Genomic DNA, 46,350 nt, shown 5'->3' on the forward strand with positions numbered 1-46,350 from the left:
TTCCTCGCAGCACACGGTCACCCTCAACGCCGCGAACATCACCGGCATCCTGGGTGAGGGGGCCACGGTCGCGGACGCCAGGGAGTACGTCCACAGCGCGCTGAGCACCAACAGCCGCGCCACCCTCGGCCACGCCAAGAACTACGCCGAGCAGCGGGCCGGGCGATGAGCGGACGTCCGACGAGGGTCTGGTTCGTCACCGGGGCCTCGCGGGGCCTGGGCCAGGCCATCGCCGACGTCGTCCTGGAGGCCGGTGACACCGTCGTCGCCACGGCACGCCGCGCTTCGGCGCTGGACGGGCTCGTGGAGCGTCACGGTGACCGGGTCGTTCCCGTGGCGCTCGACGTCACCGACCGCGCGGCGGTGTTCGCCGCCGTCGCCGAGGCCGCCGAGCGGGCGGGCCGGATCGACGTGGTGCTCAACAACGCCGGGTACGGTCTGGCCGGCGCGGTCGAGGAGGTGGACGAGGCACAGGTCCGCGACCAGTTCGACGTGAACTTCTTCGGTGCGCTCTGGGTGACGCAGGCGGTGCTGCCGGTGATGCGCCGGCAGGGCAGCGGTCACCTCCTCCAGATGTCGAGCATCGCGGGCGTCACCACCTACCCCAACCTCGGCATGTACTGCGCGAGCAAGTGGGCGCTGGAGGCGGCCAGCGAGACGCTGGCGCAGGAGGTCGCGGGCTTCGGCGTCAAGGTCACCCTGGTCGAGGCGGGCGAGTTCCGCACGGACTGGAGCGCGGGCAGCATGGTGCGGGCCACGCCCAAGGTCGCGTACGACGCGGTACTGGCCAAGCGCCGGCACGGCCTCTCGGGTGCCTACGCGCACCTGCAGCCGGGCGATCCGCGCAAGGCGGGGGAGGCGCTGCTCAAGCTGGTCGACGCGGCCGATCCGCCGCTGCGCATCCTGCTGGGCAACGGGGCCGCCGACCTGGCGCCGAGCGTGCTGCGGGAGCGGCTGGCCCTCTGGGAGGAGTGGGAGGCGCTGGCCCGTACCACCGACTTCCCCCAGGAGCCGGCGTCGTGAGTCTGCTCGCGCAGGACCTGGTGGCCCACGCCGGTCACCGCAGGGCGGCCTCCGCGAGCGGCGCCGCCGGTGACGCCGGGAGCGACGCCGCGAGCGGGGTGGTACCGGCTCCGGTACCGGCCCCGGGCATGGTGCGCCTGTTCGCCCCGCTGCGGCAGGCGCCCCTGGGTCTGCTCGCCCTCGTCCAGTCCGCAGCGGTGGCATGGACCGTCTACGGCCGGAGCGAGGCACCTCCGCCGCAGCCCGGCGACCACGCCTGGTGGCACAGCTCGGGGCCGGTCGAGGCGGAGGCCTTCCGGCCCGGGCTGTTCCTGGCCCTGGCCACCGTCGCGTTCTACCTGACACTGCCCCTGCTGGCCGTGGCGGCGCAGGTGCTGCGCCGCCACGGCGGCCGGGTCGTGCGGGCCGGGGGCAGGACGCTCACCGCCCAGCTGGCCTTCACCGCCGCCGCCACGGCCGTGGGCTCCGCCGTGACCGTACCCCTGGTGGTACTGGCGCGGGCCTTCTCCCCCGTGGACGGCGGTCCCCTGGGCTCCGCCATCGCCGCCGACGCCGTCACCGCCCTGCGGCTCTGTGCCCTCGCCGCCCTGTTGCTCGTCTTCGCCGTCGGCGTGCCGTGGGCGGCGAAGCCCGCGCAGCCCCGTACCTTCGAAGAGAATCCGGATCCGTTTGATGCTGAATCGTCGTAATGCGCTCAAGGTGGCGGCCGCGGGTGGCGCCGCCGCCCTGTTCCCGTGGGACCGGTTGACCGGCACCGGCTCCCAGGCCGTGGCCAGTTCCCTCGCCACGGCGGAGGCGGCTCCCATCGTGCCGTTCGCGCACGCCATGCCGCTGCCGAAGACCCTCGTGCCGACCGGCTTCACGGCCACCTCCGATCTGTACGAGATACGGATGCGGGAGGCACAGGTCGAGATCGTCAAGGGCCTGATGTCGAAGGTCCGCACCTACAACGGAACGTTCCCCGGACCGACCATCAGGGCCACCCAGGGCCGTGAGGTCGTGGTCCGCCAGATCAACGAACTCCCGGTCGACACCGCCGTGCACCTGCACGGCGCGCACGTCCTGTCCCAGGACGACGGCCTGCCGATGGACACCATCGTGCCGGGCGGCGAGCGCACGTACCACTACCCCAACCAGCAGGCCGCGGCCTCGCTGTGGTACCACGACCACGCGCACCACCTCGAGGCCGAGAACGTCTACATGGGCCTGCACGGGCTGTACCTGCTCGGCGACCACAACGAGCGGACCCTGCCCCTTCCGAACGGCAGCTACGACGTCCCGCTGATCATCCGTGACGCGCGCGTCGAGGCGGACGGGACGCTGCTGTACACGCGCCCGTCCGACTGCCCGCACATGCTGGTCAACGGCAAGGAGCGGCCGTACTTCCAGGTCGCGGCCCGCAAGTACCGCTTCCGCGTCTACAACGCCTGCGCCAACCGGTACTTCCGGCTGCGCTTCGCCGACGGCATCGAGTTCACCCAGATCGGCACGGACGGCGGCTTCCTGGAGACCCCGGTCCAGAAGACGGAACTGCTGATGCTCGGCGGTGAACGCGCCGACATCGTCGTGGACTTCTCCCGCTACGCGGTCGGTGACTCGGTCGTCCTGGAGAACCCGGGCGCGCAGCCCACCGAGCGCCCCGAGGTGATGCGCTTCGACATCGTGCGGCGCGCCTCCGACTACAGCTTCGTACCGGGCCGGCTGACGACGCACCCGCCGCTGCCGGCGGCGACGGTCGAGCGGGACTTCGAGATCCGTACCTTCCCGGCGATGACCATCAACGGCCTGTCCTACGACCCGAACCGGGTCGACATCACGGCCAAGCTGGGCACCACCGAGGTCTGGACCGTCCGCAACGCCGAGGCCCCGGCCGCGGCCGGCAAGCCGGACTTCCACCTCTGGCACAGCTTCCACACCCACTTGACGTACTTCCGGGTGCTGGAGCGCAACGGCCAGCCGGCCGGAGTCCGCGACGCGGGGCTGAAGGACACCGTCACCCTCGGCCCCGGCGACACCGTGAAGATCGCCATGACCTGGGGTCCGTACACGGGCCAGTACCTCTACCACTGCCACCAGCTGGGGCACTCCTCCGGCGGGCAGATGGGGCGGATCGACGTCGTCGCGTGACCACCGCACCGTGACCACCGCACACCACCGCGGCCGCTGAACGGGGGGCGCCGGGCTGCCGGCGCCCCCCTTCGGCGGCCGCGGCCGTGCCGCTCCCGCGCGACGGGCGCACATGCGGAAACGGGGGCGGGGGGGAGTCTTGCGGACTCCCCCCCGCCCCCGCGGCGTAGACGGGCGGTTCAGCGCCCGGCGGCCTGTTCCGCGCCGCGCGCGTCCACGGCCTTGCGCAGGGAGGCGGCGACGGTGAGCACGTCCGCGTCACTGAGCCCGGGGTGCAGGGGCAGGCACAGGGTGCGGTCGGAGACCCAGTCGGAGGCGGGCAGCTCGGCCGGGTCGGTGCCGTACGCCGGGACCTTGTGCAGGGGGGCGTAGCGGAAGGTGGTGTAGATCTCGTCGGCCAGCAGGTCGCTGGCGACCTGGTCCCTGATCGCGGGGTCCATCTGCACCCAGTAGAAGTAGTGGGTGGACTCGTGGCCCTCCGGGAGCGCCGGGGGAGTGACCAGGCCGGCGGTCCCGGCCAGCTCCCGGTCGTACAGCGCGACGATCTCCTTGCGCCGGGCCACCATCTCGGGGAGCCTGCGCAGCTGTACGGAGCCGATGGCCGCGGTCAGGTCGTTGCCGATGACGCGGCGGCCCGGCTCGGGGATGTCCAGTTCCCACCAGCGGGCGGAGACCTTGGCGTAGCCGAAGCCGCTGGGCTGGGCGAGCCCGTGGTAGGCGAGGCGCCGGACCCGGGCGGCCTGCTCGGGGTCCTTCACGTAGATCATGCCGCCGTCGCCGGTGACGAGGACCTTCATGGCGTCGAAGCTCCACATGGCGAGGTCGCCGAAGGTGCCCACGGCCTTGCCGTCGACGCGGGACGCCACGGAGCAGGCGGAGTCCTCGATCAGCGTGATGCCGAGCTCGCGGCAGCGCTCGGCGATGCGCACGATGTCGCCCGGGTAGCCGCCGTAGTGGAGGACGATGACCGCCTTGGTGCGGTCGGTGAGGGAACGCTCCACGTCCTCGAGCGTGGGGTTCAGGGTGCGCGGGTCCACGTCGCAGAAGACGGGGCGTCCGCCGCTGGTCACGACCGCGTTGGCGGCGGCGAGGAAGCTGAGCGAGGGCAGGACGACCTCGTCGCCCTCCTCGAGGTCCAGCAGTTCGGTGGCCAGGAACAGGCCGGAAGTGCCGGAGTTGATGAAGACGACGTGCTCGGGTGCGACACCCAGGTGCTCGGCGAACGCCGCCTCGAAGGCCTTGGTGCGGGGTCCGTGGCCGAGCCAGCGGTCCTCGAACACCTCGGCAACCGCGTCGAGTTCCTCAGCACCCACCTGGGGCTGAAAAAGATTGATCATAGCCGCCTCTCACGTCGGATGTCGCGAGCGAGCTTAGGAACGGGCGCTCGACCGCGGATCGAAGTCCGGTGGTGGTGCCGCTCCGCCCCCGCCACGGCCCCTGGAGGCTCGCTCGACCCGGCCCGGGCGGGCCCTGACGGCGGCAGCGGGAAGCACCGGACGCCAGTGGGGGTCCAGGCGGACACGAGCCGGCCGGGTCAGCCTCGACCAGGTCCCAGGACCGCGCCGGGACGTGTTCAACGGGAGGGGATCCATGTACGAGGACAAGAGCCAGGCGGAGCTCTACGACCGGCTCTACCAGGACCGCAAGGACTACGAAGCGGAGGCCGCCCAGGTGGCCGGGTTCGTCCGCGCGCGCAAGCCGGACGCGGCGAGCCTGCTGGACGTGGCCTGCGGCACCGGCATCCACCTCGCCGCCTTCGCCAAGATCTTCGACCGCGCGGCCGGGATCGACCTGTCCCAGTGGATGGCGGACCTCGCCTTCGAGCGGCTCGCCGGCGTCCCCGTCCACCAGGGCGACATGCGCTCCTTCGACCTCGGTGAGACCTTCGACGCCGTCGTGTGCATGTTCAGCTCGATCGGCTACCTGCGGACCGTCGAGGACCTGGACTCCGCCGTCCGTTCCATGACCCGGCACCTCGCCGAGGACGGCGTCCTGGCCGTCGAGCCGTGGTACTTCCCGGACAACTTCCTGCCCGGCTACGTCTCCACCCACGCGTTCAAGGACGGCGACCAGGGCATCTCCCGCGTCTCCCACTCGACGCGGGAGGGCAACGTCACCCGGATGGAGATCCACTACGTGGTCGCCGACGCCGGGACCGGGATCCAGCACCGCAGCGAGGTCGACCACCTGACGCTGTTCTCCCGCGAGGAGTACACGAACGCCTTCCGCAAGAGCGGTCTCGACGTGGAGTACGTCGAGACGGGCGGCGGCCGTCCCGGGTTCTTCATCGGCACCCGCCACTAGTCCGGGCCCCCGCGGCGACCCGCGCCCTCCGGCGGGCCGCCGCCGCGGCCCGTCCGGGCCGGCCGCGGCACGCGTCCGCGGGAACAGGATCGCTCGAACCGGATTCGAGGCGGAGCAGAGCGCGGCTTCGTACGGTCCTCGTATGCAGACTCCACCCCCGGAACGCCTGGACCGCAGACTGCTCATCCTCGCGGGCACCCTGCTCATAGGCGCCATCGCCTCACTGCTGGACTCCACCATCGTCAGCGTCGCGCTGAACGAGATCTCGGCCGATCTGGAAGCGTCCGAGACGGCGCTGTCCTGGGTCAGTACCTCGTACCTCCTCACCCTGGCCCTGGTGACGCCCCTGGTGGGGTGGGCCGTCGACCGGTTCGGCAGCAGACGGATGTGGATGTTCGCCCTGGCCGTGTTCCTCGGGGGATCGGTGCTGTGCGGGGTGGCCTGGTCGGTCGAGAGCCTGATCGCCTTCCGCGTCGTCAAGGGCGTCGGCGGCGGCATGGTGCTCCCGATGGTGCAGACGATCCTCGCCCAGGCGGCGGGCCCCAAGCGCTTCGGCAAGGTGATGAGCCTGGTGGGCATCCCCGGGCAGCTCGCCCCGATCCTGGGTCCGGTGGCCGGCGGCCTCATCATCGACGTCGCCAGCTGGCGCTGGATCTTCTTCGTGAACGTCCCGCTGATCCTCGTGGCGCTCGTCCTCGCGCACCGGGTCTTGCCGCCCTCCGCCGGCGGCGGGGACGCCAAGGTCGACCGCGTCGGCGTCATGCTGCTGCCCCCGGGCATGGTCGCGCTGGTGTACGGGTTCTCGCGGGTACGTGACGTGGCGCAGCTGACCGACCCGCTGACGGTGGGAGTCCTCCTCGCGGGCGCGGCGCTGATCGCCGCGTTCTGCGTGCACTCCGTGCGTGCGCGGTCCCCGCTCGTCGACGTGGGGCTCTTCCGCTCCCGGGCCTTCTCCTCGTCCTCACTGCTGGTGTTCCTCAGCGGTGTGGCCGTCTACGGCCCGCTCTTCGTCCTGCCGCTCTTCTACGCCCGCTCCCTGGGCTACGACAGCTCCACCATCGGCTGGCTGCTCGCCCCGCAGGGCCTCGGCATGCTGGTCGGCCTGTCGGTCGCCGGGTGGCTCACCGACCGCTACCAGCCGCGGGTGCTGATCCTGTTCGCCACCGCCCTCGCCGTGGCGGGCACCGTCGGCTTCACCCAGCTCGCCTCGGACCCGGACGACCTGGTCCTCGGCGTCTCCCTCGGCGTACGGGGCCTGGGGCTCGGAGTGGTCGGCGTGGCCATCCTCATCACCGCCTACCTCGACATCCCGAGCGACCGGATCCCCCGCGGCACCGTCATGATCGCGGTGGTGCAGCGCGTCGGGGCGTCGTTCGGGACCGCGATGGTGGCCCTGCTGCTGTCCGTGAACCTCGGCTCCTCGGACTCCGGCGGCCCGCAGGCGGACCCGTCCGCCTACGCGGACACCTTCTGGTGGGTGCTCGGCATGGCGGCGGCGATGGTCGTACCCGCGCTCTTCATGCCGAGGCGGCCCGACGGGGAGGCCGCCGACGAGACGGCGAAGGCGGCACCGGAGTCCAGCCGCAGCTGACCGGGGGTGCCCGGCCCCGGTCGGGCGGGCACCGCCTAGAACAGGGCCGCGACGGTTTCGGCCGTCGCGGCCGGAGCCGTCGCGGCGAGCCGGCCGGCCCGGGCGGACTCCGCCACGGACATGACGTACTCGCCGTAGCCGGACTTGCGCAGCAGCCAGCCGAGCCGGTGGCACTGGTCGGCGTCGATGAACCCCATCTGGAGGGCGATCTCCTCGACGCAGGCGACGCGCAGCCCCTGGCGCCGCTCGAGGGTCTGGATGTACTGGGACGCTTCCAGCAGCGAGTCGTGGGTGCCGGTGTCCAGCCAGGCGAACCCCCGGCCGAGGTCGATGAGCGAGGCTTTGCCGCGGGCGAGGTACTCGAGGTTGACGTCCGTGATCTCGAGCTCGCCGCGCGCGGAGGGGCGCAGTCCGCGGGCGATGTCCACCACGTCGCTGTCGTAGAAGTACAGGCCGGTGATGGCCCGGTTCGACTTCGGCCGGGCCGGCTTCTCCTCGATGGAGACGAGCCTGCCGAGGGTGTCCGTCTCACCCACCCCGTACCGCTCCGGGTCGCGCACGGGGTAACCGAACAGCAGCGCCCCCTCCTTGTGGGGGACGTGGCGGTGCAGCAGCTGGGCGAATCCGGGTCCGTGGAAGACGTTGTCACCGAGGACGAGGGCGACGGAGTCGCCGCCGATGTGCCCGGCCCCGATGACGAACGCCTCCGCGAGGCCGCGAGGCTCCGGCTGTTCGGCGTACGACAGGTTCAGACCGAGGGCGCTGCCGTCGCCGAGGACGCGGCGGAACTGCGGCAGGTCCACCGGTGAGCTGATGATGAGGATGTCCCGGACTCCGGCGAGCATCAGCACGGACAGCGGGTAGTAGATCATCGGCTTGTCGTAGACGGGGAGCAGCTGTTTGGAGATTCCCAGGGTGAGCGGATGCAGACGGGTGCCGTTCCCGCCGGCCAGGATGATTCCCTTCACGGAAGTCTCACCTCGTGTTGTCGTCGGCTCGTTCGCAGGGGCCCGGAGGGTTGCTCCGAGACTGTGGCAGGCCGGTCGAGGAAGCCTCGAAGCGCGCACGCGAGAGGGGGCGGCCGTGGTGGCCGCCCCCTTCGTGGTGGGGCTCCGTCAGACGGTCAGACGGTCAGACGGTCAGGACGACCTTGCCGCGGCCGTGGCCGCTCTCCACGTTCCGGTGGGCCTCGTCGGCCCGGGCGAGGGGGTACGCCTCACGGATGTGGATGTTGACCTTGCCCTGGACGTACAGGCCGACGAGTTCGGCGAGCCGCTCGGCCGAGCGCGCGCCCGCCACCGACGGCAGCCCCAGTTCCTGCGCCGCTTCGTCGGCGATCATCGTGACGACCCGGTTGCGGTCCTTGGCCACCTCGACGGAGGCCCGCAGGGCGTCGGGGCCCGCCGCGTCCACGGCCGCGTCCACGCCGTCGGGCGCGATCGCCCGCACCCGCTCGGCGAGACCCTCGCCGTACGTCACGGGGATGGCACCCAGGGCGCGCAGGTGGTCGTGGTTGCGCTCGCTGGCCGTGCCGATGACCCGGCCCGCACCCCAGGCGAGGGCGAGCTGCACGGCGAAGGTGCCGAACCCGCCCGCCGCCGCGTTGACGAGTACGGTGTCGCCCGCGTTGACCCCCACCGTGGACAGGGCCATGTGCGCCCCCTGGCCGTTGCCGGAGAAGCCGGCCGCGACCTCCCAGGGCATGGCCGGGGGCTTGCGGACGATCTGGTCCGCCGCCACGGTGACGTACTCCGCGTAGGCGCCCAGGACGCTGTAGCCGAGCACCTCGTCGCCCTCCGCGAAGGCCGTCACCCCCTCGCCGGTCTGGTCGACCGTGCCGGCGAACTCGTTGCCGAGGACCATCGGGAACTCCCGCTTGATGAACGGCGGGGTCCAGCCGCCGCGCACCCGCACGTCGAAGGGCAGCACTCCGGCGGCCCTGACGCGTACGCGCACTTCGCCGGGGCCGGCCTGCACGTCCTTGACGGTGGTCTCCCGCAGCACCTCGGGGGCGCCGAACTCGGACAGAGCGGCTGCTCGCATCACGGGGGTCCTTTCAGTAGTTCGTCATGTGGATCAGTCCGCATCCTGCTCGAGACGGTTCTTGACCGCGTCGAGAATCAGCCGGACCTTCGAACTCAGTTCGTTCTGTACGAACTCCCTGGCGGCCGTCAGCCCGGTGCCCTCGCCGAGCACGGCCGCGACGCCGGACTCCTTGATGACGACCGTCTGCAGGGAGCGGACGACGGTGCTGCCGTCCTGCTCCGTGAGGAGCCACTGGACGTGGTGCGAGGCGCCCAGCGGCGGCAGCAGCAGCTGCTTGTACGCGATCTTCGAGCCGGGCAGCCCGACCCGGGCCGCCCGGGTGGTGAAGATCCCGCCGTGACGTTCGACGGTGTCCAGCTCCAGGACCTGGGTGTGCCCCTCGCCGCCCTCCCGGACGTCCGCCCGTGCCACGTGCGCCATGAAGGACGGCCACTCGCCGGCCTCGTAGAGGGCGGAGAACACCGCCTCGGCGGACGCCGCGACGGTGACGCCGTCCTCCACCGTGACCAGGGCCTCGGGCCGCAGCGCGGCCAGCTCCGCGGCGTCGCGCACCGCCGCGACCTCGGTGCGGGCGATCGTCTCGACGGTGGTGCGGACCGTCTCGGCCGCCGCCGGGTCCTTCAGACGGTACTCGTGCTCCAAGCGCACCACGGAGCCGCCGTCCGGTGCGGGCTCGACCACCCAGGAACGGAGCATCGACTCCACCTGCGGCGGCAGGGATTCCGGCCGGAACTCGACGCGCAGGGCGTCCTGGTCGACGCGGCGCAGCGCCACCCAGTGCTCGACGGTGCCGTCGTAGTGCCCCCACATGCCGATCCGGTCGAAGTCGCCGTCCCGGCCGAGGTTCTCCAGGTGGACGAAGGGGGCGAAGACGCGCGGCCAGTTCCCCTCGTCCGCGAGCAGCCGGTGCACGTCCTGGGCGGGCGCCCGTACCGGCAGCTCGTGCGCGGAGCGGTGCGTGTGTGTCTCTCCCATTGCTCCTCTTCCGTGGTGGCCGGTCAGCCGCGCCAGCGCGCCGCGCGCAGCACGCCCGCGCCGGTGGTCAGCGAACCGACCGCCGTTCCGGAGTCGTTGACGGCGTAGGCCTCGGTCGCGCCGGACGGCCAGGCGACGCCGAGGTCGGTGACGGTCCCGTCCGGGCCCCAGGTCACGGCGTGGTAGACGCCGCCGGGCGAGTACGAGAACCCGGCCGCGACCCCGAGGTTGTTGATGCCGTAGGCGGCGGACCCGGTGTGGCCGGGCAGCGGCGCCAGCGGTACGGCCTGCCCCTGCTGGTTCCAGCGCACGGCGTGGTACGGGCCGTCGTAGAACTTGCCGGCCTTGAACGAGTTGCCGACCGCGACGCCGAGGTCGTTGACCCAGCTGGCCTGGCTCGAGTCGTCACCGGGCAGGATGCCGCCGAGCGGGACGGGGGTGCCGTCGGCGTTCCAGCGGACCGCGTTCTGGAAGCCGTTCTGGAGGGAGTAGCCGACCGTGACGCCGGAGTTGTTGATGGAACCCGCGGAGCTGGCGGTGCCGCCGGGCAGCGGGGGCAGGTGGACGGCCTTGCCGTCCGAGTCCCAGCGCATCGCCTTGTAGACGTTCTCCGGAGTGGCCGAGAAGCCGGCCACCGTCCCGAAGCTGTTGATCGAGTAGGCGCGGCTCTTGACCGAGCCGGGCAGCCCCTGCAGCTGGACGGGCGCGCTGTTGGGGCGCCACACCACGGCGTGCTCGGACTTGTCGGCACCGACCGAGCGGCCCGCGATCGTACCGGAGGCGTTGATGACGAACGCCGTGCCACTGACGTCACCGGGCAGCGTGCCCAGGTCGGTTATGTTGCCGTTCGGCGACCAGCGGACCGGGCGGCTGACGCCCTGGGCGTTGGCGGAGTAGCCGACCGTGACGCCCCAGGGGCTGATCCCGTACGCCAGGCTGGAGGTGTGCCCGGGCAGGGTGCCCAGGTCCGTGACGGTCACCGCCGAGTGCGCCGGCAGTGCGGCGGCCGCCACCAGGGCCGCTGTGCCGAGCGCGAGGGCGGTCCCTCGCGAAGCGCGGGACAGCAGGGTGAGTCTCATGTTCCGTGATTCCTTTCGTCGTGCGGGATGTCGTGGCGCGGGAGGGCGGGGAGGGCGCGGCTTCGCCTCCGTCAGCGCGCGCCGGCCAGTTCGACCAGGCGCGGGACCATCGCGTCCGGGCCCGGCTGGGAGGTCAGGTGCTCGGCGACGGCGGCCGCGGTCTTGCGCAGCTGGGCGTCGCCCACCAGGCTCCGCAGCACCTCGACGTCGATCTCGTCCGGCTGGAGGTTGAAGCCGATCCCCGCCGTCTCGACGATGCCGGCGTTGATCCAGTTGTCGGACCCGTACGGCATCGCGAGCTGCGGCACACCGGCGTGCGCGGAGGCCAGGGTGGTGCCCGCGCCGCCGTGGTGGACGATGCCGTCGAGGGTCGGCAGCAGCGCGCTGAGCGGGGTCCAGCCGACCGGCCGGACGTTGCCGGGCAGCGGGCCGAGCGGCTCCAGGTCCACCTGGTCGCCGAGCGCCAGTACCAGTTCGGCGTCCAGGCCCTCCGCGGCGTCCAGGACGCTGCGCAGGCTGCCCACGCCCGCCACGCCGGGCACGATGGTGCCCAGGGTCACCACGATGCGCGGGCGCTCCTTGGGGGCGGCCAGCCACTCCGGCAGCACACCGCCGCCGTGGTGCGGGACGAAGCGCATGCTCCAGCCCTCGCCCTTGCCGCGCATGAACTCCTGCGGGGCGAAGTAGACGGGCTGCACCGTGGGCAGCTCCACCGGGACGCCGAGACGCTCGAACGTGGGCGCGAGGTGCGGCAGCAGGCGCTCAGGGAGGTTCCCCTCGCGAAGGAAGCTGTAGCCGTTCTCCACCGCCGGGATGCCGAGGGCGCGGGCGGTGAGCAGCGCGGTGCCCTGCAGGCGGGAGTAGACGATCAGGTCGGGCCGCCAGTCGCGCGCGAACTGGAGGGTGCGGTCCGCCATCAGGTCGTTGATCTGGCTGAACTTCTCCAGGATGAAGTCCGGCGTCTCCTCGGACCGGGTGACCTCCTCGCCACGGGCGCGCATCGCGGTCATGCGCTCCTGCGGGGTCCCCTTCTTGGGGAAGACCATGGAGAAGTCGGCCTCGGGAGCCACGTCGTAGGCCATGAGACCGGCGCCCACCGCCGCCTGGACGGAGACTCCGGACGTCGCCACGGCCACCTCGTGACCGGCGGTGCGGAGGGCCCACGCGAGGCCAAGAGCGGGATAGATGTGGTCGAGTCCGGGAGAAACGTTGAACAGGACACGCACGAGTGCCACCTCGATTCGGCTGGAAGATGCTGCGCGGTCACGATGGCGGGCCCGGCTCAACTCGGACTCGAGAGGCGCGTTGGAGCCTCGGCGCGACGAGCGCGTGAGCGAGAGACGGGGAGTGCGGATGAGCGGGACCACGAGCGGCGCGGAGCCCTACGTGCCGGCGGAGCTGTACGCGGAGGTGCAGCAGTTCTACGCGTGGCAGATGAACCTGGTGGAGGGTCCCGGCGCGGACGCGGACGCCTGGGCGGAGACCTTCACCGAGGACGCCGTCTTCGAGTCGGCGGGCGAGCCGGAGCCGCAGCGGGGGAGGGACGCCCTGCGCGCCACCGTGCGCGCGGGGGTCGAGCACATCGCCGCGCAGGGGCTCGATTTCCGGCACTGGTTCGGGATGGTGGGGGTCGAACGGCAGCCGGACGACACGCTGCGCACCCGCTACTACGCGCTGGCGATGGCCACCGCGCCGGGCGGTCCGCTGGCGATCCGCGGTTCACTGCTCTGCCATGACGAGCTGGTCCGCGCGGACGACGGCCGCCTGCTCGTGCGGCGGCGCAGCCTGGAGGCCGACGGCCGCGCGCGCTGAACCCGCCCCTTTCCCGCACGCGGGGGCGTTGGCGGTGTGGATGCCGCCAGCGCCCCGGCGTGTGCGGGGCCCGTGCGTACGGGCCCCGGGATCAGATGCGCTGCATCAGGAGTTCCGTGACGGCCTTCAGGTCGTCCGGCGTGAGGTGCGCGGTGAGGGCGTCCGCGATGGTCTCCGGGGACCGGGTGGAGATCGTGAGGCGGGGGGCGGGGGCGGGCGGGGTGCCCGGCGCCGGGGTGCCGGCGGCGTTAACGGCGTTAACGGCGTCAGCGGCGTCAGCGGTCCGGGGTGCCGGGCTCTGGGGTGCCGGGCGGGTGCGCTGGCGCGGCGGATTGACGGCCTGGATGCTCTCGGTGGCGGCCGCCGCCTGTTCCTCCTGGGGGAGGCGGCCGATGCGGCGGGCCGGCTCGACCTTCAGCTCGCCGGTCTCCACCTTCCCCTGGAGTTCGGGCGTCAGGTTCAGCAGGGTCAGGCGCTGCGAGACCCAGGCCGCCGTCTTGCCGATCCGCTTGGCCACCTGCGCCTGGGAGCCGTGCACCTCGACCAGTTCCTGGAGGGCGCGGGCCTGGTCCATGGGGGCCACGTCGACCCGGTGGACGTTGGCGATGAGCGCCGATTCGAGGATGTCCGCCGCCGAGGCCGACAGGGCGTCGTTGACGTGGATGTGCATCGTCTTGAGACCGGCCAGCTGGGCGGCCGCGAGGCGGCGGTTGCCGTCGATGACCACGTACGGGGCGCGGCCCAGGCCGTCCGTCTGGCCGGGGTGGGCCTCCATGAAGGCCAGCCGGGTCGCGACCGCGAGGGGCTGCAGCTGGCCCCGTACGGCGAGGGACTGGGCCAGCTCGTCGAGGTCGGTGAGGTCCTCGCGGAGGTTGAACGGGTTGTGGGCGAGGGCGTCGATGGGGACCTCGGACGGCGGGACCACCCCGGAGGTGGGGGCGCCCGTGGCCTCGGCGATGGCGGCGCGGCGGGAGCTGACCCCGACGGGCTGGGCCCGTGCGAAGGACGCCGAGACGCCGAGCTTGTCGGCCTTGCTGCTCATGAGATCTCCCGGGCGAGGGCGCGTAGGGCGACGGCCTGGTCGCCGTTGGGGGCGTAGACGAAGAGGGGCTGCTTGAGGCGGACGGACTCGCGCTGTTCCTTGAGGTCGGGGACGATCGCCACGACCCGCGGATCCTTTATGTCCATCCACGCCTGGAGCGAGCTCGTCGCGATGTAGCCGCGGCGGCCGTCGTAGAGGTTCACGACGAGGCCGAGGTAGTCGATGTCGAGGCTCAGGTCGTCGCGCAGATCGTTGATCTGGGAGGTGAGCAGGTCGTACGCGTCGGCGGAGGAGTCCTCCGCCTGTACGACGATCAGCGCGCCCGAGGCGCCCGGCTGTTCGGTGTCGCGGCGCCGGCCGTAGTAGATCGCCGCGTCCATGCTCAGGCCGAGGCTGGGCGGGCAGTCGATGAGGATGACGTCGTAGTCGGACTCGACGGGGGCCAGGGCGCGTTCGAGGGCGGCCTCGCGGGCGCGGACGGTGGAGAGGCGGACGTCGAGGAGGAAGGCGTCCGTGCAGGCGGGCAGGAGGTGGAGGCGGTCGCCGAACCGTTCGTGCGCGATGGGGGCGATGAGGTCCTGGAGGGGGCCCTTGGCCTCGCCGGCCATGTGGCAGGTGAGGCTGTCGCCGCCGATCGGCAGCGGCTGCTGGCCGAGCTGCTTGGTGAGGTGCCCCTGGGGGTCGAAGTCCACGAGCAGGACGCGCATGCCCAGGCCCGGGAGGTCTTCGAGGTCGAGGGAGGAGCCGGGGTGACCGGCTTCCGTCTCCTCCGGGGTGGCCTGGCGGGCCAGTTGGCGGGCGACGCGGACCGGGTGCAGGCTCGCGGGGTCCTCGGCGAGGGCTTCGGCGGTGCCGGCGGTGACGGCGGTCTTGCCGACGCCGCCCTTCTGGTTGCACACGACGATGCGGCGCACGACGGAGGGACGCTTGACGGTGGGGGCCGGGTTCAGCTCCAGCCAGAGGCGCACCGCCTGGGCGAGACCCTGGATGAGGGAGACGCCGCGGTCCTTGCAGTCGGTGCGGAAGGACTCCCACTGTCCGGCGGGCAGCCAGGTCGAGAACGACTCGGCGCCGGAGGTGTCGACGGGGGAGGGGGCGGAGGCGAGGGCGCTCCAGTGGGCGATGCCCTGGTGGACGGCGTCCTGGATGTCGACCCGCAGTTGGGCGGTGCGGATCTTCAACTCCTGGCGGAGCCACGGGGGGAGCTTGGAGACGACCTTCTCTCGGTCGTTCTGGGACGAGGGCGAAGTCATGAGAGGGACTTTACTAACGTTCCGGGGTGGGCGTGGCTGCCACGCTTGGGTTTTGCTAACGAAATGGGTGGTGAAGGGCGCCGGGTACGCGACAGGGCGGCCTCGCACACGCCGTAGCGAGCACCCCCGTGGTTCGCCACGGCGTGCGCGAGGCCGCCCTGGAAGCGTCGTCAGCCGACCGGGACGGGCGCCTGCGGGCCGGTCAGGCCGAGCGCGGCGCGGCAGGAGGGGGAGCCCGCCGGGTCGAAGAGGGGGAGGCGGGAGGCGGGCACGATGCCCGGCAGGAGGTAGTTCCACAGGTCGATGACCCGGGCGTGCAGGTCCTCGCGGTCGGCGCGGACGTGCGAGGTCACCTGGACGCCGGTGAACGAGCCGACGAGGAACGTCGAGAGGTCGTCCACGTCGAGCGAGGGCATGAGGTCGCCGCGTTCCCGGGCCGGCGTCAGACAGCTGCGGCAGGTCTCGATCCAGGCGTTGTAGGGGGACGGGTCCGGGCTGGTGAACGAGCCGAACTCGATGACCAGGCGGATGCCGGCGCGGATGCGGGCGTTGGTGCGCAGCCCGGCCGCCATCTGGTGGGTGAGGTCGATGACCGTCTGCAGGCCCGGGTCCTCCAGGGCGGGGACGTCCTTGGACACCTGGAACTGCTCGTCCACCAGGGTGCGGGCGAGGGCTTCCTTGGACGGGAAGTGGAAGTAGAGGGCGCCCTTGGTCACTCCGGCGTGCCTGACCACGTCGCTGAGGCTGGTGCCGCCGAAGCCCGCGCGGTCGAAGGCGACGGCCGCGCCGTCGAGGATCGCCTGCCGGGTGATCTCGGCCCGTTCCTGCCTGACCCTCGCCACGTGTGTGTCTCCTGCTGAGGTCGCGTCCGGTGATACAGGGGGAATCTAGTGGGATTCAGTCAAAGAAAACCAGTCGACAAGTACTTTTTCAGATGTACAGAAGCCCTATTCCAGGACCGGACGGGACTTTTTGTCTAGCGCCTCTCGTCGGATCGAGCGGTGCGCGGGAGGAGTTGACGCGGGCGCGGGCTACAGGTGGGTGCCGCCTGACGCGTCGAGGCGCTGACCGGTGACCCACCGGGCATCCGGGGAGGCGAGGAAGGCCACGACGCCGGCGATGTCGGAGGGGACGCCGATCCGCTCGAAGACGGACATCCCGGCCAGCCGTGCCGTCCCCTCGGGCGTCGTACGGAGCTTCGCGTTCATGTCGGTCGCGACGAACCCGGGGGCGACCGTGTTGACCGTGATGTCCCGGGGGCCGAGCTCCTTGGCCAGGGCGAGGGTGAGGGTGTCCATGGCGCCCTTGCTCATCGAGTACACGACGGACTCCGGGTAGGACATGCGGGTGACGGCGGAGGAGATGTTGATGACCCGGCCGCCCGCCGGCATGCGGGTCAGGCCCTCCTGGATGACGAAGAGGAGCGCTTTGACGTTGACGGAGAAGATGCGGTCGACCAGTTCCGGCGTGACCTCGTGGATCCGCGCCGAGCCGCTGACCGCCGCGTTGTTGACGAGGATGTCGAGCCGGGGCTCCATGCCGCGCCGGTTCAGTTCGGAGTCGAGGGCGGCGTAGAGGGCCCGCGCGTCGCCGTCGAGGCCGAGCTCGGTCCGCAGGGGGAACGCATCCCCGCCCGCGGCTCGGATGGTGTCCACGACGTCGCCGGCGGCTTCGGCGTTCCGCGCGTAGTGGACGGCGACGAGGGCGCCGTCGGCGGCCAGGCGCTCCGCTATCCCACGGCCGATGCCGCGGCTGGCGCCGGTCACCAGGGCGGTCTTGGCGGACAGCGGACCGCGCACCGGGAAAGCCCGGGCAGCGCCCGAGGCGTCGCGGGCAGGAGAGGGCTCGTGCCCGGCGGGCGGACGGGAGCGGGGCGAGGTGACCAAGGCGGTGCCGTTCTGGACCGGGAAGGTCCGGGTGAGTTCGCGGATGGCTGACCGATCTGATTGTCACCTGGCAGGTATTCACCGCCGCCGCGGCCGCCACATACGATCACGGCGTCCGGTTCCGGGGAGAGAACGAGGTACCCGATGGAAGAACCGCGGAGGCTGGTGATCACCGGCGCCACCGGGTTCATCGGCTCGGCGGTGCTGGCGGAGCTCGCCCGTCTGCGGGAAGGGGCGGGTGCTGCCGTACCGGGTCTCCTCCTGCGGGCAGTGGGCCGCAGGCCTGCGCAGGATGCCGACGGGGCGGCCGAGTGGTTCCGTGCGGACCTGTCCGACCCCGGATCCCTGCGCGGCTGTTGCGAGGGGGCGGACATCCTGGTCCACCTGGCCTCGCGGGTCGGATCGGACGAACGTGACTGCGCTGTCGTCAACGTCGAGGGAACCGCGGCGCTGATGGCGGAGGCCCGGGAGGCCGGAGTCCGTCGGATCGTCCACCTGTCCACCTCCGCCGTCTACGGGCGAGGACCTCACCGGGGGATCGCCGTGGACGCGGTCCCTCCCGCGCCTGTCTCGGCCGCCAGCCGCACTCGCCTGGCGGGGGAGGCCCACGCACTGGCTGCGGGTGCCGTGGTGCTCCGCCCAGGCCTCGTGATCGGCGCGGGGGACCGTTGGGTGGTTCCCGCCCTGGATCAGCTCCTCGAATCCACCGGGGCGCTGTGGGAAGGGGCGCGGGCCCGGTTGTCGGCGGTGGCCGTCGGCGACTTCGCCCGCCTCGTCACCCGTCTCGCGCTCGGCCGTCGCCCGGCCGGCGGTACGGTCTGGCACGCCAGCCATCCGGAGCCGGTCAGGCCCGTCGAGCTGGTGCGGGCGCTCATGGAGCGGGGTGTGCTCCTCCCCGTGGACCAGGAGCTCCCGGACGCCGAATTCCTGGCACGGATGGGGGCGTCGGGCTGCCGGGTGAGCCCGACCCAGTTCAGGCTGGTGGCGCAGGACCACTGGTACGACAGCGCGGGGATCTGGACGGCGGCCGACTGTCCGCCGGGGCCCGGCCCGCTGGCGTGCCTTGACGATGCCGCCCCCTGGTACCGGGAGCACCTGGGCCGCCTGTGAGAGGCCCGCGCCGTGTGCCGTTGGGGACGTCAACGGCGTTAACGGCGTTAACGCCGCCAACGGCCGGGCGCGGGCGCGGCGTTAACGGCGTTAACGGCGTTAACGGGGGAGGGGGAGGGTGGCGGTCGTGCGGCCCGCCTTCAGCATCAGGGCCAGGCAGCCGGGCCGGCTCAGGAGGGCGTTGCGCAGGCGCAGGCCGAGGGTGGTGGCGGGGGCGAGGAAGGGGCCGGTGCGGTTGCCGCCCCGCTGGCAGGCCCGGGCGTAGGGGCGGACGAGGGCCTCGTAGCGCCGGAAGGCGGCTCGGGGGTCCTCGGGGGAGCGGGCCAGTTCGCCCGCGAGGACGTACGCGGCCACGACCGCGGTACCGGTGCCCATGCCGCCGATCGTCGCGCCGCAGGCGGCGTCCCCGAGGAGGACCGTCCGGCCGGTGGACCACGAGCCGACGTCGGCGCGGCTGATGGAGTCGAAGTAGAGGTCCTCGGCGCCGGCGAGGGACTCGAGGAGCGGGCCCACGCGCCAGGGCAGGCCGGCGAAGGCCCGGGTGACGAGCGCCTTGTGGGCGGCCGGCTCCTGCCGGTCGTACGACAGCTCGGGCGAGGCGAAGAGGAAGAAGGCGCGGGCGCGGCCGGGGGTGGCGGGGGAGGAGCCGACGGAGGCGAGGCGGCCGGGGGCGTTGAAGCCCACGGAGCCGCGGCGGGTGGGGTGGGGGTCGCCCGGCAGGCTCCAGGTGGCGGCGTAGTAGCCGAGGTGGGAGACGTAGCGCTCCTCGGGGCCGAAGGCCAGCCGGCGGACGGTGGAGTGCAGGCCGTCGGCGCCGATGACGATGTCGAAGCCGCGGGGCGGGGCGTGGCGGAAGGTGACGTCCACACCGGCCGCGGTCTCGGTGAGGGAGGTGATCGAATCGCCGAAGAGGTACTCGGTGGAGGGGCGGGAGGCCTCGTGGAGGATGCGGGAGAGGTCGCCGCGCAGCACTTCCACGTCACCGCCCGCGAAGGCGGCGGGGAGGTGGAGGAGTTCCCGGTCGTCGGCGTCCACGAAGGTCATCGGGGTGCCGCCGGTCTGGACGCGGCGGAGGGCGTCGAGGACGCCCGTCCGGTGGAGGACGCGGAGGTGGGTTTCGCCGCGGAAGTCCACGGCGTGGCCGCCGTCGCGCAGGGCCGGGGCGGCCTCGACGACGGTGGGGCGGAAGCCGTGGCGCGCGAGCCAGTGGGCGACGGCGGGGCCCGCGACGCCCGCGCCGGAGACGAGCACGGTCCTGGGGGTGGGCATGGGTGTCCTCAAGTAACTGTGTCCGATGGATGCTGTTTCTGTGTGTACGGTAGACGCGGTTTTGGTGCGAGGGCAAGGGGATCCGGTGGCGGACGGGCAGTGGGCGGCGGCGGTGCGGTTGTTGTGGGGGCCGCCGGTGACGCCGGCGCGCGGTCCGAGGCGGGGACTGACCCTGGAGCGGATCGCGGGGGCCGGGGTCCGGATCGCCGACGTCGAGGGGCTCGGCGGTGTGTCGATGCAGCGGGTGGCCGGGGAGCTGGGGGTCACCAAGATGGCCCTCTACCGGTACGTACCGGGGAAGGCGGAGGCCGTCGCGCTGATGGTGGAGGCCGCGCTCCCCGACCCGGCGCGGGCGCTGGACGCCGCGCTGGCGGCGGCCGGGGACGGGTGGCGCGAGCAGCTCGGGGCGTGGGCCCGGGAGCTGCTGGCCGGGTTCCGGGCCCATCCGTGGCTGCTGGACGCGACGGTGGGGGCGCGGGCGATGGGGCCGCGGGAGGTCGGCTGGCTGGAGCGGGCGCTGGCAGCGCTGGAGGGGTGCGGGCTGAGCGGGGCCGAGGCGATGGACGCGGTGGTGCTGGTGGCCGGGCACGTACGGGGGATCGCCGAGCAGGAGCGGGCGACGGGCGGCGCCGGCGGCCCGGACGAGGAACTCGGGGCCGTGCTCGGGGAGGTCGTACGGATGAGGGGCGAGGAGTACCCGGCGCTCGCGGGCGCGCTGGCCTCCGTCGCCGAGCACGGGGGGCAGGACCAGGCGCTGGAGTTCGGACTGGAGCGGATCCTCGACGGGCTGGGGCTGCTGGTGGAGCGGCGGGCGACCTCCTGAAGTCGGGCGCCGTCCGGTTCCGGTGCGCGGGGGCCCGGGCAGGACAGGACCGTGGCGGGTGGAGTGCTGGTCGCCGTGGCGGTGGTGGTCCTCGCGTGCGGCGCGGGCGGGGCGTCGGCGCGCGGGCTCGGGCAGCCGGCGGTGGTCGGGGAGATCGCCGTGGGGATCCTGCTCGGGCCCACGTTCCTGGGGCGGGTGTGGCCGGAGGGACAGCGGTGGCTGCTGCCGGGTGAGGTGCTGCCGTCTCTGGGGGCGTTGGGGAATCTGGGGCTCGTCGTCTTCATGTTCCTGGTGGGGCTGGAGCTCGATGTGGGGAGGCTGCGGGGGCTCCGGCGGGCCGTGGTGGTGGTGAGCCAGGCGAGTGTGTGGGTGCCGCTGGGGCTCGGGGGGCTGCTGGCGCTCGGGTTGTACGGGTCCTTCGCGCCGGAGGGGGTCGGGCGGGGGGAGTTCGTGCTGTTCGTGGCGGTGGCGCTGAGTGTCACCGCCTTTCCCGTACTGGCGCGGATCCTCACCGAGCAGGGCCTGTACGGGACGCCCGTGGGGGTGCTGGCGATGGCCTGCGCGGCGGTGGCGGACGTGGTCGCCTGGTGCCTGCTGGCGGTGGTCGTGGCCGTCGTCGGGGGCGGTGGTGCCGGGGCCGGGCTGGGGCGGGCGGCCCTGGCCGGGGTCTTCGTGGCGGGGATGTGGTGGGGGGTGCGGCCGCTCCTCGGCCGGGCGGCGGCGCACGGGGGGACGGGGCGGCCGGAGGGGGAGCGGCCGGAGACGGGCCGGGGCGGCGGGGTCGTGGCGCTGTTCGGCGGGATCTGCCTGGCGGCGTACGCGACGGAGGCGCTGGGGGCGCACGCGCTGTTCGGGGCGTTCGTCCTCGGGGCGGTGGTGCCGCGGTGGGTGGAGGCGGTGGAGTCGGCGGCGCGGCGGCTGCGGGAGTTCGCGGTGCCGGTGCTGCTGCCGCTGTTCTTCGTGGGCAGCGGGCTGCGGACCGACATCGGGGCGCTGCACGGGGGCCGGGCCTGGTGGTGGGCGGCGGCGGTGCTGGGGGTGGCCGTCGTGGCGAAGTGGGGCGCGGCGACGGCGGCGGCGCGGGTGGCGGGGGTGCCGGGTCGGGACGCCGTGCTGCTGGGGGCGCTGATGAACTGCCGCGGGGTGACCGAGCTGGTGGTGCTGAACGTGGGGCTCGGGCTGGGGGTGATCGGGGTGGAACTGTTCACCGTCCTGGTGCTGATGGCCCTGGTGACGACGGCCGCGACGGGGCCGGCGGTGCGGGTGCTGGCGGTGCTGGCGCCGGGGGCGCCGCGGGCCGCGGACGCCGGGTCGGGCGACCGGCGTTGACGCGGGCGGCGGTGGACGGCGGCTCCGGCGGGAGTCCGGTCCGGCTCCGGTGAGGGCGTCGACTGTGGCCCAGGATCTCGTACCCCCTCGGTGTGGGGCGGCCCGCGGATGCGGCGATTGCGGTGTGGAGCCCCTCATGGTCAAGCAGGAGCGTGCGGCACGCACGCGGGAAGCTCTCGTGCTCGCCGCGGCGGAGGTGTTCGCCGAGGAAGGCTTCGCCGCGGCGTCGATCGCCGCGATCAGCGAGCGGGCCGGAGTGACCTCCGGCGCGGTCCAGTTCCACTTCGACGGCAAACCCGCCCTGGCCCGGGCCGTGGAGGCCCGTGCGGCGCGGACGCTACGGCTGATCGCCGAGGCGGAAGGCCCGGCCGACCGGGCCGGCGACCCCCTGCTGGTGCTCGTCGACGCGACGTACGCGCTGCTGAAACTGCTGGCCGCGGACGTGGTCGTACGGGCCGGCTTCGCGCTGGGCGCCGACGCCGCCCACCGCAGCCGGGTGGATCTGCGGGGGCAGTGCCGCCAGTGGACGCAGGAGCTGATGGACGCCGCGGGACGGGCCGGGCTGCTGGCCGAGGGGGTCTCCCCGCAGGACGCGACACGGGTGGTCGTGGCCGTCACGTCCGGGCTGAGGGACCTGCTGTCCGCGGAACCGGAGTGGACCGCGCGGCAGGCGCTGGCCCGGATCTGGACGGTGGTGCTGCCGGGGATCGCTCCGGACGGCGTGGCCGTTGAAGACGAAGAAACAGACTGAATGGTTTGATTATTGGCCCCTGATGGGTGTTATATGACCTGCGTAGCGAGGTGGCTGAACGGCTCCAAGCTGTCGTGGGTCTGTGGCGTTCACACAAAAGCCCAGGTCAGATGGATTTTTCCAAGGAGCGGCGAGATTTCGCCCGGCCGAGAACGGTCGACGGGTCATGCATTGACAAACCGTCCGGCCTGTTTTCTACTGACTCTTGCGACTCATCCAAAGGACAGGGGAGTACGACGTGGACATCGATGTACTGGGCGCACTCGCCGTGCGGGAGAACGGGATCTCCATCACGCCCACCGCCCCCAAGCCCCGCCAGGTCCTGGCGCTCCTGGCCCTCCACGCCGACCAGGTCGTACCGGTGTCGGCGCTGATCGAGGAGCTGTGGGGGTCGATGCCGCCGCGCAGCGCCCGCACCACCCTGCAGACGTACGTCCTCCAGCTGCGCGCGCTCATCGCGACCGCCCTGGAGGGCAGCGACGACCAGGAGCGGACCGCCAAGGACGTGCTCGTGACGCTGCCCGGCGGCTACCTGCTGAACAGCGGCGGCGGCACCAGCGACGTCCGCGAGTTCGACCGGCTCGCCGGTCTGGGCTACCGCGCGATCGACGCCGGTGACTACCCGGTGGCCGCGCAGCGTCTGCGCGAGGCCCTCGCCCTGTGGTCGGGCCCGGCCTTCGCCGACGTACAGGGCGGCGTACAGCTGGACATGGAGACGCGCCGCCTGGAGGAGACCCGGCTGTGCGCGCTCGACCAGCGCATCGAGGCGGACCTGAAGCTGGGGCGCCACCGCGAGCTGCTGGCGGAATTGACGGTGCTGGTGAGCCGGTACCGCACCCACGAGAACCTGCACGGCCAGTTCATGCTCGCCCTGCACCGCTCGGGCCGGCGCGGCGAGGCACTGGACGTGTACCAGCGGCTGCGGGCCACGCTCGTACGGGACCTGGGCCTGGAACCGTCCACCGCGCTGCGCAGGCTCCAGCGCTCGATCCTGATGGCCGGCCCGGAGGGTGCGGTCAAGGCGGCGGCGGTGGCCGGGGCGGTCGCGGGTACGGGCCCGCGGGCCGAACGGCTCGTACGGGCCTGACGTCGCGCGAGGCCGGCGCCGGGTGCGCGCGGCCGGCGGCAGGTGCAAGGACGGAGCGGGGGCGAAGGGAGACGGAGCGGTGCAGGAGAGGTCGGAGCGGACCCGCAGGCGGTTGGTCTTCGCCGGGGCCGAGATGTTCCACCGCAACGGCTACGCCAACGCGACGCTCGGAGAGATCGCGGGTGCGGCCGGGGTGACGAAGGGGGCGCTGTACTTCCACTTCGCCTCCAAGGACGAGCTCGCCGACGCGGTCCAGCGGCGCGGTTGCGGCCTGTTGCACGAAGCGGTCCGGGTGCTGCGTGAGGGCGGGGCCTCGCCCTTGCAGACGCTGATCGACACGACGCACTGGCTGGCGCGGACGCTGCACGAGGATCCGGCGATCCCGGCCAGCTTCCGGATCACCAAGGAGTGCGCCGGGCAGCAGCCGGCCGCGGTCGACTTCCACGGGGCGTGGCTGTCGGCCGTGTGCGAACTGCTGCGGATGGCGCGGGACATGGGCGAGCTGCCGCTGGACCGGCAGGTCGGGGGCGTTCCCGGCGACCGCGACGGCGACCGCGCCGGGGCCGGGGGTGGCGGTTCGGCCGCCGACCGGTGGGAGAGCGCCGAGGCGCTGGTGGCCGCCGCCGTCTGCGGCATCGAGGTACTGGCCGGCACGGGCCTGTCGTACGCGGAGCTCCAGCGGAAGGTGGCCGCCCTGTGGGGGCTGCTGCTGCCGAGCCTGGTGGGCGCGGAGCGGGTGCGGGAGTACCGGACGAGGGCCCCCTCCGGCGGAGTTGCGGCCGGTGCGGGTGCGGGTTCCGGTGCCGGTTCCGGTGCCGGCGAGGAGCGGCGGTACGAGTTCCTCGGGAGCGGGGTCTAGGACCGCTTCCGGTGGATCACGTCCGGCGGGTCCGCGCGACGCGCGCGGACAGGTACGGGCCCGGCCGGTCCGGGCGCACGGGACGGGGGCCACAGCGACCCGCGTCATCGAGGTGAATCGACGAACTGCGGAGGGGGAACCGTGAGGATTCAGATTCTGGGACCGCTGAGGGCCGAGGTCGACGGGGAGTCCATCGTGCCGACCGCGGCCAAGCCGCGGCAGATCCTGGCCCTGCTCGCCCTGCATCCCGGCCGGGTGATGCCGGTGCCCACCCTCATGGAGGAGATCTGGGGCCAGGAGCTGCCCCACAGCGCGCTCACCACCCTGCAGACCTACATCCTCCAGCTCCGCCGCCGGCTCGGCACGGCCATGGGCCCGGGCCGGCCGGGGGCCGCGAAGGAGGTCCTCACGACGCGGCACGGCGGCTACCTGTTGCAGGTGCCGCCGGAGTCCGTCGACGTCCACGCGTACGAGGACCTCGTCGCGCGGGGCCTCGCCGCCTTCGAGGGCGGCGACGACGAGGGCGCGGCCACCCTGCTGCGGGCGGGACTCGCGCAGTGGGAGGGGCCGGCGCTGGTCGACGTACGGGTGGGCCCGGTCCTCGCGATCGAGGTCATGCGGCTGGAGGAGAGCCGGCTGGTCACGCTGGAGCGGCGGATCGACGTCGACCTCCGGCTGGGCCGGCACACCGAACTCCTCGCCGAGCTCACCGAGCTGACGGCACGGCACGCGCAGCACGAGGGCCTGCACTCCCAGCTGATGGTGGCGCTGTACCGGTCGGGGCGGCAGGGCGCGGCCCTGGACGTGTACCGGCGGCTGCGCGGACGGCTCATCGGCGAGCTGGGCGTCGAGCCGGCGCCGCAGCTCCAGCGGCTGCACCAGGCGATGCTGACGGTGGATCCGGCCCTGGACGTGGTGGCCGGCCCGAAGCGGGGATCGACCTTCGACCTCTACGCGGCCTGACCGCGGCCGGGGCCGGGGCGGGGCCGGGGCGGCTCCACCGGCCCGGGCGGGGGTGACATCGTGGGCGCATGGAAGACATGGGGTTCAGGCCGTTCCGGTTCGACGTGCCGCAGGAGGAGCTGGACGACCTCGACGGGCGGCTGCGGCGGGCGCGCTGGCCCGACGAGCTCGACGGGGTCGGGCGGGCGTACGGGATGCCGCTCGGGGAGATGCGGGAACTCGTACGGTACTGGCGCGAGGAGTACGACTGGCGGGCCGCCGAGGCGCGGCTGAACGAGTGGCCGCAGTACACCACCGTCATCGACGGGGCGCGCGTGCACTTCGCGCACGTCCGCTCGCCGGAGCCGGACGCCCTGCCCCTGCTGATGACGCACGGCTGGCCGGGGTCCTTCGTGGAGTTCCAGCAGGTGGCCGGGCCGCTGACCGACCCGCGCGCGCACGGAGGGGACCCCGCCGACGCCTTCCACCTGGTGCTGCCGAGCATTCCCGGCTTCGGGCCCTCCGGGCCCACCACCGGCACCGGCTGGGAGTTCAAGCGGGTCGCGCGGGCCTTCGGGGTGCTGATGGAGCGGCTCGGGTACGACGCGTACGGGGTCCAGGGCGGTGACTGGGGCGCCGCGGTCTCGCGGGAACTCGGCAGGATCCGCCCCGGCGACGTCGTCGGGGTGCACCTGAACCTGCTGCCCGGGGCGGGAGCCACCCGCGAACCCGCGCCGGCGGAACTCGCGGCGCTGGACCCCGCCGAACGGGAGCGGACGCTGGCCTCCTGGGAGCGCTACCGGGTGTGGGCGCGGGAACGGCAGGGGTACGCCGACATCCAGGCGACCCGGCCGCAGACCCTCGCGTACGGGCTGAACGACTCGCCGGTCGGGCTGCTCGCCTGGATCGGGGAGAAGTTCGCCGAGTGGAGCGACCCCCGGACGCCCGTCGACCGGGACCAGATGCTGACCAACGTGATGCTGTACTGGCTGACCGGGACGGCGGGGTCGGCCGCCCGCATCTACTACGAGCGGGCCCACGCCGACTACCACGGGCGGCCGCCGGAGGTGTCGGACACCCCGACCGCGCTCGCCGACTTCCCCCGCGACAACTTCGTCCCGCTGCGCCACGTCGCCGCGCGCACCGATCGGATCGTGCGCTGGACCTCGTACGACAGGGGCGGGCACTTCCCCGCGATGGAGGTCCCGGAGCTGCTGGTGGAGGACGTACGGGCGTTCTTCCGGGACGGCGCCGTCCGGCATGTGGAAACCGGCGGTGCGGACCGCGTGGTGCTGTGATCATCGGCCGATGGACTCCGAACGGCGCACCCCGCCCGTACTGACCGGCGACGAACGCTCCACCCTGACCAGCGTCCTGCAGTGGCAGCGGGACACCCTGCGGATGAAGTGCGCCGGCCTCACGGACGAGCAGCTGCGGCGCCGGGCCGTCCCGCCGTCCGGACTGAGCCTGCTGGGGCTGGTCCGGCACCTGGCCGAGGTGGAGCGGGGCTGGTTCCGCAACGTGCTGAACGGGGAGGACGCCCCGGGCCGCTTCCCGAAGAACGCCGCCGGGGAGTGGACGGAGTTCCACGTCGAGGACGCGGACCCCGCCGAGTCCTTCCGGATCTGGGAGGAGGCCTGCGAGCGGTCGCGGGCCGTCGTGGCGGCCGCCGAGTCCCTCGACGTACGAGGGCGCTCCGGCGGCCAGGCGTACTCCCTGCACTACATCCTGGCCCACATGATCGAGGAGTACGCCCGGCACAACGGGCACGCCGACCTGCTGCGCGAGGCGATCGACGGGGTCACCGGGGAGTAGGGGCGCCCGCCGGGAGGCAGGGGGGCGGGCCTTGGCCGCCGGTGTTAGGCGGAGACCGTGCCGGCCCGGTCGACGGCGTCGAGGGCGGTCTGCCAGGGGAAGTGCGGCGGGACGTCGGGCCCGTCCGGGCCGGGCGGGAAGCCGCCCTCCCCGAAGAGCAGTTCGGCGCCGGCGCCGCGCAGGACGGCCAGCGACTGCTCGAACTGGGGGTGTGCGGCGAGGGCGGCGTTGGTGCACGGCATGGCGACCACCGGGGTGCCCTTGCCGAGGGCCTCGGCGGCCACGCCGACGGTGAAGCGGTCGGTGAGGCCGAGGGCCCAGGCGTTGACCGAGTTGAAGGTGGCGGGGGCGAAGAGGACGGCGTCGGCGGCCGGCCACACGTCGGGCTCCCCGGGGAGCTCGTACTGCCAGCGCACCGGGTGACCGGTCAGGGCGGCGAGGCCGTCGAGGCTTTCCGCCACCCACTGCGCCGCCGCCGGGGTCAGGCCCAGGCACACGTCCCAGCCGCGCGACTGGGCGTCCTCGATCACATGGGCCACGTCGAAGACGGGCGGGGCGGCGGAGCAGAACAGGTAGAGAGTCCTCGTCATGCTGTTATGTGATCACATTCCTGGCCCTCAACTCTCCTCGAGGGCCGGGCCGCTGACGTCGCGGCGACGGTGGACGCGGGCCGGGAGGGCATCCCGGCCCGGTTCAGGCGGCGGCCCCGGCGGTGATCCTGGCGGTGAAGGCGTCCAGGTTGGCCCACATCCGCGCGAGGCGGTCCTCGACCGTCAGCGACTCCTCCTGGCGGCCGGCGCGCAGCTTCGGCTGCCGCTTGCCGCGTACGTAGAGGGAGCAGGCGAGGTCGGCGCAGACGTACGTGCCGACCGTGTTCCCCTCGCGTCCTCGGGCGCCCGCCAGCGGGGCGGCGAGCAGGGTGACCCCGGACGAGGCGTGTCCCGTCAGGCAGATCTGGCACAGGCTGGACTTCACCGCGCTCGTCCGCGTCGCGGCGGGCACGCGCAGGGTGATGCCGACCGGACCGTCGGGGCGGGGGACGACGAGGTGCGCCCGCAGCGGGGCGCCCGGGTCCACCCAGCCCAGGAAGTCCAGGTCCTCCCAGGGCAGTACGGCGAAGTCGAGCGGCAGACGCAGGCGCGCCGCCTCACCCTTGGTGCAGTTCACGAAGGACGAGCGGATTTGTTTTTCGGTGAGCGGTTCCACGGGAGTCGACCCTACGGGGCGTGCGGGGCGCTCCGCACCCCTATTTGCGCAGGTGGAAGGGGGGCCGGGGGCGGACGGTGGGCCGGGGCGGGGGATTCCGCGGAACCGGCCGCCGGTGAACCGATGAGTCCGGGCGACAGGGCGGGTCTACCCGTGCGAGAGGCGGGAGTCGGGCCTCCACGCAGGATGTGGACACCGTCCACTTTTCTGGCTAGGCTGCGGAGCGTCCGGATGTGGACGCCGTAAACATTTCTAGGGGAACCCTCATGCGCAAGGTCATCGCCTCCGTCTTCGTCTCGGTCGACGGCGTCTTCGAGGACCCGAGCTGGTCCATGCCGTTCTGGAACGCCGAGGCGGAGAAGTTCGCCGGCGAGCAGCTCGCGGGCGCCGACGCGCTGCTGCTGGGCCGGGTGACGTACGAGGCGATGGCGCCGGCCTGGACGGCGCGGGCCGAGGGCGCCGACGCCGGGACCCAGCGGATGAACGCGATGCCGAAGTACGTCGCGACCTCCAGCTCCGCCGCCCCGGAGTGGAACGCCACCTTCCTGACGGGTGACCTCGCCGCCGAGGTCGCCGCGCTCAAGCAGCAGGACGGCGGAGACCTGCTCGTCTACGGCAGCGGACGGCTCGTCAACGCCCTGCTGGCGCACGACCTGCTCGACGAGCTGCGGCTGTGGACCCTGCCGGTGGTGCGGGGCGCGGGGCGCAAGCTGTTCGGCGAGGACTCGCCGGTGAGGACCCTGCGACCGGTGGGGACCACCGCGCTCGGCGGCAACGGGGCGCAGGTGCACGCGTACGTGCCGGTGCCCGCCGCCGGCTGAGCCTGCCCTCCCCCGGTCCCCGTCCACGTCCCCGTATCCATCAGGAACAAGGAGCAGCACCTCATGAGCGAGCAGCCGGTGAAGGGCCCCGCCAGCTACTTCCCTTCGATCGAGAAGAAGTACGGCCGTCCGGTGGCCGAGTGGAAGGACCTCATCCGGACCTCCCCGCTGACGAAGCACATGGAGCTCGTCTCCTGGCTGAAGACCGAGTACGGCATCGGCCACGGCCACGCCAACGCGCTGGTCGCGCACACCCTCGCGGAGAAGTAGACGCTCACGCATGCGCCGGAGCGTCCGGGCCATGTCCTGTCCCGCCGGACGCGGCTTGACTGGGCGCCATGACGAACAGCACGGACCACGACACGGCCGGCAGCACGGACCACGGCGCACGGGGCGGTACCACCCTCGTCGTCGGGGGCAACGGCAAGACGGGACGACGGGTCGCCCAACGGCTCCTGGCCCAGGGGCGCGCGGTGCGCGCCGGCTCCCGCACGGGTGAGCCGCCCTTCGACTGGGCCCGGACCGAGACCTGGGGGCCCGCGCTGGAGGGCGTGGACCGGGCGTACGTGACCTACCACCCGGACCTGTCCTTCCCGGGGGCCGCCGACCGCGTCGGCGCCTTCGCCGAGGCCGCCGTGGCCGTCGGGGCGCGGCGACTGGTGCTGCTGTCCGGACGGGGGGAGGAGGCGGCGCGGCGGGCCGAGGACAGGCTGCGGGACTCGGGAGCCGACTGGACCGTCGTACGCGCCAGCTGGTTCCACCAGAACTTCGACGAGGACCTCTTCCTGGACTCCGTACGGGCCGGGGAGATCGCGCTGCCCGTGGGGGACGCGCCGGAACCCTTCGTGGACGCCGGTGACATCGCCGACGTGGTGGTGGCCGCGCTCACCGACGACCGCCACACCGGCAGGACGTACGAGCTGACCGGGCCGAGACTGCTCGGCTTCGCGGAGGTGGCCGCCGAGCTCTCGAAGGCGACCGGGCGCGAGATCGCGTACGTCCCCGTGACGGAGGCGGCGTACCTGGCGGTGCTGCGGGAGCGCGGCCTGCCGGAGGAGTTCGCGGAGCTGTTCCTCCTGATCTCGAGCGGGCGCAACGCGCACCTGGACCACGGGGTGGAGGAGGTCCTGGGGCGGCCCGCCCGGGACTTCGCCGACTACGCGCGCGAAGCGGCGGCGACCGGGGTCTGGGACGTCCGGGGGTGAGACCGGGCCGGCACCGGGGTGCCCGCCCGGCCCCGGCTCAGGAGAGCTCCAGGACCCCGACGGGCTGGGAGCCGCTGAGCTCGCCGGTGGGCCGGAAGCCGAGGCCGAGGTAGAAGGGCGCCGGGCTGTCGTCGCCCTCGTGCCAGGTGACGTAGGCCCGGGTCCCGCCGCGCCGGCGGATCTCCTCGGTGACGGCCTCCACGGCGAAGCGGCCGTAGCCCTTGCCCTGGTGGCCGGCGGCGATGTTCAGGCGCCAGATGCCGGAGCGGCGGTGCCCCGGGTCCTTCGCCGGGTTCCAGACGATGTCCAGGAAGGCCATGACGAAGCCGACGACCTCGTCGCCGTCGACGACGGCGCGGGGCCAGGCGGTCTCGCCGTGGACGTAGGCCTCGGCGAGGGACGTGGCGACGGGCGCCACGAGGTGCTCCTGGTCGGGGCGGACGCGGAGGGCGGTGACGGCGTCGAAGTTGTCGGGGGTCACCGGCACCAGGCGGAGTGATGAGCTGATCATCCGCGCAGCCTAGTTCTGTCCCAGGGATCTACTAAAAAGAACGGGGCGTGCGGTATATTTTCAGGTGTCGCGACGCCTTGAGGAGGGTGTCCTGGAACGAGGGGCGTGGTCTGGGCGTGGTGGCCGGTGAGCGTCGTTCCGTGGGCCCGGAGGAGTCACGCGGTGGCCTTCGTCAGTCGCGTCGCTTCCAGTTCCTGCGAGTACGCCAAGGCCTCTTTGTAGACGGTGACCGTCCGGCCCTCGGAGATGTCGACGGCGGTGAGCACCGAGGACTGGACGATGCTGGGCAGCAGATGGCGCAGCAGCGCGGTGGCCCGGGTGCCGAGGTCCCGGTAGTCGGTGAGGGCCTGCGACATCGACTGGATGCCGGCGTAGGTGCCCACGATCACGTCAGCGGTCTCGGCCGGGACGACGTGGGGGAGCAGCTCGCCCCTGCCCTTGGCCTTCTCCAGGCGCTCGCCCACGGGAGCGACCCAGGCGAGCCAGGGGCCGCTGCGGTCGAGCCCCCGGGCCAACTGGTCCATGGCCAGCCGCACGCTCGCCCGGACCATGGCATCGGTCTGGAGGCGGTACGTGTGGAGCATCATGATGTCCACGACCTCCTGCACCATGGTCGCGCGGTCGGGGATGACCAGGTTCTGGTTCTGGGACGCGAGAACGCCGTGGGCGAGATCCTCCTTCGACTGGAAGTGGAAGTACAGGGCTCCCTTGGTCACCCCGGCCTCGGCGAGGATTTCCGAGATGGTGGCTGCCTGGTAGCCGCGCTCCTCGAAGATCTTTGCCGCAGCTGCCAGGATCGCCTGGCGCGTGCGGATGGCTCGTACCTGCTCAGCCATGCTGGCTCCTTCCTCCACGGGAGCGGAGCGTCGGAAGCCTGGTGCAAACCGCCCGTCCCGTACGTATCTTACAGCGCGTAACTTCTACGCCAACCCTGAAGCCGCGCCGACGCCTGGTGCGTCGAGGAAGACGGACGGTTCCGAGAAGCGGGGGTGGCCGAAACCGCGATGGCCGATTCTGCTCGAGAGAATGCCCCTGACCTGCTTGTTCCGCTTCTGGCCGGGCAGAAGCGAGGTGTCGTCGACACGACGGAAAGGGCTGGATCCGTTCAGGGAGAGAGGAGCGCCGACGGGGCGCGGTCATGGAGCCGGTGCCGAGGCGCTGGGCGGAGCCGGGCGGGCCTCGGCACCGGGAAACGCGGCCGGAGCCGGAGTCGTCAGGAGTACGAGGCCGCCGTGACGATGGCGCTGAAGGCGACGGTGCCGTCCTGGTGGCCCGTCACCCGTACGGCGTCGTCCGCGCCGGGCGTGTCCGAGTAGAGGCGCTCCGCCTGGATCACGCACGGCATGTCGAACTCGACGTACCGCTTGAACTCGCTGCTGATGCCGAGCGGCAGGAAGGACGAACGTCCGAGGGTGGCCGCCGCGGCCTGTCGGGCGGCTTCCACGAGGAGCATGCCCGGTACGTGGTCGAGCGGGTGGTCGAAGAGGATCGGGTGGAGGGTGTCCACCCTCAGCTGCCAGTGGTCCGGCGCGGCGGTCGGGGACAGGACCACGTCGGTGGGGGACAGTCGCCCCACGCTCTGCGGAGCGACGGGAGCCGTCAGGGGCAGCGGACGGTGGCCGGCCTGCCGGGTGTGCGGGGGGCGCAGGCGCTCGTAGACCGCCGGGCTGGTGCAGGTGGAGGAGACCCGCCCGGTCGCGACGACGTGCCCGTCGCGGCGGACCACTGCCTCGTAGGTGATCTTGCTCAGCTTCCCGGCCCGGCGCCTGATCTCGGTGAAGGTGACGTCGATGTCCAGGGACGTCGGCTGCGTCCGCTGGGCCTTGAGGTGTTCCGGCTGGTGGATCGTGATGCCGAGGTCCCACAGCAGGTACTGGTGACCGAGAGGCAGGCCGAACTCGGCGTGCCCGAGCAGGATGCCGACCTGCCGGATCGTCTCGACGCAGATGAGCGGATCGTGGTGGTCTCCGGCGACCTGGGTGTAGAAGCTGTGGCTGCGGGGCCACTGGGCGGTGACGGAGAAGCGGGTGTCGTCGACACGCTGCCAGCCGGTCAGGAAGACTTCGGCGGCGGACGCCCGGTGCACCAGTTCCTTCGGAACGGTGGTGGTGAGCGACGGATAGTCGTATCCGCTCCGCCCGAGTGGCGAGAGTGCGGCCCGCAACGTCGGGTCGTAGGTCGGAGTGCGCTCGACATGAAACGTGCTCGCGCTCATTGTTCCCCCTAGACAGCGCTGGCGAGTTACAGGTGTGACCTGCGAGAAAAATATATACCAACCGGTTTTTTATCCAGAGCGAGAGTCACCTTTGCCGGGGAAATATGCGGAGGTCTCCATTCCGGCCAAACCTCCGTCCGACCGTTTTCCCAGTTCCCTGACGGTGGGCCGACGTTGAATCTTGGCCACCCGGCTGGAACGAGCTCAACCGGACCGAGAGTGGTTCTTGAGTCTGAGGTCGGCGGGAGGTGGTGTCCCGCTCCAGAAGCCGGTGGATCCGCATCGGAAGAGCGCTTTGCGGTCTGCGACGGCCCGGCCGTTCGACTCGGGGCCGGCCCCTTCCCCGGCGGCCCACGCATTCCGCCACCGGAGGGTCTCGAACCGGCCCGCCGCAGGGCGTGCGCCGTCCCGAACGGTTCTGCCGTTGCGCGATCCGTGGAGCGGGCCGGGCGGTCGGCGGGAGACGCTCCCGCCGGATGCCGGTCGGCCAGGCCGGTCCGCCGTGCGCGTTCGCGGTTTGCCAGGGCGAAACGCCCCGGGTGGCTCCGCGGCCCGGCTCCGGCTCGCCGGGGCGCGGGCGCCCGAGCCGGCGGGCGAATGGTCTACCGCCCGGCAGAAGGGTTCCGGGCGGGCGGGCGGAGACGGGTTCCGGCCTGCCGCCGGCTGGGTTCCGGCCCTGGGGCGGCGGCTCGCGCCCGTAGCCGGTGGGACCCGTTCCCCTTCGTCTTGAGCGACGTTCGAGCCGGGCTCGGTCAGGGCTCCGCCGTTCGCCAAGTGTAAATATTCTTCAGCAAACCGCTAGAGCGGTTTGTAAAGCCTCCGCCCTGTGCGGCATCGAGGTATGTCCGGCCGTTGCACTCTGCGTGCCAGACCGAGGGGGAAGGGGTGTCAGCCGACCAAAGGGTTGGTTCTCGGCCGTTTGTTGGCTTGTATAGCGCGCCTCCGGTCACGCCCAGCCCCTTCTGTGTCGGCGGAAGAGGGGCGTCCGACGCTCCGCTTGCGGTCAAAGTCGCAGCTAGAGCCCTGTTTTTGGGTTCCGGCGAGGTGGGAGGCTCCAGAAAACGGTACAGCCGGTTTGGTATTGACAAACCGGCTCGTCTGTTTTTTGCTCGTTCCAGCGAAAGTCGAGGGCTCATCCATGGACGAAGCAGGGGAGTACGGCGTGGACATCGATGTACTGGGCGCACTGACCGTGCGGGAGAACGGGGTCTCCATCACGCCGACCGCGGCCAAGCCCCGGCAGGTGCTGGCGCTGCTCGCGCTCCACGCCGACCAGGTCGTGCCCGTGGCCGCGCTGATCGAGGAGCTGTGGGGCGCCGAGCCGCCGCGCAGCGCCCGTACGACGCTCCAGACGTACGTGCTCCAGCTGCGCGGGCTCATCGCCACCGCGCTGGAGGGGACGGACGGGACGCGGACCCCCAAGGACGTCCTCGTCACGCTGCCCGGCGGGTACATGCTCAACAGCGCCGGCGGGACCAGCGACGTCCGCGAGTTCGACCGGCTGGCCGGGATGGGCTACCGGGCCATGGACGCCGGGGACTTCCCCAACGCCGCACGGCTGCTGCGCGAGGCGCTCGCGCTCTGGTCCGGCCCCGCCTTCGCGGACGTCGACGGCGGCGTGCAGCTGGACATGGAGACGCGGCGCCTGGAGGAGACCCGGCTGTGCGCGCTCGACCAGCGCATAGAGGCCGACCTGCGGCTCGGCCGGCACCGGGAGCTGCTCGCGGAACTGACCGTGCTCGCCAGCCGGTACCGCATCCACGAGAACCTGCACGGGCAGTTCATGCTCGCCCTGCACCGCTCCGGGCGGCGCGGCGAGGCGCTCAACGTCTACCAGCGGCTGCGCGCCACGCTGGTGCGCGAGCTCGGCATCGAGCCCTCCGCCGCCCTGCGCGGTCTCCAGCGGTCGATCCTCATGAGCGGACCCGAGACCCCCGCCGAATCCCCGGAGACCGCCCGCAAGCGGCTCGCGCGGGTGGGGTGAACCCGGTATCGGGATGATCGGCCTGAGAAATCGTGTACGGGGATGTGAGGAAGCGCGCGGGAAAACCTGAGAGTTAATTTGCGTTAACGGGAATCGGAACAAAGATGGCCAGCCCGATCGCCGGGCTGAGCACGGGGTTCCGTCTCCAATCGGAATCCTGCCTTTCGAATCCGCCGTCTGTTCGCCTGTTTCGGAGGTCCGCTCGACGTCGGCTCGAGCGCCCGGTGATGTTGCCCTGGGCTGCCTTACCGTCATCGGGTCGAATACTGAAAACCGAGAGTATCTCGACGAAATATGGAGGGGAGACGGGAGACCGTGAAGATTCAGGTTCTGGGTCCGTTGAGTGCCGAGGTCAACGGGGCATCGATCGTTCCTACGGCGGGCAAGCCGCGTCAGATCCTGGCGCTTCTCGCGCTCTACCCGGGCCGGGTGATGCCCGTACCGACCCTCATGGAGGAGATCTGGGGGACGAAGCTGCCCGAAAGCGCGCTCACCACCCTGCAGACGTACATCCTCCAGCTGCGCCGCAGACTCGGCACGGCCATGGGACCCGGGGCACCCGGCACCGCCAAGGACGTGCTCGCCACCCGGCACGGCGGCTACCTGCTCCAGATCCCGCAGGAGTCGGTGGACGTCCACGAGTACGAGGCCCTCGTGGCCGCCGGCCAGACCGCCTTCGACGACGGTGACGACGAGCGCGCCGCGGACCTGCTGCGCAAGGCCCTCGACCTGTGGCAGGGACCCGCGCTGGTCGACGTACGCGTCGGGCCGATCCTGGAGATCGAGGTACTGCGCCTGGCGGAGAGCAGGCTGGTGACCACCGAGCGGCGCATCGACGTCGACCTGCGCCTGGGGCGGCACACCGAACTGCTCGCCGAACTCACCGAGCTGATGGCCCGCAACCCGCAGCACGAGGGCCTGCACTCGCAGGCCATGGTCGCCCTGTACCGCTCGGGCCGGCAGGCCACCGCACTCGACGTCTACCGCAGGCTCCGGGCCCGCCTGATCGGGGAGCTCGGCGTCGAGCCCTCGCAGCAGCTCCAGCGCCTGCACCAGGCGATGCTGCGGGTGGACCCGGCGCTCGACGTGGTCGCGGGACCGCGCCGCAGCTCCACCTTCGACCTGTACGCGGCGTAGGCGCGGCGGGCGGGCGACCGCGCCGCCGACCCCGTGCGGCGCCGGTGCGCCGGGCGGTCCTGCCGCCCGCGCCGCGGACCGGCCGCCCCGGGCCGCCCTGGTGCACCGGCGGGTGCGCGGCGGGGCCGTGACCTGGTTCTTCGAGCGGTGCTCGGCCGGGGCGTGAGCGGCTCTCCAGTGCGGGCGGTCAGGCTCCTGGCGACCCGGTGTGCGTCGGTGCGCCGGCGGACGAGGAGAGAGGCGACCATGCAAGCCACGGATCAGCTGGAACTCGTCGACCTGGCCCGCATCCTGCGGGTCTGGGGCGGCGAGGAGGACTGTGTCGAGCTGAGCGAGGACCTCCAGGACCTGTACTGGATGGAGCTCGGCTACGACTTCCTCTCCGTCCTGCAGGCCACTGGCTCGATCGAGCGGAAGTTCGACATCCTCATCGACGGGGACCTCCTCGAAATGGCCGACACCCCGAGGCTCTTCCTCCAACTGGTCAACGGAGTGCTGGGCAGCCGGGCCGCCGTCTGAGACTCGAGCGGCAGTCCACGCGGGCTCCGGCCGACTCAGACAGGCTCTGTGTCAAGCGTTGAGAGAGGTGTCTGATGTCTGTCGAGCGAGTGCACCGGTTGTCATGCGCGGTTGACGCGGCCGCGCCCGCCGGAGCCCTGTACACCCTGGTGGCCGACACCGCCCCCTGGCCGCTGTTCCTGCCGGACGCCGTCCACGTCGAGCGGCTGGACTTCGACGGCACCACCGACCGGTACGCCCAGTGGGCGATCGTGGACGGGGAGCTGCGGCGTTCGCTCTGGCGGCGGACCCTGGACCCCGACCGGTGGCGCATCGGCTTCCGCGAGGAGCGCCCCGACGACCCCGTCGCCGCGGCGGGCGGCAGCTGGAGCGTGACCGAACTGGCCCCGGGCTGGTCGCGGCTGACCCTGGAGCAGGACCTCACCGTCTCCGGGGGCCGCGGGGCCGAGGCCGAGCGGGTGCTGGCCTCCGCCGGGGAGCGGGGCCGGGCGGTGCTGCACGGTCTGCGGACCGCCGCGGAGAGCTGGCGGCGGCTCGACGAACTGCTGCTGTCCTTCGAGGACTCCGTACGGATCGAGGGCCCGGCCGAGCCGGTGTACGCGTTCCTGTACGGCGTGGACTCCTGGCCGGGCCGCGTCGCGCACGTCCTCGAGGCCGAGGTCACCGAGGAGCGGCCCGGCGTACAGCGCACCCGGCTGGTGAACCTGGCCGACGACGGCTCCTCCTACACCACGGAGGGGGTACGGGTGTGCTTCCCGGCGGCCGGGCGCATCGTCTTCAAGCGGACCCGGCCGCACCCCCTGCTCGCCGCGCACGCCGGAGAGTGGTCCCTGGAACCGGACGCGGAGGGGGTCACCGTGGTGTGCCGGCACGACGTGCTGCTGGACGAGCGGGCCGTGGAGCGGGTCCTGGGGCCCGGCGCGGACCTCGCGCGGGCGCGGCGCTCCGTGCGCGAGGTGCTCGGCCGCGAGGCCAGGGCCACGCTGGGCCCGGTGCCGCAGTCCGCCGGGGACACCGTCAGGGCCCTGCGGTCCGTCTGAGGGCGCCTTCGCGGCCCGTGCGCGCCGCGGGGGACCCGTCACGCCGTCACGCCCCCGGGGGACCCGCCCGCGGGGACCCTGAACGCCCGCCCGTCACCCACCACCGTCTTCGCCGAGGTGGTGGGTGGCGGGCTTCTCAGGTCCGGCGACCGGCGGTGTCGAGCCGGCGCAGTGTGGCCGGGTGGGCCAGGCAGGGCATGACCACCCGCCAGAAGCCGGCCAGCGTGCGCGGGGCGAGCCACTGCGGGTCGTCGCGTGCCAGGGCCTCGAAGCCGAGGGTGGCGGCCACCACCGTCGCCGCCACGTTGCGCAGGTTCAGGCCGGGCAGCAGGGTGCCTTCCTGCGCGGCCTCGGTGAGCAGCCGGTGCACGTACTCGTGCCACTCCCGGGGCAGGGCGTAGACGGGGGAGTACGCCGGCTCCCGGTTGAGCCGGAATCCGGCCCGTGCCACGACATCGGACAAGAGCAGCCGGGCGAGGGCCTGCGAGCTGTCGGCGAGGGCCTGGAGGGCCGACGTCCGCTGCGCGTAGACCTCGCAGGCGACCGCGCGCAGGGCCCGCGCCCCGGCGGCCTCGACCGCCTCGGCCACCGCCGCCTTGTTCTCGAAGTGGAAGTGCAGCGCGCCCGGGCTCACGCCCGCCCCGACGCTGATCATGCTCAGCGTCGCCTCGGCGTAGCCGCGCCGTCCGAACACGGTCGCGGCTGACTCAATCAGTGCTTGACGGGTCCGGACGGCGCGTTCTTGTTTCATCACGCATAGCTCCTGTATCAGTTTCCTTCCATTATTAAACCGCGCCGTTGGTATAAAAGAAGGGGGGCGAGGCGGGCAGGTGGCTGGTTTGGTGGTGATTCCTCCCCTGTGGTGGCCGGTTTAGGGCTATCCGTCCCCGTATCTCAGGGGCATGTGAGGCCTTTGACAAACCGGCGACGCGGTTTGTATCTTCGCTGACGTTGGCTCAACCGAGCTTGAGGGGAGGGGGGCAGATGAACCAGCGGACCATCGCTGTACTGGAACCTCACGCAGCCGCCGCCGGAGTGAACGGGGGGTTCGTTCCGGCCGAAGGAATCAGGACACCACAGCACGCGCCGACCCAGTCGGCCCTGTGGCGGATCCTCATCGTGGACAGCAACACGGCCGAGGCGGAGACGCTCGCACGCGGCCTGCGCCGCCACGGGCACGAAGTCGACATCGTCGGCACGGGAAGCGAGGGACTGCGCGGCTACGCCGACGCCGACCTCGTGCTCCTCGACCTCGAACTCCCCGACCTCGACGGGCTGGAGGTCTGCCGGAGCATCCGCGCGGCCCACGAGATCCCGGTGATCGCGGTCACCGCCCGGGGCAGCGAACTGGACCGGGTCCTCGGCCTCCAGGCGGGCTCGGACGACTACCTCGTCAAGCCGTACGGCTTCCGCGAGCTGATGGCGCGGATGGAGGCGGTGATGCGCCGCGCGCGCCCGAGCCGGCCCGTCGCGGCGACCATCACCTGCGGCCCGCTGCGCATCGACGCGGGAACGCGCGAGGTGACGCTGAACGGGGAGCCCGTCGAGACCACGCGCAAGGAGTTCGACATGCTCTACCTCCTCGCGTCCCATCCCGACACCGTCATCCCGCGCAAGATGCTGATGCAGCAGGTCTGGGGCGACTCCTGGTCCCGCCGGACCGTGGACACCCACGTCAGCACGCTCCGCAACAAGATCGGCGCCGGCTGGATCATCACGATCCGGGGCGTCGGTTTCCGGTTCGGCCAGGCGGCCTGAGCCGGCCGGCCCCGCGGGATCCCGCGGAGGACCGCCGACCACCGATACCAGCTGAGGGGGACGACCATGACCGCGACGTCGCTGTGCCGGGGCGAGGGCTGCCGCAGCGGGCAGGCCGGCGGACGGCCCGGCAGGCGTACGGCCGACGGCAGCCTGCTGTGCCGTTCGTGCCGCGAGCACCTCACCGCCGGCCTCGCCGAACTGACCCACCTCTACGAGGAGTGCGGACGGATGCTCGGCGGCGCGGCCCCCGGCAGCCTGCGCGAGCGGACCAGCGGCGGATACCTGCCCGGGCTGCCCTTCAACGGCGCCGCGGCCGACGTGCGGGCCCGCATGGTCTCCGTCCTCGGATCGTGGAGCGGGCTGGTCGCGCAGCAGCGCGGGTTCACCGCACCGCCCCGGACCGTCGCCGCGCTCACCGCCTTCCTGCTGCGCAACGCCGACTGGCTCGCCGCCCACTCCGCGGCCGCCGAGGCCACCAAGGAGATCGCCCGGCTGGTCCGGGCCGGACGCCGCGCGGCCTTCCCGGACCCCGCCCGCAGCATCCGCCTCGGCGACTGCCCCGAGCCCGGCTGCTCCGGCGCCCTGGCGCTGGCCGTACGCGCCGGTGCGCCCGCGGCCGGGGAGGCCGTCGCGTGCGACGCCGACCCGGCCCACCGCTGGACCAGCGACCGGTGGAGCGAGCTCAGCCGCTCCATGGACTCCGCCCGCGAGCCCGGCGCCGCCCCGGCGGCCGCGACCGAACGCTGGCTGGCCGCCGCCGACATCGCGCGGCTGTGGCACACCCCGACCGGCACCGTCTACCGGCTGGCGAGCGAAGAACGCTGGCGCAGGCGCAACCGCGCCGGCCGTACGTACTACCACGAGGGCGACGTCCGCGCCTGCTTCACCCGGCGGGCGGCGCGCACCTGAGCCACCCGCCCGCCTGATCCTCCGCAGCGGTCAGCACGGCATCCGGTAGGACCCGGATCCAGCCGTCTGACCGCTGCTTGACGTTGTCTTGGCCGCCCCTCGACACAGCGGACCGGCCCTTGTGGAACCTGACCTACTCCTGAATCCAGGGCCATTGAACGGCCGCTCGCGTCCGAAGAACCTTGTAGTCAAGATCCGGTGCACTGTCTCCGGAGGCTGAATTCAAGGAGACGTGATGGACGCCCCAGTGATCGTCGTCGGCGCGGGCCCCGCGGGCATGATGCTCGCCGGCGAGCTGCGGCTGGCGGGAGTCGCCGTCGTCGTCCTGGAACGCCTCGAACGGCGTACAGGCGAATCCCGCGGGCTCGGCTTCACCACCCGCACGATGGAGACCTTCGACCAGCGCGGCCTGCTCGAACGCTTCGGCGACATCGAACGCAGCACGCAGGGCCACTTCGGCGGGATCCCGCTGGACTTCGGGGTGCTCGACGGCGCCTGCCAGGCCGCCAAGACCGTGCCGCAGTCCGTCACGGAGACGCACCTGGAGGAATGGGCCACCTCGCTGGGCGCCGACATCCGGCGCGGCCACGAGGTGCTCTCCGTACGCGACGACGGCGAGGGCGTCGACGTCGAGGTCCGCGGTCCGGACGGCACGCACACCCTGCGCGCCGGCTGGCTCGTGGGCTGTGACGGCGGCCGCAGCACCGTGCGCAAGGCGGTCGGGTTCGACTTCCCCGGCACGGCGGCCACCATGGAGATGTTCCTCGCCGACATCAAGGGCATCGAGCTCAAGCCCCGCATGATCGGCGAGACCCTGCCCGGCGGCATGGTGATGGTGGGCCCGCTGCCCGGCGGCACCACCCGCATCGTCGTCTGCGAACGCGGCACCCCGCCGCGCCGGCGCGAGAGCCCGCCGTCCTTCGAGGAGGTCGCGGCCGCCTGGCAGCGGCTGACCGGCGAGGACATCTCGGCCGCCGAACCGGTGTGGGTGAGCGCCTTCGGCGACGCGGCACGCCAGGTCACCGAGTACCGGCGCGGCCGGGTCCTGCTCGCCGGCGACGCCGCGCACATCCACCTGCCCGCCGGCGGCCAGGGCATGAACACCGGCATCCAGGACGCCGTCAACCTCGGCTGGAAGCTCGCCTCGGTCGTGCTCGGCCGGGCCCCGCTGAGCCTGCTCGACACCTACCACGGCGAACGCCACCCCGTCGGGCGGCGCCTGCTGATGAACACCCGGGCCCAGGGACTGCTGTTCCTGAGCGGCGCGGAGGTACAGCCGCTGCGCGACTCGCTGCGCGAACTCATGGCGTACGAGGACGTGGCCCGCCACCTCGCCGCCATGGTCACCGGACTGGAGATCACCTACGACGTCGGCAGGGGCGGCCACCCCCTGCTCGGCCGCCGCATGCCCCGCCTGGAGCTGACCGGCGCCGACGGCCGCCCGACCTCCAGCACCGAACTGCTGCGCCCCGCCCGCGGGGTGCTCCTCGACCTGGCGGACAACCCCCGGCTGCGCCAGCGCGCCGCGGCCTGGGCGGAACGGGTCGACATCGTCACCGCCCGGCCGCGCGAGACACCGGCCGGCGGCGACGGGCCGCACGACACCACCGCCCTGCTGATCCGGCCCGACGGGTACGTGGCCTGGGCCGCGCCCGGCAGCCACCACGACCTGCCGATGGCGCTGGAGCGCTGGTTCGGCACGCCCTGACCCCCGGCGCGCCCCGACGACCGGCACTCCCGGGCGGCCGCCACACCCCGGCGGCCGGACGAGTACGTCACGAGGAGGAACCACCCCATGGCAACGCCCACCGCGGCGATCGAACGCGCTGCGCCCGGAGCTTCCGAGGAGCGCCGCGGCATCGTCCGCGCCGCCCGTACGGTGCTGGCCCGCGAGGGCTGGACGCGCTGCACCTGCGAAGCGACGGCGCGGGAGGCGGGCGTGCCGCCGGAGTCCGTGGAGCGGCACTTCCCGGACCAGAAGCTGCTGCTGCTGAGCGTGCTGCTGGACAGCTCCGCCTCCGTCGCCGCGGCCCTCGAGGCCGTCGCCGAGAGCCACCTCGCGGAGATCACCGACCTGGAACAGGACCTCATCGCGCTCGGCCGGGCCTGGCTGGCGCCGCTGGAGGCCTTCCGCGAGCACTTCGCGATCGTCCGTCACATCAGCGCCGAGGTCACCCGCCTTCCGGCCGAGGCCGTCCAGAAGTGGCAGGCCGCCGGTCCCCGGCGGGCCCGCGGCGCGCTGGCCCGCCGGCTCCGGCACCTCGCCGACCAGGGCCTTCTCGACATCTCCGACGCCGACCAGGCGGCGGAACGTTTCATCCTGCTGGTTCCCTCCGGCGTCGTCCAGCGCTCCTTCCTCGGGGCGCTGCCCGTGCCCGAGGACGAGGCGGACGCGCTCATCGCCGACGGAGTGGCGGACTTCATCCGCCTCTACCACCCCTGAACCAGCCCCAGACCCAGCCCCCGGCTCACGGAAGAGAGACACCGAATGCAGCACAGCAACCTCATCGTGGCCCGGATGGACAGCATGTCGAGCGACCAGGTCGCGAAGCTGTTCTCCGAGTTCGACAAGACCGACATGCCCGCGCGGATGGGTACCCTCCGCCGCCGCCTGTTCATGTACAAGGGGCTCTACTTCCACCTCCAGGACTTCGCCGAGGACGACGGCGGCGAGCGCATCCAGGAATCCCGCACCGACCCGCGCTTCATGAAGATCAGCCACGACCTGCTGCCCTTCATCCAGCCGTACGACCCCGCCACCTGGCGCAGCCCGGCCGACGCCATGGCCACCCGCTTCTACGACTGGACGGCGTCCGAGTGACGTCCGTCCGGGCCGATACGAGAGGAGGGCCGCACCGGTGGTTCGCCGGGTAGTGATCACAGGACTCGGAGTGCTGTCGCCGGGAGGCATCGGCACCCGGGACTTCTGGAACCTGCTGAGTTCGGGGCGTACGGCGACACGGGGGATCACCCTCTTCGATCCGTCCCCCTTCCGGTCCAAGGTGGCGGCCGAGGCCGACTTCGACCCCGCGCTGCACGGGCTGACCCCGCGGGAGGTCCAGCGGATGGACCGCGCCGCCCAGTTCGCCGTCGTGGCGGCCCGGGAGGCGGTGGCCGACAGCGGCCTCGACCTCGCGGGGCTGGACCCGTACCGCACCGGTGTCAGCTTCGGCACCGGCATGGGAGCCGTCGGCAGTCTCGACAGCGCGTACCGTGCCGCCAGCGACAGCGGGCGGCTGGGCGCGGTCGACCCCAAGGACGCGCCTCCCCATCTGTACGACCACCTCGTGCCCAGCTCCTTCGCCGCCGAGGTGGCCTGGGCCGTCGGCGCGGAGGGACCGTCCACGGTGGTCTCCACCGGCTGCACGTCCGGGATCGACTCGGTCGCGCACGCCGTCGACCTGATCCGCGAGGGCAGCGCCGACGTCATGGTCACCGGCGCCGCCGACGCCCCGATCACGCCCTTCATCCTGGCGTCCTTCGACGCGATCAAGGCGACGACCACCCTCAACGACGAGCCGGAGAAGGCCTCCAGGCCCTTCGACGCCTCCCGCAAGGGTTTCGTCCTCGGCGAGGGCGCCGCGGTCTTCGTCCTGGAGGAACTGCAGAGCGCCCGCGACCGCGGCGCGCACGTCTACGCGGAGGTCGCCGGCTACGCCTCCCGCTCCAGCGCCTTCCACATGACGGGACTGCGCCCCGACGGCCGGGAGATGGCCGAGGCCATCACCGTGGCGCTGGACGAGGCACGGCTGAACCCGGGCGACATCGACTACGTCAACGCGCACGGCTCCGGCACCAAGCAGAACGACCGCCACGAAACGGCCGCGTACAAGCTGGCCCTCGGCCCGCACGCCTACGGCACGCCGGTGAGCTCGATCAAGTCGATGATCGGGCACTCGCTGGGCTCCGTCGGCTCCATGGAGATCGCCGCGTCCCTCCTGGCGATGGAGCACCACGTGGTGCCGCCCACCGCCAACCTGCGGACCAGGGATCCCGAATGCGACCTCGACTACGTTCCGCTCGTGGCGCGGGACCACCGCACCGACGCCGTCCTGACCGTCGGCAGCGGATTCGGCGGCTTCCAGAGCGCGATGGTGCTGGCCCGTCCCGACAGGAGGACCGCATGAGCGCCAGGACCCTGGTCACCGGCATCGGTGTGGCCGCCCCCAGCGGGCTCGGGGTGGAGGACTTCTGGGCGGCGACCCGTATCGGCAAGAGCGCCATCGGGCCCGTGACCCGGTTCGACACCTCTTCCCACCCCGCGCGGCTCGCCGGGGAGATCCACGGCTTCGAGGCCAAGGACCACCTGCCCGGCAGGCTCGTACCGCAGACCGACCGGGTGACCCAGCTCGCCCTCGTCGCCGCCGACTGCGCCTTCGCCGATGCCGGTCTCGCGCCGGGCGACATCCACCCGTGCGACATGGGCGTGGTCACCGCGGCCGGCTCCGGGGGGCTCGAGTTCGGCGAGAACGAGCTGCGGAACCTGTGGAACCAGGGCCCCCGGCACGTCAGCGCGTACCAGTCCTTCGCCTGGTTCTACGCCGTCAACAGCGGGCAGATCTCGGTCCGCAACGATCTGCGCGGGCCCACCGGCGTCCTCGTCGGCGACCAGGCGGGCGGACTCGACGCGCTGGCCCACGCCCGGCGCCAGCTCCGCAAGGGCAGCAGCAGGCTGATCGCGACCGGCGGTTTCGACGCCTCGATCTGCTCCCTGGGCTGGGCGGCGCACCTCGCGGGCGGCCACCTGTCCACCAGCGACGAACCCGAGCGCGCCTACCTCCCCTTCGACGAGGCGGCGTCCGGCTACGTACCGGGAGAGGGCGGCGCCCTGATCCTCCTGGAGGACGAGGACAGCGCCCGTGCCCGGGGCGCGCGCACCGTCTACGCCGAGTTCGCGGGATACGGAGCCACGCTCGACCCCAGGCCGGGCAGCGACCGGGAACCCGGTCTGCGCCGGGCCATCGACGCGGCGCTCACCGACGCGTCCTGCCATCCGGCCGAGGTCGACGTGGTCTTCGCCGACGCCGCGGGCGTCCCGAGGCTCGACCGTGAGGAGGCCGAGGCGATCTCCGCGGTCTTCGGCCCCCGCGGGGTGCCGGTCACCGCACCCAAGACCATGACGGGGCGGATCAACGCGGGCGCGGCACCGATCGACGTGGTCTCGGCGGTTCTCTCCATGCGGGAGGGCCTGATCCCGCCGACCGTCAACGTGGAGCTGTCCCCGGCGTACGACCTCGACCTGGTGGCCGCGCGGCCCCGGACGGCCTCGGTCCGTACCGCCCTCGTCCTCGCCCGCGGCCGCGGCGGCTTCAACGCCGCGGCCGTGGTGCGCGCCGTCGACTGACGGCGCCCCCCAGCCGGCGTCCGCCCCCGTCCGCGCTCCGACGGAGGCGGCGTCCTTTGTGCCCCGCAGCCGAAATCCCCGGCCGCGGAAGACCAATGAAGGGATCCATCGTGTCCAAGCAGGAATTCACCTTCGACGACCTCAAGCGCATCCTCCTCGAGGGTGCCGGCGCCGACGAGGGGGTCGACCTCGACGGCGACATCCTCGACGTCGAGTTCGAGACGCTGGGCTACGAGTCGCTGGCGCTGCTCGAGACCGGCGGCCGCATCGAGCGCGAGTTCGGCATCACGCTCGACGACGACGTGTTCGTCGACAACACCACGCCGCGGTCCCTGGTCGAGGCCATCAACCTGAGCCTGCGCGCCCTCGTCGACGCCTAGGCCTTCCGCGACGCCGGGCGGCCGCCCCCTGGTACGGCGGCCGCCCCGTCGGCACGGTGCCCACGGCCGGCACACAGGGTTCGTCCTGGGGTTCCGTTCGTCCCCGAACGGTTCGTCCCGAGTCTGAAGGAGTCATGAGCATGTCGCAGTCCGGTCTGCGGGAGGTGGAGCACGAGATCACGGTCTCGGCTCCGG

47 protein-coding genes and 1 pseudogene are annotated in these 46,350 nt (G+C 72.6%); 31 read left to right on the plus strand and 17 right to left on the minus strand.

The window, feature by feature from the left end:
• From ACZ514_RS30640 to ACZ514_RS30655, 4 genes and pseudogenes are all read left to right on the plus strand, one after another.
• Positions 1 to 169: pseudogene (locus tag ACZ514_RS30640) on the plus strand (cyclase); the annotation flags it as partial.
• Positions 166 to 1,023: an oxidoreductase gene (locus ACZ514_RS30645; RefSeq protein WP_468175091.1), complete on the plus strand. Its 858-nt coding sequence runs from the start codon at positions 166 to 168 to the stop codon at positions 1,021 to 1,023. The pseudogene ACZ514_RS30640 and the gene ACZ514_RS30645, both read left to right, overlap by 4 nt.
• Positions 1,020 to 1,712 carry a hypothetical protein gene (locus ACZ514_RS30650; RefSeq protein WP_469126185.1) on the plus strand — a complete coding sequence of 231 codons (693 nt, stop codon included), beginning with the start codon at positions 1,020 to 1,022 and terminating at the stop codon, positions 1,710 to 1,712. Before ACZ514_RS30645 ends, ACZ514_RS30650 begins: the two co-directional genes overlap by 4 nt.
• Positions 1,696 to 3,150 (plus strand): multicopper oxidase family protein, encoded by a 1,455-nt coding sequence (locus tag ACZ514_RS30655; RefSeq protein WP_468175085.1) that lies wholly within the window; start codon positions 1,696 to 1,698, stop codon positions 3,148 to 3,150. The genes ACZ514_RS30650 and ACZ514_RS30655 overlap by 17 nt, the downstream gene beginning before the upstream one ends.
• 179 nt (positions 3,151 to 3,329) lie before the next feature.
• On the opposite strand, the gene ACZ514_RS30660 is transcribed toward ACZ514_RS30655, so the two are convergent.
• Positions 3,330 to 4,487: a DegT/DnrJ/EryC1/StrS family aminotransferase gene (locus ACZ514_RS30660; protein WP_468175082.1), complete on the minus strand. Its 1,158-nt coding sequence runs from the start codon at positions 4,485 to 4,487 to the stop codon at positions 3,330 to 3,332.
• Between the two features lie 253 nt (positions 4,488 to 4,740).
• Between ACZ514_RS30660 and ACZ514_RS30665 the strand changes: the two genes are divergently transcribed.
• Positions 4,741 to 5,454, plus strand: a complete 714-nt coding sequence (locus ACZ514_RS30665) for a class I SAM-dependent DNA methyltransferase (RefSeq protein ID WP_468701826.1) — start codon at positions 4,741 to 4,743, stop codon at positions 5,452 to 5,454.
• A gap of 142 nt (positions 5,455 to 5,596) precedes the next feature.
• Complete coding sequence (locus tag ACZ514_RS30670; protein ID WP_468175076.1) at positions 5,597 to 7,045, plus strand: MDR family MFS transporter; 1,449 nt, start codon at positions 5,597 to 5,599, stop codon at positions 7,043 to 7,045.
• A gap of 35 nt (positions 7,046 to 7,080) precedes the next feature.
• Here the strand turns inward: ACZ514_RS30670 and rfbA are convergent, their stop codons facing one another.
• The 5 genes from rfbA to ACZ514_RS30695 all read right to left on the minus strand — a co-directional run bounded on the left by rfbA (position 7,081) and on the right by ACZ514_RS30695 (position 12,371).
• Positions 7,081 to 8,013, minus strand: a complete 933-nt coding sequence (rfbA, locus tag ACZ514_RS30675; protein ID WP_468175073.1) for a glucose-1-phosphate thymidylyltransferase RfbA — start codon at positions 8,011 to 8,013, stop codon at positions 7,081 to 7,083.
• Between the two features lie 163 nt (positions 8,014 to 8,176).
• Positions 8,177 to 9,088 carry an NADP-dependent oxidoreductase gene (locus ACZ514_RS30680; protein ID WP_468175070.1) on the minus strand — a complete coding sequence of 304 codons (912 nt, stop codon included), beginning with the start codon at positions 9,086 to 9,088 and terminating at the stop codon, positions 8,177 to 8,179.
• A gap of 33 nt (positions 9,089 to 9,121) precedes the next feature.
• Positions 9,122 to 10,066, minus strand: coding sequence for an aromatase/cyclase (locus ACZ514_RS30685; RefSeq protein WP_469126186.1), 945 nt, complete (start codon positions 10,064 to 10,066; stop codon positions 9,122 to 9,124).
• Between the two features lie 23 nt (positions 10,067 to 10,089).
• Positions 10,090 to 11,145, minus strand: a complete 1,056-nt coding sequence (locus tag ACZ514_RS30690; RefSeq protein WP_468175064.1) for a hypothetical protein — start codon at positions 11,143 to 11,145, stop codon at positions 10,090 to 10,092.
• Positions 11,146 to 11,216: 71 nt separating this feature from the next.
• Positions 11,217 to 12,371, minus strand: a complete 1,155-nt coding sequence (locus tag ACZ514_RS30695; RefSeq protein ID WP_468175061.1) for a nucleotide disphospho-sugar-binding domain-containing protein — start codon at positions 12,369 to 12,371, stop codon at positions 11,217 to 11,219.
• A 127-nt stretch (positions 12,372 to 12,498) separates the two neighbouring features.
• On the opposite strand from ACZ514_RS30695, the gene ACZ514_RS30700 reads away from it, so the two are divergent.
• Entirely contained in the window at positions 12,499 to 12,957 is a 459-nt protein-coding gene (locus ACZ514_RS30700) for a nuclear transport factor 2 family protein (RefSeq protein ID WP_468701834.1), read from the plus strand.
• Positions 12,958 to 13,048: 91 nt separating this feature from the next.
• On the opposite strand, the gene ACZ514_RS30705 is transcribed toward ACZ514_RS30700, so the two are convergent.
• The 4 genes from ACZ514_RS30705 to ACZ514_RS30720 all read right to left on the minus strand — a co-directional run bounded on the left by ACZ514_RS30705 (position 13,049) and on the right by ACZ514_RS30720 (position 17,051).
• The gene (locus ACZ514_RS30705; RefSeq protein WP_469126187.1) at positions 13,049 to 13,999 is read right to left on the minus strand and encodes a ParB/RepB/Spo0J family partition protein; all 951 of its coding nucleotides are present in this window, start codon (positions 13,997 to 13,999) and stop codon (positions 13,049 to 13,051) included.
• Positions 13,996 to 15,252, minus strand: coding sequence for a ParA family protein (locus ACZ514_RS30710; RefSeq protein WP_468175052.1), 1,257 nt, complete (start codon positions 15,250 to 15,252; stop codon positions 13,996 to 13,998). The genes ACZ514_RS30705 and ACZ514_RS30710 overlap by 4 nt, the downstream gene beginning before the upstream one ends.
• 170 nt (positions 15,253 to 15,422) lie before the next feature.
• Positions 15,423 to 16,094, minus strand: a complete 672-nt coding sequence (locus tag ACZ514_RS30715; protein ID WP_468175049.1) for a ScbR family autoregulator-binding transcription factor — start codon at positions 16,092 to 16,094, stop codon at positions 15,423 to 15,425.
• Between the two features lie 189 nt (positions 16,095 to 16,283).
• Positions 16,284 to 17,051, minus strand: a complete 768-nt coding sequence (locus tag ACZ514_RS30720) for an SDR family oxidoreductase (protein WP_469126188.1) — start codon at positions 17,049 to 17,051, stop codon at positions 16,284 to 16,286.
• Between the two features lie 231 nt (positions 17,052 to 17,282).
• On the opposite strand from ACZ514_RS30720, the gene ACZ514_RS30725 reads away from it, so the two are divergent.
• A complete protein-coding gene (locus ACZ514_RS30725) occupies positions 17,283 to 18,248 on the plus strand; it encodes an NAD-dependent epimerase/dehydratase family protein (RefSeq protein ID WP_469126189.1) in 966 nt (321 codons plus the stop codon).
• Positions 18,249 to 18,347: 99 nt separating this feature from the next.
• Here ACZ514_RS30725 and ACZ514_RS30730 read toward each other — a convergent pair whose 3' ends face one another.
• Positions 18,348 to 19,517, minus strand: a complete 1,170-nt coding sequence (locus tag ACZ514_RS30730) for an FAD-dependent monooxygenase (protein ID WP_469126190.1) — start codon at positions 19,515 to 19,517, stop codon at positions 18,348 to 18,350.
• Between the two features lie 85 nt (positions 19,518 to 19,602).
• On the opposite strand from ACZ514_RS30730, the gene ACZ514_RS30735 reads away from it, so the two are divergent.
• From ACZ514_RS30735 to ACZ514_RS30770, 8 genes are all read left to right on the plus strand, one after another.
• Positions 19,603 to 20,340, plus strand: coding sequence for a TetR/AcrR family transcriptional regulator (locus tag ACZ514_RS30735; RefSeq protein WP_469126191.1), 738 nt, complete (start codon positions 19,603 to 19,605; stop codon positions 20,338 to 20,340).
• A 51-nt stretch (positions 20,341 to 20,391) separates the two neighbouring features.
• The gene (locus ACZ514_RS30740) at positions 20,392 to 21,669 is read left to right on the plus strand and encodes a cation:proton antiporter domain-containing protein (protein ID WP_469126192.1); all 1,278 of its coding nucleotides are present in this window, start codon (positions 20,392 to 20,394) and stop codon (positions 21,667 to 21,669) included.
• A gap of 136 nt (positions 21,670 to 21,805) precedes the next feature.
• Positions 21,806 to 22,420 (plus strand): ScbR family autoregulator-binding transcription factor, encoded by a 615-nt coding sequence (locus ACZ514_RS30745; protein WP_469126193.1) that lies wholly within the window; start codon positions 21,806 to 21,808, stop codon positions 22,418 to 22,420.
• Positions 22,421 to 22,658: 238 nt separating this feature from the next.
• Positions 22,659 to 23,507, plus strand: coding sequence for an AfsR/SARP family transcriptional regulator (locus ACZ514_RS30750; protein ID WP_468175034.1), 849 nt, complete (start codon positions 22,659 to 22,661; stop codon positions 23,505 to 23,507).
• Positions 23,508 to 23,586: 79 nt separating this feature from the next.
• Complete coding sequence (locus ACZ514_RS30755) at positions 23,587 to 24,366, plus strand: ScbR family autoregulator-binding transcription factor (RefSeq protein ID WP_469126194.1); 780 nt, start codon at positions 23,587 to 23,589, stop codon at positions 24,364 to 24,366.
• Positions 24,367 to 24,507: 141 nt separating this feature from the next.
• Positions 24,508 to 25,329, plus strand: coding sequence for an AfsR/SARP family transcriptional regulator (locus ACZ514_RS30760; RefSeq protein ID WP_468175028.1), 822 nt, complete (start codon positions 24,508 to 24,510; stop codon positions 25,327 to 25,329).
• Positions 25,330 to 25,397: 68 nt separating this feature from the next.
• On the plus strand, positions 25,398 to 26,606 hold the full coding sequence (locus ACZ514_RS30765; protein WP_468175024.1) for an epoxide hydrolase family protein: 1,209 nt from the start codon (positions 25,398 to 25,400) through the stop codon (positions 26,604 to 26,606).
• A gap of 10 nt (positions 26,607 to 26,616) precedes the next feature.
• The gene (locus ACZ514_RS30770) at positions 26,617 to 27,123 is read left to right on the plus strand and encodes a DinB family protein (RefSeq protein WP_468175021.1); all 507 of its coding nucleotides are present in this window, start codon (positions 26,617 to 26,619) and stop codon (positions 27,121 to 27,123) included.
• Positions 27,124 to 27,167: 44 nt separating this feature from the next.
• Here the strand turns inward: ACZ514_RS30770 and ACZ514_RS30775 are convergent, their stop codons facing one another.
• Complete coding sequence (locus tag ACZ514_RS30775) at positions 27,168 to 27,713, minus strand: flavoprotein (protein WP_468175018.1); 546 nt, start codon at positions 27,711 to 27,713, stop codon at positions 27,168 to 27,170.
• Positions 27,714 to 27,816: 103 nt separating this feature from the next.
• Positions 27,817 to 28,329 (minus strand): FBP domain-containing protein, encoded by a 513-nt coding sequence (locus ACZ514_RS30780; RefSeq protein ID WP_468175015.1) that lies wholly within the window; start codon positions 28,327 to 28,329, stop codon positions 27,817 to 27,819.
• Between the two features lie 266 nt (positions 28,330 to 28,595).
• Between ACZ514_RS30780 and ACZ514_RS30785 the strand changes: the two genes are divergently transcribed.
• The 3 genes from ACZ514_RS30785 (at position 28,596) to ACZ514_RS30795 (ending at position 30,355) form a co-directional block, all read left to right on the plus strand.
• Entirely contained in the window at positions 28,596 to 29,150 is a 555-nt protein-coding gene (locus ACZ514_RS30785; RefSeq protein ID WP_469126195.1) for a dihydrofolate reductase family protein, read from the plus strand.
• A 63-nt stretch (positions 29,151 to 29,213) separates the two neighbouring features.
• Positions 29,214 to 29,420, plus strand: coding sequence for a DUF4287 domain-containing protein (locus tag ACZ514_RS30790; RefSeq protein ID WP_468175009.1), 207 nt, complete (start codon positions 29,214 to 29,216; stop codon positions 29,418 to 29,420).
• Between the two features lie 68 nt (positions 29,421 to 29,488).
• Complete coding sequence (locus tag ACZ514_RS30795; RefSeq protein ID WP_469126196.1) at positions 29,489 to 30,355, plus strand: NAD(P)H-binding protein; 867 nt, start codon at positions 29,489 to 29,491, stop codon at positions 30,353 to 30,355.
• A 37-nt stretch (positions 30,356 to 30,392) separates the two neighbouring features.
• Here the strand turns inward: ACZ514_RS30795 and ACZ514_RS30800 are convergent, their stop codons facing one another.
• The 3 genes from ACZ514_RS30800 to ACZ514_RS30810 form a co-directional block, all read right to left on the minus strand.
• Positions 30,393 to 30,863, minus strand: a complete 471-nt coding sequence (locus ACZ514_RS30800; protein ID WP_469126204.1) for a GNAT family N-acetyltransferase — start codon at positions 30,861 to 30,863, stop codon at positions 30,393 to 30,395.
• Positions 30,864 to 31,021: 158 nt separating this feature from the next.
• Positions 31,022 to 31,702, minus strand: coding sequence for a ScbR family autoregulator-binding transcription factor (locus ACZ514_RS30805; protein ID WP_469126197.1), 681 nt, complete (start codon positions 31,700 to 31,702; stop codon positions 31,022 to 31,024).
• A gap of 377 nt (positions 31,703 to 32,079) precedes the next feature.
• Complete coding sequence (locus ACZ514_RS30810) at positions 32,080 to 33,081, minus strand: ScbA/BarX family gamma-butyrolactone biosynthesis protein (protein ID WP_469126198.1); 1,002 nt, start codon at positions 33,079 to 33,081, stop codon at positions 32,080 to 32,082.
• Positions 33,082 to 34,243: 1,162 nt separating this feature from the next.
• Between ACZ514_RS30810 and ACZ514_RS30815 the strand changes: the two genes are divergently transcribed.
• The 4 genes from ACZ514_RS30815 to ACZ514_RS30830 all read left to right on the plus strand — a co-directional run bounded on the left by ACZ514_RS30815 (position 34,244) and on the right by ACZ514_RS30830 (position 37,761).
• Positions 34,244 to 35,065 carry an AfsR/SARP family transcriptional regulator gene (locus tag ACZ514_RS30815; RefSeq protein WP_468175094.1) on the plus strand — a complete coding sequence of 274 codons (822 nt, stop codon included), beginning with the start codon at positions 34,244 to 34,246 and terminating at the stop codon, positions 35,063 to 35,065.
• Between the two features lie 315 nt (positions 35,066 to 35,380).
• Entirely contained in the window at positions 35,381 to 36,202 is an 822-nt protein-coding gene (locus ACZ514_RS30820; protein ID WP_362457485.1) for an AfsR/SARP family transcriptional regulator, read from the plus strand.
• 246 nt (positions 36,203 to 36,448) lie between these two features.
• Positions 36,449 to 36,721 carry an acyl carrier protein gene (locus ACZ514_RS30825; RefSeq protein WP_469126199.1) on the plus strand — a complete coding sequence of 91 codons (273 nt, stop codon included), beginning with the start codon at positions 36,449 to 36,451 and terminating at the stop codon, positions 36,719 to 36,721.
• A gap of 74 nt (positions 36,722 to 36,795) precedes the next feature.
• Positions 36,796 to 37,761: an SRPBCC family protein gene (locus tag ACZ514_RS30830; protein ID WP_469126200.1), complete on the plus strand. Its 966-nt coding sequence runs from the start codon at positions 36,796 to 36,798 to the stop codon at positions 37,759 to 37,761.
• A 136-nt stretch (positions 37,762 to 37,897) separates the two neighbouring features.
• Here the strand turns inward: ACZ514_RS30830 and ACZ514_RS30835 are convergent, their stop codons facing one another.
• Positions 37,898 to 38,512, minus strand: a complete 615-nt coding sequence (locus ACZ514_RS30835; RefSeq protein WP_468174989.1) for a ScbR family autoregulator-binding transcription factor — start codon at positions 38,510 to 38,512, stop codon at positions 37,898 to 37,900.
• Positions 38,513 to 38,745: 233 nt separating this feature from the next.
• Here ACZ514_RS30835 and ACZ514_RS30840 point away from each other — a divergent pair, with 233 nt between their 5' ends.
• The 8 genes from ACZ514_RS30840 to ACZ514_RS30875 all read left to right on the plus strand — a co-directional run bounded on the left by ACZ514_RS30840 (position 38,746) and on the right by ACZ514_RS30875 (position 46,155).
• On the plus strand, positions 38,746 to 39,519 hold the full coding sequence (locus ACZ514_RS30840; RefSeq protein ID WP_469126201.1) for a response regulator transcription factor: 774 nt from the start codon (positions 38,746 to 38,748) through the stop codon (positions 39,517 to 39,519).
• A 66-nt stretch (positions 39,520 to 39,585) separates the two neighbouring features.
• Positions 39,586 to 40,431, plus strand: coding sequence for a hypothetical protein (locus tag ACZ514_RS30845; protein ID WP_469126202.1), 846 nt, complete (start codon positions 39,586 to 39,588; stop codon positions 40,429 to 40,431).
• A gap of 235 nt (positions 40,432 to 40,666) precedes the next feature.
• Positions 40,667 to 42,139 carry an FAD-dependent monooxygenase gene (locus ACZ514_RS30850; protein ID WP_469126203.1) on the plus strand — a complete coding sequence of 491 codons (1,473 nt, stop codon included), beginning with the start codon at positions 40,667 to 40,669 and terminating at the stop codon, positions 42,137 to 42,139.
• An 87-nt stretch (positions 42,140 to 42,226) separates the two neighbouring features.
• Positions 42,227 to 42,874: a TetR/AcrR family transcriptional regulator C-terminal domain-containing protein gene (locus tag ACZ514_RS30855; protein WP_468174980.1), complete on the plus strand. Its 648-nt coding sequence runs from the start codon at positions 42,227 to 42,229 to the stop codon at positions 42,872 to 42,874.
• Between the two features lie 45 nt (positions 42,875 to 42,919).
• On the plus strand, positions 42,920 to 43,252 hold the full coding sequence (locus ACZ514_RS30860; protein WP_388945592.1) for a TcmI family type II polyketide cyclase: 333 nt from the start codon (positions 42,920 to 42,922) through the stop codon (positions 43,250 to 43,252).
• 37 nt (positions 43,253 to 43,289) lie between these two features.
• Positions 43,290 to 44,558, plus strand: coding sequence for a beta-ketoacyl-[acyl-carrier-protein] synthase family protein (locus ACZ514_RS30865; protein ID WP_468174977.1), 1,269 nt, complete (start codon positions 43,290 to 43,292; stop codon positions 44,556 to 44,558).
• Positions 44,555 to 45,775: a ketosynthase chain-length factor gene (locus tag ACZ514_RS30870; protein ID WP_468174974.1), complete on the plus strand. Its 1,221-nt coding sequence runs from the start codon at positions 44,555 to 44,557 to the stop codon at positions 45,773 to 45,775. The genes ACZ514_RS30865 and ACZ514_RS30870 overlap by 4 nt, the downstream gene beginning before the upstream one ends.
• A gap of 110 nt (positions 45,776 to 45,885) precedes the next feature.
• A complete protein-coding gene (locus ACZ514_RS30875; RefSeq protein ID WP_468174971.1) occupies positions 45,886 to 46,155 on the plus strand; it encodes an acyl carrier protein in 270 nt (89 codons plus the stop codon).
• The last annotated feature ends 195 nt before the right edge of the window (positions 46,156 to 46,350 follow it).

It is taken from the genome of Streptomyces sp. NPDC034086 (genome assembly GCF_055575515.1).

Bases quoted from the DNA above. Each gene is read 5' to 3' on its own strand.
- ACZ514_RS30680 (WP_468175070.1), bottom strand. From the start codon at position 9,088: ATGCGAGCAGCCGCTCTGTCCGAGTTCGGCGCCCCCGAGGTGCTGCGG.
- ACZ514_RS30840 (WP_469126201.1), top strand. From the start codon at position 38,746: ATGAACCAGCGGACCATCGCTGTACTGGAACCTCACGCAGCCGCCGCC.
- ACZ514_RS30845 (WP_469126202.1), top strand. From the start codon at position 39,586: ATGACCGCGACGTCGCTGTGCCGGGGCGAGGGCTGCCGCAGCGGGCAG.
- ACZ514_RS30785 (WP_469126195.1), top strand. From the start codon at position 28,596: ATGCGCAAGGTCATCGCCTCCGTCTTCGTCTCGGTCGACGGCGTCTTC.
- ACZ514_RS30730 (WP_469126190.1), bottom strand. From the start codon at position 19,517: ATGCCCACCCCCAGGACCGTGCTCGTCTCCGGCGCGGGCGTCGCGGGC.
- ACZ514_RS30830 (WP_469126200.1), top strand. From the start codon at position 36,796: ATGTCTGTCGAGCGAGTGCACCGGTTGTCATGCGCGGTTGACGCGGCC.
- ACZ514_RS30870 (WP_468174974.1), top strand. From the start codon at position 44,555: ATGAGCGCCAGGACCCTGGTCACCGGCATCGGTGTGGCCGCCCCCAGC.
- ACZ514_RS30795 (WP_469126196.1), top strand. From the start codon at position 29,489: ATGACGAACAGCACGGACCACGACACGGCCGGCAGCACGGACCACGGC.
- ACZ514_RS30825 (WP_469126199.1), top strand. From the start codon at position 36,449: ATGCAAGCCACGGATCAGCTGGAACTCGTCGACCTGGCCCGCATCCTG.
- ACZ514_RS30725 (WP_469126189.1), top strand. From the start codon at position 17,283: ATGGAAGAACCGCGGAGGCTGGTGATCACCGGCGCCACCGGGTTCATC.
- ACZ514_RS30710 (WP_468175052.1), bottom strand. From the start codon at position 15,252: ATGACTTCGCCCTCGTCCCAGAACGACCGAGAGAAGGTCGTCTCCAAG.
- ACZ514_RS30805 (WP_469126197.1), bottom strand. From the start codon at position 31,702: ATGGCTGAGCAGGTACGAGCCATCCGCACGCGCCAGGCGATCCTGGCA.
- ACZ514_RS30860 (WP_388945592.1), top strand. From the start codon at position 42,920: ATGCAGCACAGCAACCTCATCGTGGCCCGGATGGACAGCATGTCGAGC.
- ACZ514_RS30645 (WP_468175091.1), top strand. From the start codon at position 166: ATGAGCGGACGTCCGACGAGGGTCTGGTTCGTCACCGGGGCCTCGCGG.
- ACZ514_RS30700 (WP_468701834.1), top strand. From the start codon at position 12,499: ATGAGCGGGACCACGAGCGGCGCGGAGCCCTACGTGCCGGCGGAGCTG.
- ACZ514_RS30665 (WP_468701826.1), top strand. From the start codon at position 4,741: ATGTACGAGGACAAGAGCCAGGCGGAGCTCTACGACCGGCTCTACCAG.
- ACZ514_RS30765 (WP_468175024.1), top strand. From the start codon at position 25,398: ATGGAAGACATGGGGTTCAGGCCGTTCCGGTTCGACGTGCCGCAGGAG.
- ACZ514_RS30690 (WP_468175064.1), bottom strand. From the start codon at position 11,145: ATGAGACTCACCCTGCTGTCCCGCGCTTCGCGAGGGACCGCCCTCGCG.
- ACZ514_RS30705 (WP_469126187.1), bottom strand. From the start codon at position 13,999: ATGAGCAGCAAGGCCGACAAGCTCGGCGTCTCGGCGTCCTTCGCACGG.
- ACZ514_RS30775 (WP_468175018.1), bottom strand. From the start codon at position 27,713: ATGACGAGGACTCTCTACCTGTTCTGCTCCGCCGCCCCGCCCGTCTTC.
- ACZ514_RS30670 (WP_468175076.1), top strand. From the start codon at position 5,597: ATGCAGACTCCACCCCCGGAACGCCTGGACCGCAGACTGCTCATCCTC.
- ACZ514_RS30770 (WP_468175021.1), top strand. From the start codon at position 26,617: ATGGACTCCGAACGGCGCACCCCGCCCGTACTGACCGGCGACGAACGC.
- ACZ514_RS30790 (WP_468175009.1), top strand. From the start codon at position 29,214: ATGAGCGAGCAGCCGGTGAAGGGCCCCGCCAGCTACTTCCCTTCGATC.
- ACZ514_RS30835 (WP_468174989.1), bottom strand. From the start codon at position 38,512: ATGAAACAAGAACGCGCCGTCCGGACCCGTCAAGCACTGATTGAGTCA.
- ACZ514_RS30660 (WP_468175082.1), bottom strand. From the start codon at position 4,487: ATGATCAATCTTTTTCAGCCCCAGGTGGGTGCTGAGGAACTCGACGCG.
- ACZ514_RS30745 (WP_469126193.1), top strand. From the start codon at position 21,806: ATGGTCAAGCAGGAGCGTGCGGCACGCACGCGGGAAGCTCTCGTGCTC.
- ACZ514_RS30655 (WP_468175085.1), top strand. From the start codon at position 1,696: ATGCTGAATCGTCGTAATGCGCTCAAGGTGGCGGCCGCGGGTGGCGCC.
- ACZ514_RS30850 (WP_469126203.1), top strand. From the start codon at position 40,667: ATGGACGCCCCAGTGATCGTCGTCGGCGCGGGCCCCGCGGGCATGATG.
- ACZ514_RS30855 (WP_468174980.1), top strand. From the start codon at position 42,227: ATGGCAACGCCCACCGCGGCGATCGAACGCGCTGCGCCCGGAGCTTCC.
- ACZ514_RS30810 (WP_469126198.1), bottom strand. From the start codon at position 33,081: ATGAGCGCGAGCACGTTTCATGTCGAGCGCACTCCGACCTACGACCCG.
- ACZ514_RS30685 (WP_469126186.1), bottom strand. From the start codon at position 10,066: ATGGGAGAGACACACACGCACCGCTCCGCGCACGAGCTGCCGGTACGG.